Below are 55,080 nucleotides of genomic sequence, written 5' to 3'. Positions count from 1 at the left end.
ACGACGCCGATATCGACGTTACGCTGCTTATAGATGCGGTTATCCGTCAGTAGGCCCTCGATATTGTCGAGGACGGTGATAAAGGGATCGCACCACTTGCCGATATCGTCAACCAGTTCCGGCGGCAGGTCCTGGTGGACGCCGCCCGGGCGGAAATAGGCCGAGTGCATGCGCGCGCCACAGGCGCGCTCATAAAACACCATCAGCTTTTCGCGCTCTTCGAAGCCCCAGACCGGCGGCGTCATCGCGCCCACGTCCATGGCCTGCGTGGTCACGTTCATGATGTGCGAGAGGATGCGGCCGATTTCCGAATAGAGAACGCGGATCAGCTGGCCGCGCATCGGGATTTCGAGGCCGAGCAGCTTTTCGACGGCGAGCGCGAAAGCGTGCTCCTGGTTCATCGGCGCGACGTAGTCGAGACGATCGAAGTAAGGAACGGCCTGCAGATAGGTCTTCGTCTCGATCAGCTTTTCGGTTCCGCGATGCAGAAGACCGATATGCGGATCAACGCGCTCGACGATTTCGCCGTCCAGTTCCAGAACCAGACGCAGCACGCCGTGCGCGGAGGGATGTTCCGGACCGAAGTTGATCGTGAAGTTGCGGACGTTATGCTCAGTCATTCTAGTGCTCCGCCGAGGTGATCATGGCGATGAATTCGGGGCCGGTCATGTTCTGCGTGATCTCAGCGAAGGAATAGCTCGAAGGCTTTTCATCCGTGAAAATCTGCGACGCGAACCTGAAACTGGAAGGGTTGTCAAAAGCCTGCAGCGACACGGCAAAATGCTTGCCATCCTTGGAACGCCACATCAGCGTGCTGCCGCAATTCTTGCAGAAGCAGCGCTCGCCCCACTCCGACGAGGAATAGACGCCGAGGCTCTCTTCGTTTTCGACGGAGATATCAGCGCATTCGACGGCCAGAAACGCGCCGCCGGACCAGCGGCGGCACATGGAGCAATGGCAAACGCCGAATTCGCGGGCGCCGATGACGGCCTCAAGGCCGACGGCGCCGCAAAGACATTGCCCATGCTCTGTCGCGGAGACCTGGCTCATTGCTTGGCCTTTTCGTCGCCAGGAAGAACGTAATCGGTCCCTTCCCAAGGGGAAAGGAAGTCGAAGTTACGGAATTCCTGCTTCAGCTCGACCGGCTCATAAAGCACGCGCTTCAGAACGTCATCGTAACGCACTTCAACAAACCCGGTAACCGGGAAATCCTTGCGCAGCGGGTGGCCTTCGAAACCGTAATCGGTGAGGATGCGGCGAAGGTCCGCATGGCCCTCAAACGGAATGCCATACATGTCCCAGGCTTCACGCTCGAACCACTCCGCGCCCATGTAGACGGAGGTCGCAGAAGGAACGCCCTCGTCCTCCTCCACCTGCAGCTTGACGCGGACGCGCAGATTCTGGCGCGGCGACAGCAGATGATAGACGACATCGAAACGCTTTTCGCGCTGCGGCCAGTCAACGCCGCAGATATCGATGATATTGACGAATCCGCACTGCACATCGTCGCGCAGGAAGGTCAGAAGCGCGATTACGCTTTCAGGCGTCGTGTTCAGCGTCAGCTCGCCATAGGCGATATCGGCCGACACCACGAGTGAACCGCGCGCTTCCTTAACGTAAGCAGCAAGATCGTTGAGAGCTTCGCTCATTCTAAATCCGTCCTTTGCCCTTAGCGCTCGATCGTACCGGTACGCCGGATCTTTTTCTGCAGCAGAAGCACGCCGTAAAGCAGCGCTTCAGCCGTGGGGGGACAGCCCGGAACGTAGATATCCACCGGCACGACGCGATCGCAGCCGCGCACGACGGCGTAGGAATAATGGTAATAACCGCCGCCATTGGCGCAGGAACCCATGGAGATGACGTAACGCGGCTCAGGCATCTGGTCATAGACCTTACGCAGAGCCGGAGCCATCTTGTTGGTCAGCGTGCCGGCGACGATCATCACGTCCGACTGGCGCGGCGAGGCGCGCGGGGCGACACCGAAGCGCTCCATGTCGTAACGCGGACCGGAAGCCTGCATCAGTCCTTCGACGGCGCAGCAGGCGAGGCCGAACTGCATCCACATCAGCGAGCCGGTACGGGCCCAGGTGATCAGTTCGTCAGTCGAGGTGACGAGGAAGCCCTTGTCGGCCAGCTCGTCGTTGATTTCCGTGAAGTAGGCATCGTTGCTGCCAACCGGCTTGCCGGTGGAGGGATCGATGATCCCCTTCGGCTGCGGCGCGACGAGCGTGCTGTTGTTCTGGCTCATGCCCATTCCAGCGCTCCCTTCTTCCACTCATAGATAAAGCCGATGGTGAGAACGAGGAGGAACACCATCATCGACCAGAAACCGAACCAGCCCATCTCACCGAAAGACACCGCCCATGGGAACAGGAACGCGACTTCAAGGTCAAAGATGATGAACAGAATCGACACCAGATAAAAGCGGATATCGAACTTCATGCGGGCATCGTCGAAGGCGTTGAAACCGCACTCGAAAGCAGAGAGCTTTTCCGGGTCCGGCGCCTTGTAAGCGACAGCGAAAGGCGCGATCAGAAGCGCCAGGCCGATGACAAGAGCGATACCGATGAATATTGCGATCGGAATGTAGGAACTGAGGAGTTCAGTCATGGTCTCTTCCCTGCCCGGCCGGGTGCCGGGCCTGCCTTTGTGACCTTAGTCTCAAAGAGCGGACAAATATGTTGCAACGCCAAAGTGGTTAGCGCAGCCGCGCCCTCTCTGCAAGAGTTTAGGCACCATTTCAAGACACCTGCCGCATTGATTGGCAACAATATTGCCGGAATTGACGCAAATTTGGGCCACATTTCCGACCTAAGCCCCTCAAATACAATAATAATCGATTGAAGGACGCAACCGCAAAAAAGTCACACGATTTTTACGCCCAAACGTTGGCGAAGTGACGATATCGGGAAATCGAAACTTGACTAATAAAAGCAGGAAAAATCCCGCGGGAAACGGCCGGAATCAGAGACCTGAATCGCTGAAGACAAAGCCGCGCAGACCGCGCATTGATTGTTCAGATGGAGACATTTCAAGAAGGAGAAATGGCGCGAGTGACGGGGCTCGAACCCGCGACCTCCGGCGTGACAGGCCGGCACTCTAACCGACTGAGCTACACCCGCGCTCCACAGACATTCATCTGCGTTTTTTCCGAGGAACAGGATGGCGCGAGTGACGGGGCTCGAACCCGCGACCTCCGGCGTGACAGGCCGGCACTCTAACCAACTGAGCTACACCCGCTTATCCTGACGGACAGAACCTTGGTTCCGCCGTACGAACCAGCCTCGGCTGTTCGTTGAGCGGCTAACTACGGCGTTCGTGCGGGGGTGTCAAGCAGGTTTCACGACAAAAGAATAAGCTTTTTCATTTTGATCAGGAAAAACCCTGGGGCCTTTTATCGACGTTCCAGCAAATGCCCTGTTTTGCGGGCTTTTCCCAACGAAAACAAAAAACTTGTCCACAGCCAGCCGCTTTATCAACGTCATTTCTACGGGGCCGTCATGACGTCATTGGGTTCTGGATTTATCAAAAAGCCCGCAGTTCCCGGCTTTTTACCCCTCCCCTTCGGCGAAGGGAAAAACCTCCCCGAAAAAAAACAAAAAAACTTCACAAAAGCCCTTGCGGTTTTTTTCCGATCCGAATACATCACGGCCACCGACGCGGCGGACATGATCCGCAAGACGCGAAGGGCGATTAGCTCAGTTGGTAGAGCGCCTCGTTTACACCGAGGATGTCGGGAGTTCGAGTCTCTCATCGCCCACCATTCCTTCTCACAGTGATTTAAAGAACCCTTGCCGATTGCGGTTTGAACCGTACGCGGTTGCGCTTCACCATGTATGCTTGGCTTCGATGCGCAGCCCCTGCCCTCGGTGGCATGGAGCCATGGTCGCGCGCTACTGCGGTGTAGAATCACATTTCCCAGTTGCCGCGCCGTGCCAAACCGGGACTTTCGTTTCGGATTCGCACAGCCGCAGCCATCCCTGTTTCACCCCGCAACATACCGAAAAATAAGCAGATTTAGAATTTTTAAAGAGATTTCGGGCATTGTTTTCAGGCCGTTTCATGATGAGCGGTGGAACTGATGGATGAAACCATGTCACTCGACGCGTTTGTTACACTTGCGCTTATTGCGCTGCCTGTTTACATTTTTTTCCGCTGGGTCCAGCAGGATTCGGAGAAACCAGATATTTCCAAAAACAAGAATTCCATGGGGCGGTGATCCGGGCGCTGGGATCGCACCATTATCCCGGACGACCTCCGGAGAGACTTTCGATCACCGATGCGAAGCGGCAATGCCTTTTGGGGGCTTGCATATGACGTATCGTATAAACGCCCGGCATTCAGACCCATACCGCATTAAAAAAGCCGGGCTATGCCCGGCTTTTTCCGTTGCGGCGCTGTCGTGTGCAATCAGTTGATCGCCTTCATCTCGACCTTGAAGAACAGCGTCTCGCCGGAAGAATCATCGACGCCATCATTATCTGTCACGGCATAGGCCGTTCCCGCCTTGTCGAAGGTGAAGCCTTCCAGCTTGTCGACGACATAGCCGTTGGTCTGGGCCTTGAGGTCCGGGAGGAAGTCATGGGCTTCCTGCTTGGTGACCAGCGGCAATTCGCCACCGATCTTGCCCGGCTTCAGGTCAGCAATCGCCACGCGGTAGAGCTTCTTGATCTTGGCCTTGTCACCGATCTGGTTGTCGCGCTCGACGATATAGACATTGTCGCCCTGTGCGGTGATTTCGGACAGGCCGACCCAACCGGCTTCAGTCTTATCGAGCGGGTAGCGCACGGCGCCCCATTCCTTGGACTTCGGATTATAGGAGACGAGCTTGACGAAGCCCTTCTCGTCCGTGCCCCATTCGCGCTGCACGGCCATCCACAGCGTCGCGTCATCGCCCTTGCCGATCATCGTAACGCCTTCGAAACCGAATCGGGTATCGCCGGCGAGCAGTTCCTTTGGCAAGGCGATTTCGGCCTTGATTTCGCCCTTGGCATTGACGTTGTAGAGCGCATGCGGCACGAGCTTGGCGCTGTCGCCTTCCGAGGCCAGCCAGAACCCGCCCTTGCCATCCAACGTGATGCCTTCGATATCGAGCTTCTGCGCGGCAATGCCGTCACGCTTGACACGCAGCACGTTGGTCATAGCCGCGGGCTTCTTGGTCGCGTCGATGGTGTAGATCGACGGCTGGTTACCATAGACCGAGTCGGAGACGGCATAGAGGATGCCTGGCTTCTCGGCATCGCCTACCAGACCCGAAAGAGCGCCCCAGCCGATGGGCGCGCCATCGACAGTGGCGGATACCAGCTGCGGATAGGCCAGCTCGCCCTCGGCGCGTTCATAGATCATGACATGCGAGCGGGCGCCGCCGTCTTCCACCAGATCAGCCTCATTGGCCGTGACGAAGAGGTTGCGCGCGGGGATGGCGACAGCGCCTTCCGGCGAAATGCCCGAAGGCAGGAGCTGCGTGAGCTGCGGCTCTGCGCCGGTATCCTTGTAAACAGCGGCAATCGAGGCGCGCTCGGCAAGCACGAAGAAGTACTTCTGGCCATCAAACGTCGCTGTTTCGAGGCCCTCCGGCTCTATGCCCTTTGCCTTGGAGCGCTTTTCCGGATAGTGGCCAATGGCCGCTACCGCGTGCTCGAGCGAAGCGCCAGCCTCATAGAGAAGCTTGCCAGTCTTGTCGAAAATGGTGAAGCCGCGTGAACCGCCCTGCCAGTCGCCCTCGTTGGCGATGACGATACGGTCATTGTCCAGCCACTTGACGGCATCAGGTTCGCGCTTGCGGCCTTCCTGCTTGTCGGTGAATTTCAGCTGGCCATCGGTCTTGGTGTCGATGCCTTCCAGATTGACGGTGCCGGCAGAGAAATGCGTCTTCACCGTGCCGGTCTTGCCGTCGATGATGACGATATGGTTGTTTTCCTGCAGCGTCAGCGCGATCTCGCCATTGGCATTGATCGAGACGAATTCCGGTTCCGGATCTTCAGGGGAAATCTCGGCGAGACCGGTAACGTCGATCTTCTTCAGCGTCGCGCAGTCGGCAACGCCGTCCTTCAGGCCGACAGTGACTAAATAACCGGCTGGCATCTGCGGCAGAGCGCCTTCGTTCACCTCTTCATCACGTTCGTTTTCGATAGCGATGGCGGCAAAGGTTTTATCCGGAGACACCGCGACTGAATCCGGTTGACCGCCGAGATCACAGCTCGCTTCGATCTTCTTGGCAGCGATATCGACAGTCACGAGCTTGCCGGAGGGCTTGGCGCGGTTTTCCGAGGTATTGACGCCGGCGAGAACCTTGAGACCGGCAACGGCAACGGAGGTCGGCTCACCTTCCAGCAGCAATGCGCCGCCGGCCTTGGGAGCCTTGGCATCGGTGATGTCGATGAAGCCGATGCCGCCGAGCGGGCTGTCCGAATAGATCAGCGTCTTGCCGTCTTCGCTGGCGGTGATGATTTCAGCCGAGGTCACGGACTTGGCGTCCTTGTCCGCGGGCAGGTTTTTCGCTACCGGGAAAGAAGCAATGCGGTTAAAAACCGGCTCTGCGGCCGCCGGAAAGGCTGCAGATGTAAGCAGAGCCGCGGTCAAGGCCATCTGAGAAAATCGGAACGCCATTTTATCCCCCTTGGGTTCAGAAATATCCCAAGGCTTCTGCGTCACGGACATGACAGTGGCATGACACTTCATGGCCCGGAATCAAAAAGCCCGGCCGCAAAGGCCGGGCTTTCGTGTTTATGCGCATATTCCGTATATCGAAACGCCGTGTGTCCGGATGGAGGCTACACAGGCACGCCCGACTTTCATTCCATACCATTCGGCATAAACGGCGCCGCCCGAAAGAACTTTCGAAAGGCACGCTCCTTAGACCGGTTGATGGCGTGAGCGCGTCAAAACATGCTTCCTCGTGAACCTGAAAAGCCGCCGCCCGCCGCGGGCGTTACGGCTTTCCGGAAACCTTACGAGTTGACGGCGTCCTTCAGGCCCTTGCCTGCGGAGAACTTCGGAACGTTGCGAGCCGGGATATCGACTTCAGCACCCGTGGAAGGGTTACGGCCCTTGGAGGCTTCACGACGGCTGACGGAGAAGCTGCCAAAGCCGGCGAGGCGGATATCGCCACCGTTCTTCAGTTCGCTCTGTACGGTTTCGAATACGGCATCAACAGCGGAAGCAGCATCTGCCTTCGTGAGACCAGCCTTTTCGGCAACAGCAGAGACGAGCTCGTTCTTGTTCATGTTTCCACCCCTTTCAATGGTTTGAAACGACTCAAATTAAGCCGGCGCAGAATACGTTCGTATCCGCGCGCAGCAACTCAAAAGCGCTGGAATCGCCTGAAAAACAAGGGGTCTGCGGTTTTTTTCACAAAAAAGGCCGACATTTCTGCCGGCCTTCCCCATAATCGTGCCAATTTCGCATCACTTGCGCCGACCTGAAGCCGTACCTTCGTCGTGAAGCCTAACGCATTGAATCTACGCAGGACCTGTCGCGAGCACCGATTCCGGCCCTCGCGACGACGCGTCTCAATGCGCGATGGTCTGGCTGCCGTCATCAACGCCTTCGACCGTTGCGATCACCGGCGTCTCGATGCTGCCATCCCACTCGATGGGCTCCGGCTGGCGGATGAGGGCGTGCTTGATAACCTCGCCCATGCGCGACACCGGAATGATTTCCATCTCGTTCTTCACATTGTCCGGAATCTCCGCCAGATCCTTGGCGTTTTCTTCCGGGATCAGCACCTTCTTGATGCCGCCGCGAAGCGCTGCAAGCAGCTTTTCCTTCAGGCCACCGATCGGCAGAACGCGACCACGAAGCGTGATCTCGCCTGTCATCGCCACGTCCTTCGAGACCGGAATACCGGTCATGATGGAGACGATCGCGGTTGCCATGGCGACACCGGCGGACGGACCGTCCTTCGGGGTTGCCCCTTCCGGAACGTGCACGTGGATGTCGCTCTTGTCGAAGCGCGGCGGCTCGATGCCGAAGTCCACGGCGCGCGAACGGACATAGGATGCCGCCGCCGAAATGGATTCCTTCATCACTTCCTTGAGGTTGCCGGTAACCGTCATGCGGCCCTTGCCCGGCATCATCACGCCTTCGATGGTGAGCAGCTCACCGCCGACTTCCGTCCAGGCCAGACCCGTGACGACACCGACCTGATCCTCGCGCTCAGCCTCGCCGTGGCGGAACCGCGGAACGCCCAGATAATCCGGAACGTTTGCAGCGGTAACCTCAACGGACTTGACCTTGCCCTTGATGATCTCGGTGACAGCCTTCCGCGCCAGCTTCATCAGCTCGCGTTCGAAGCTGCGCACGCCCGCCTCGCGGGTGTACTGCTGGATGACAACCATCAGGGCATCATCGGTGACCGAGAATTCTTCCGGACGCAGGGCATGTTCCTTGATCGCCTTGGGCAGCAGGTGACGCTTTGCGATTTCGCGCTTTTCGTCTTCCGTGTAACCGGCGATGCGGATCACTTCCATACGGTCCATCAGCGGGCCGGGAATGTTCAGCGTGTTGGCCGTGGTCACGAACATCACGTCGGACAGGTCGTATTCCACTTCCAGGTAGTGATCCATGAAGGTGGAGTTCTGTTCCGGATCGAGAACCTCGAGCAGTGCCGACGACGGATCGCCACGGAAATCCATGCCCATCTTGTCGATTTCGTCGAGCAGGAAGAGCGGGTTTGCCTTCTTGGCCTTCTTCATCGACTGGACGATCTTGCCCGGCATGGAGCCGATATAGGTGCGGCGGTGACCGCGGATTTCCGCTTCGTCACGAACGCCACCCAGCGCCATGCGCACATATTCGCGGCCGGTCGCCTTGGCGATCGACTTGGCGAGCGAGGTCTTGCCGACGCCGGGCGGGCCGACGAGGCACAGGATCGGGCCACGGATCTTCGTCGCACGGGCCTGCACGGCCAGATACTCGACGATACGCTCCTTGACCTTGTCCAGACCGAAATGGTCCTGATCCAGGATCTTCTCGGCATTGTTGAGGTCCGCCTTGATCTTGGACTTCTTGCCCCAGGGCAGACCAAGTAGCCAGTCCAGATAGTTGCGCACGACAGTCGCTTCCGCGGACATCGGGCTCATCTGGCGCAGCTTCTTCATTTCCGCTTCGGCCTTTTCCTTGGCCTCCTTGGAAAGCTTTGTCTTGGCGATGCGCTCTTCCAGCTCGGCCATCTCGTCACGGCCGTCCTCGCCGTCGCCGAGCTCCTTCTGGATCGCCTTCATCTGCTCGTTCAGGTAATATTCGCGCTGGGTCTTCTCCATCTGGCGCTTGACGCGCGAGCGGATGCGCTTTTCGACCTGAAGAACGGAAATCTCGCCTTCCATGAAGCCAAGCGCCTTTTCAAGCCGCTGCTTCACGCTGACGGTTTCCAGCATTTCCTGCTTTTCGGTGATCTTGATCGACAGGTGCGAAGCGACCGTGTCGGCGAGCTTCGAGTAATCATCGATCTGACCGGCAGCGCCGACAACCTCGGGCGAAATCTTCTTGTTGAGCTTCACATAGCTCTCGAATTCCGAAACGACCGAACGCGAGAGCGCCTCGATCTCGACCGGATCTTCGGCAGGCTCCTGCAAAGGCGTGGCCGAGGCTTCGTAGAAATCCTCGCGACCGGTGTAGCTGTCGATCTGGGCGCGGCCCTTGCCTTCCACCAGCACCTTCACGGTGCCGTCGGGAAGCTTCAGAAGCTGCAGGACATTGGCGACCGTGCCGACCTTGTGGATGGCTTCAGGCGCCGGATCGTCGTCGCTGGCGTTGATCTGGGTAACAAGCATAATCTGCTTGTCGGAGCCCATGACTTCCTCGAGCGCACGGATGGATTTTTCCCGCCCGACGAACAGGGGAACGATCATATGCGGGAAAACGACAATGTCGCGCAGGGGAAGTACCGGATAGGTACCGCCAGATGCCGCAGACGTGATGTTCGTCATATCATTTCCTTTCCATGGTCCCTTTCGGGACACTTTGCCGAACGTCTTGGGGGCGTCCGGCATATTCATTTCTCGAGACTGAAAGTGGAGTTTCGAAACACCGATTTCAAGTCGTCGGAGCAGACGGCCTTACGCGACGGCAGGACCGTGAAATTCAACAAAACTCAGCGCTGGCTAATACTACCGACATTTCCGGTTATCCTCGAGGGCTCAGGAACCGGGTCGCCGACGAAATTCACATTTCCGTCATATCGCGCTGCAAATCAGTTGTAAGACTTTATCAGCAAAGCGCAATCCGCTCCAAACGCAAAATCGGGCTTCGTCAAGTTAGCCGCAAGTTTCGTAAGGCCCATCTAATAGAAAAGGCCCGCACGGATGCGGGCCTCTGATTTCATCAAACATCACAGCAGCCGATTACGCCGAGACGTTGGTCTTTTCTTCCTGACGGTCCGCATAGATGTAGAGCGGACGCGCGACACCGCTGACGACGTCGTTGGAAATGACCACTTCACGCACGCCCTCCAGCGTCGGCAGTTCGAACATGGTATCCAGCAGGATCTTTTCCATGATCGAGCGCAGGCCACGGGCACCGGTCTTGCGGGTGATCGCCTTGCGGGCGATTTCGCGCAGCGCGTCCTCGTGGAAGGTCAGCTCGACGTCTTCCATCTCGAACAGGCGCTGGTACTGCTTGACCAGAGCGTTCTTCGGCTCGGACAGGATCTGGATCAGCGCATCTTCATCCAGGTCTTCCAGCGTCGCCAGAACGGGCAGACGGCCGATGAATTCCGGAATGAGGCCGAACTTCACCAGATCTTCCGGCTCCAGCTCGCGCAGCACTTCGCCCACACGACGGTCGTCTTCCGCCTTGACGGTCGCACCGAAGCCGATCGAGGTCTTTTCGCCCCGGGCCGAGATGATCTTGTCGAGGCCGGCAAAAGCGCCGCCGCAGATGAACAGGATGTTGGTCGTATCCACCTGCAGGAACTCCTGCTGCGGATGCTTGCGGCCACCCTGCGGCGGTACGGAAGCGACCGTGCCTTCCATGATCTTCAGAAGCGCCTGCTGAACGCCCTCGCCCGATACGTCGCGCGTGATGGACGGGTTGTCCGACTTGCGGGAAATCTTGTCGACTTCGTCGATATAGACGATGCCGCGCTGGGCGCGCTCGACATTGTAATCCGCCGCCTGCAACAGCTTCAGGATGATGTTTTCCACGTCCTCGCCGACATAACCGGCTTCGGTCAGCGTCGTTGCGTCCGCCATGGTGAAGGGAACGTCGATGATGCGGGCGAGCGTCTGGGCAAGATAGGTCTTGCCGCAGCCCGTCGGGCCGACGAGCATGATGTTCGACTTTGCCAGCTCGACATCGCCATTCTTGGAGGCGTGCGCGAGGCGCTTGTAGTGGTTGTGAACGGCCACGGACAGGATTTTCTTCGCCTGCTTCTGGCCGATGACGTATTCGTCGAGGATCTTGATGATGTCCTGCGGGGTGGGTACACCCTCGCGCGACTTCACCATAGACGTCTTGTTCTCCTCGCGGATGATGTCCATGCACAATTCGACGCATTCATCGCAGATGAATACCGTCGGTCCGGCAATGAGTTTCCGGACTTCGTGCTGGCTCTTGCCGCAGAATGAACAATAGAGTGTATTCTTAGAGTCGCCGCCGTTGCTGCCGCTGACTTTGCTCATATCTCTTTCCTTCCAGCACGCCGCAGGTCCGTCAAACGGATCGCGGTCAACTTACCGCCCGCAGATACGGCCGCCCTTGGGGTGCATTGCCGTATCCGCCTCGTTTCCCGGGGTACTAACCGTATCAGATACAGGAGCTGATAACCGGCGGCAACGAATTCCCCATTAAACCAAAGGCCGCGTCATAAAAAATCAACATAGCCTTTATATATACTAATATCGCTTTCTGTTCCGGTTGAAAGCCCCGAAATTACTTTTGCGGGGTCAAACAAACGTCAAAAAGCGTCGCGCCTCAATTCGCGACGGCGCCTTCGATTTCCTGGCGCGAGGTCAGGATCTTGTCGATCACGCCCCAGTCCTTCGCCTCGTCTGCATCCATGAAATGGTCGCGATCAAGGGTTTTTTCAACCTCTTCGAGCGTGCGGCCGGTATGCTTCACGTAGACTTCATTGAGGCGGCGCTTCATCTTGATGATGTCGCGGGCGTGGCGTTCGATATCCGAAGCCTGACCCTGGAAGCCGCCCGATGGCTGGTGCACCATGATGCGTGCGTTGGGGGTGGCGAAACGCATTCCCTTTTCACCGGCAGCGAGAAGCAGCGAACCCATGGAGGCAGCCTGGCCGACGCAGAGCGTGGAGACCGCAGGGCGGATAAACTGCATCGTATCGTAGATCGCCATGCCGGCGGTCACGACGCCACCTGGCGAATTGATGTAGAGCGCAATTTCCTTCTTCGGGTTCTCGGCCTCGAGGAACAGCAGCTGCGCGCAGACGAGCGACGCCATCTGGTCTTCCACCGGGCCGGTGAGGAAAATGATGCGTTCCTTGAGAAGACGGGAAAATATGTCGTAGGAGCGTTCGCCGCGATTGGTCTGCTCAACGACCATCGGCACCAGAGCCATGGCGGTATCAACTGGATTTTTCATGTCCGTCCTTTGTCAACTCTGCCCGTTGCGGAAACCGCCCCGGAATCACTTCTAACCTTCATACTCCCTACATAGAGTGTCCCTGCCCCGTACTTCAAGACACGAAGCCGCATATCCTTAACGGCTCAACAGCGTTTGCAGGGCTTCGGAGGCCGGCCGCGGCGGGCTTTTGCACCCGTTCGTCCCGGCCGCAGCCATTTGTTTCCCCGCCATCAATTTTTTACCAAGACTGGCGAGGACCAAAAAAATGTACTTCATGCACAGATATAACTTCTAACCGGCAAGAACTCGTTAGTATTTGCTGCTGATACTGAAAAACGAATTTCGGTTCCCATCGGCGAACAGCCCTATCCGGGCGAAATGGCAGCTCAACAATTCAGCGGGAATAACGCACGTCGTGCGAGCTTCTCCGCTTTTGCCGCATGATGGCGCAGATAGGATTTTGCAATGCTGGATGCAAAGACGAGCACGCTACTATGGGCGGCGGAGACGTTCACCCTTGCCGTGCTTTTGGGAACGCTGTGGCTGCACCGCCCTTCCCGCCGGCACAATCTCTATTTCGCCGCCGGCTTTCTCGCCACCGGCTTCGGCACCGTCATGGTGGCGTTTCGCGGAGATATTTCCAGTTTCCTGTCCATTCAGGTCGGCAACGCACTGGCGCTTTCCGCCTTCGGCTTCTGGCTTGCGGGCCTCTTGTCCCTGGAGAAGCGCAAGCTCGCTGGCTGGATTGCCATTCCGGCCCTCCTGTGGATCGCCGGAATGTTCGTCCCACCCGTGCGAGAAAACATGGTGGCACGAATCCTGCTTTATCACGCCAGTGCGGCCACGGGCTATTTCATGCTCGCCGGTGTGCTTCTGGCAAATGGCGAGCGCAGGTCGCGCAGCAGAAAAGTTCTGGCGACGATTCTGATCCTGCAAGCTTTTGCCGGCGCCGTCGTCGCCTCCATTGTCATCCCGGCCAATGCGGCTGCGCCCAACGCCATTCCTCTGACATCGGCGCTCGCTTTTTCCGGCATGCTCGGCTTCACCGCCATCATCATGATCAGCGCCAAGATCATCATGGAGGATACGGAGCTTCGTCTCCACCGGCTCGCCATGACCGATCACCTGACCGGTGTCCTTAACCGGCGTGGTCTGCTGGAGGAGTTCGACCGCATCAAGAAGCGCTCACACGGCTCCAGCCGATATGTGGCGCTTGTTCTCTTCGACATCGACCATTTCAAGAAGATCAATGACAGATACGGCCACCAGTCCGGCGACGCCGTACTCGTGCATTTCTGTCAAATCGCGCAACGCGCGATCGGCGACCGCGGCCTTTTCGTGAGGATGGGCGGCGAGGAGTTCGCGCTGGTGGCGGAGGTCGAAAGCCCCTCCAGCACCGTCACGCTTGCCGAATCCATCCGTAACAATCTGCTTCTTTCGAAAATCACCTCACGCGGCGAACCCATCAAGGTGACGACCAGCGTCGGCATATCCGAAGCGATGATCAAGGACGCCGAGCTGAATGTGATGATGACCGAGGCCGACCGAGCGCTTTATGCCGCAAAGAAAGCCGGGCGCAATCGGACCGTAATCCACGTAAATTCGGCCAATGTCGTCGTGCCCGCCTCGGACCGTGACGAAAACCCTATGGATAACAATGCCGACCGGCAGGTCGCGGCGCTGAACCGGATATCCGCAATTGCCAGCCGGTGAAGGTGTAACCATTTGGTGACATATGAAGGAACGCCTGCCGCCCTTCCCAAAGCGCCAAGCGCGGAATAAACCATCAGCATGACAGCGACGTTTCCCTTTCTCAAAATCGATTCCGCCACCCGCCACGTTTCACTCGATGCGCGCGACCCGGCTTTTTACAACGATCCGAACCCCGTCTACGCCGCCCTGCACGCGCAATGTCCCACTTTCTACTGGGAAGAGCAGCGGCAATGGTTTTTCACCTCTTATGACCATGTCAGCTCGCTGCTGCGCGACCGCCGGTTTGGACGACAGATCCTGCATGTGGCAAGTCGTGAAGAGATCGGCCTGCCAGAGCCGCTTGAGCATGTGAAGCATTTCGACCTGGCCGAGCAGCACTCGCTTCTGGAACTGGAGCCGCCGGAGCATACGCGGCTGCGCACGCTGATCAACCGCGCCTTCGTGTCACGGCATGTCGACAAGATGAAGCCGGAAATAGAGGAACTCGCCAACCGGCTGATTGACGCTTTCGAAGAGAAGGGCGAGACGGAACTGCTTTCCTCCTATGCCGATATCATCCCTGTAACGATGATCGCCCGGATGATCGGCATTCCCGAGGAAATGGGGCCGCAGCTGCTGAAGTGGTCGCATGCCTATGTCGGCATGTACATGTTCAAGCGCACACCGGAAGACGAGCTTCTGGCCGACAGGGCAGCGAAGGAATTTTCGGATTATGTGCGCGGCGTGATCGCCGAGCGGCGGGCCAAGCCTGAGGACGACCTGCTGAGCCACATGATCCATACCGAGCACAAGGGTCAATATCTGACCGACGACGAGCTGGTGTCCACCACCATCGTCCTGCTCAACGCGGGCCATGAAGCGACCGTTCATCAGATCGGCAATTCCGTGCGTATCATTCTGGAGAGCGGGATATCGCCGCAGACCTTGTTCAGCGACGAGGCCGCCACGGAACGCACGGTGGAGGAAACCCTGCGGATCTGCGCGCCGGTGCACATCTTCCAGCGATGGGTTCTGGAGCCGGTCGAGATTGACGGCGTGCAGTTCAAGCGCGGCGACAAGGTGAGCCTGATCCTGGCTGCGGCCAACCTCGATCCGTCAAAATTCCCTGATCCACTGACCTTCCGGCCGGAGCGCAACGAAGGCGCCAATGTCTCCTTCGGCGCCGGCATCCATTTCTGTATCGGCGCGCCATTGGCAAGACTGGAACTGAACCTTGCCCTGCCACTGCTTTTCAAACGCCTGCCGCGCCTGAAAATTGCCGAGCCGCCCAAGGTCAAGGATGTCTATCATTTCCATGGGCTGGAGCGGCTCGATCTCAGCTGGTAGCGTGTGCAGGCCTTAAATCTGGGCCAGACCGCCATCGACCGAAAGCTCGACGCCGGTGATGTAACTGGCCTTTGAAGAGGCCAGAAACAGAACGGCCTCAGCGATCTCGTCGGGGTCGGCCATCCGGCCGATCGGCGCGGCATCCTTCAGATAAGCCTCGAAACCGGCGATCTTTTCTTCATCAAGCTTCAGGCCGTTTTCCATGATCGGCGTGCGGGTCACGCCCGGGCTAACCGTATTGACGCGGATGCCCCGCGCCTTGAGGTCGTTGGCAAAACTGCGGGCGAATGAACGAACGGCCGCCTTGGAAGCATTATAGGCGCTCAACCTCTCCAGGCCCTTGTTGCCGACGATCGACCCGGTGAGCACGATCGAGCCGCCATCGCGCAGGACCGGCAGCAATGTCTGCACGGTGTAGAAAACGCCCTTGACGTTGATGTCGAAAATCCGGTCGTACAGCGCCTCGTGGGTATCACCGAGGTCATTGTTCTCGGCGATGCCGGCATTGGCGACGAGCACGTCCACCTTCCGGCCATCTGCTTCAATGCGCGCCTTGAGCCGCTCCAGATCGGAGAGCTTGGCAACATCGGACGCGAAGCCGATCGCCCCCTGCCCGAGCCTGGCGACCGCTGCCTCGAGATTGGCGGTATTGCGGCCTGTCACGTAAACGGCGGAGGCTCCGCCTTCCAGAGCCAATCTCGCGACGGAAAAGCCGATGCCAGTCGACCCACCGGTGACGACCACGACCTGCCCACTGAATAATCCAGACATTGCAAACTCCATGAATGTCGTAATTTCCGAATAACCATAATTCGGTATTTCGGTTTTATTGAAATATTGAAGCTTGTCAGTCCGTGTGCTAGAGGCGGTCCATGGCTCAGTTTTTTCATCCCGCACGCGAAGACATTTCGCTCACGGCCGTGCTCGCCGCTCTTGGCGAACCGGCACGCATGGGCATCATCCGAAAATTATGGGGCTCCGAGACCGGACAGAATTGTGGTGCCGCAGCACCCTGCCAGGACATGCCGCGTTCAACCCTGTCCAGCCATATGCGGATCCTGCGGGAGGCAGGGTTGATTCGAACCCACAAACAGGGTGTCGAGAATATCAGCGTCGTCCGTGTCGACGATTTGGAAGCCCGCTTTCCCGGGCTCCTTCAATCCATCATCTCGTTCGACCAGCAATAGCGTGACCGAGTGGATTTCCGCCGTCACAGCCTGATGACATAGTCTTTTCGTGTTGTCTCCACGACTTCCCAGGTGCCAGTAAAGCCGGGCCGCAGCACAAGCCTGTCGCCCGGTCTGAGGTCACGCGGGGGCCCGCCATCCTCGGTCAGGATGGAATGGCCCTCGAGGATGCTGAAATATTCCCATTCGTCATAGACGACACGCCATTTTCCAGGTGTGGATTGCCAGATGCCGGCATAAATTCCGCCCTGCGCTTCCTCCAGATTCCATGTGGTGAATTTGGGGTCGCCGGAGATCAATCGCTCCGGCGCTGGCGCACCATGCTCTGCTTCGAGGGAAGCATCTTCGAATGTCAGTAGGTTGCTCATCGCGACGCCGGCCTCTCAGACTTTTGCAAGCGACTGTTCAAGATCGGCAATGATGTCGTTGACATCCTCGATTCCGACGGACAGACGCACCACATCCGGACCGGCGCCGGCCGCCGTCTGCTGCTCCGGCGTCAGCTGGGCATGGGTGGTGGAAGCCGGGTGGATGACAAGCGAGCGCGTGTCACCGATATTAGCGAGATGGGAGAATAGCTGCAGCCCTTCGACCAGTGCCTTGCCGGCCGCATAACCGCCCTTGACGCCAAATGTAAAGACCGAACCCGCGCCCTTCGGCGAGTAACGCTGCTGGAGGGCGTGATTGTCGCTTTCCTCCAGGCCGGCATAATTCACCCAGCCGACCTTGGGATGTGCCTTAAGCCATTTGGCGACGGCAAGCGCATTGTCTGAATGGCGTTGAACGCGCAGCGGCAGGGTCTCAATTCCCGTGAGAATAAGGAAGGCGTTGAAGGGCGAAATCGCCGGGCCGAGATCGCGCAGGCCAAGCACGCGGCAGGCGATGGCAAAGGCGAAATTACCGAAAGTCTGGTGGAGCACGACGCCGGAATATTCGGGCCGGGGCTGTGACAGGGCCGGAAACCGGTCAGTTGCCGACCAGTCGAAGGTTCCGCCGTCAACGATGATGCCGCCCATGGAATTACCGTGGCCACCGAGGAATTTCGTCAGCGAATGCAGTACGATGTCTGCACCGTGTTCCAGCGGTCGCAGCAGATATGGGCTTGCCATCGTGTTGTCGACGATCAGCGGCAGGCCGTGCCGATGGGCAACTTCGGCAATTGCGGCGATATCCACAAAGGTGCCGCCTGGATTTGCAAGGCTTTCTATGAAGACGGCGCGTGTGCGCTCATCGATCTGCTGTTCGAAACTGGCGGGATCGGTGGCGTCGGCCCAGCGAACCTGCCAGTCGAAACCTTTGAAGGCGTGGCCGAACTGGTTGATCGATCCGCCGTAAAGCTGACGGGCGGCGATGAAATTGTCGCCGGACTGCAGCAGCGTATGAAAAACCAGCAATTGTGCGGCGTGGCCGGAGGCGACGGCAAGCGCTGCGGTACCACCCTCAAGCGCGGCCACACGCTCTTCCAGAACCGCCTGAGTGGGGTTCATGATGCGGGTGTAGATATTGCCGAACTCTTTCAGCCCAAACAGGGCGGCGGCATGATCCGCATCACGGAAAGCGTAGGCCGTCGTCTGATAGATGGGTGTCGCCCGTGCGCCGGTCGTAGGATCAGGCTGTGCGCCCGCATGGATGGCCAGCGTTGAAAAACCGGGATTGCTGCTCGGCATGATGTTTCCTCCAATGGAATTCTGGAGGGATCATAATGCCTTGGCGCCAAATGATAAGCCCAATCCGTACCAACTATCGTGCGATATTGAGACGCGGATACTCAATTGCCGGGCAACGGTTCATCACCACGTCAATGCCATAAGCCTCGGCCTTGGCGGCGGCATTATCGTCCCGCACGGATAGCTGACCCCAGATCACCTTTGGGCGTTGCGGCAGCAAGATCGCCTCGTCGACAATCGCGGAAAGATATTCGGGCGCACGAAACACATCGATCATATCAACAGCCTCGGGAATATCGGCCAGCCGGGCATAGACCGCCTGTCCCAGTATCTCCTTGCCCGCCTGACCCGGATTGACCGGAAACACGCGATAGCCCTTGGACAGCAGGAAGCGCATGACGCCATGGCTCGGCCGATCCGGATTGGGCGAAGCTCCCAGCAGGGCGATGGTTTCGACATTCGTCAGGATTTTCCTGAGGTAATCCGCTTCGTAAGTATCATGCTGCATGTCAACTTATTCCTTTGGCATACCACCTGATCCAGAGAGGCGCAGGCGTCTGGAGCGTTGCTTCAATGCCCACCAGCCTCTCCTCTCCCGCATGGTTCCAGCGCCGGCAACCTTCACGCCGTTTCATGCGATGCCATTCTCATCTAGGACGCTCCGGTCGTCTCCGGAACCCCGAAAGCGCAAAAATCAATATCTCCGCCGGATCGGCACTCTGCAACCCCGTTTTCATCGACGCAAAATGATTTCACAAAATCGCGCACACACCGGATGTATTGAGTATTTTCATCCACTTTTCAAAAATTGCGCCGAACGGCCATCGAAACAGGGGAAACAACATTAGCGTGCATTCCATGCGCTCTTCGTCTCCTGTTTGTTTTCATTCCGTTCACCGGTTATTTAGCCGCGACTAATTTTCAAAAAGTTATTTCGTAAACCAACCATTCTATAAGTCTGCAACGTTATAGTGGAGTTTCGATGGGGATTCTGAAATTTATTTTCATTGATGATCATACGATTTTAGTCGCCCGCACGCTCATTTGAAACGCCAGGCGCAATACCAACAACTGGGATAAATGGTGTGCTCGGTCATTTTTCAAGGAAATCCGCAGCGCGAGGCAGAGCCGCAAGCCCTGCATCAGACGTTATTTTCCGGATTAAATCAGAAGCAGGAAAGCGTGTCTCATGCGCGATATCGGATCTCGTTTTTTCATGACGCATAGAAATCAAAAATTTGACGCGTGTCATAATCCATAAAAACAAAGCCCGTAGGCACCGGATTGGGGACGGCCTCGGCGAGGCGATTGAAAGCGTACACCTGCCCGTCCGGAAAATGACTTCCAGTTTCTGAGGCCAATGCTGTAGATTGCCCGAAAAGCCCGCGAGCGAGTCTCTGACTGTGACATTCGACATTCTTATTCTGGTGCTTCTGGGCGCTATGCTGCATGCCGGATGGAATGCGCTGGTCAAATCCGGTTCCGATAAATCGCTGGACGCCTCGTTGATTGCGGCGGGAGCTGCAGCCTGTTCGCTGCCGTTTCTGCCTTTCCTGCCGTTTCCCTCGCCAGTCGCCATTCCCTTCCTGATCGCCTCAGCCGTCCTGCAATTCGCTTATTTCCGCCTTGTCGCCGCCGCCTATACGATCGGCGACATCGGCCTTGTCTATCCAGTCATGCGCGGCGTGGCACCCTTGATCGTGGCGGCGACGAGCAGCCTGTTCCTGAGCGAGATTTTGAGCCCGCTGGCGATTGCGGGCATCGGCGTCATCTCCGCGGGGATCCTGACGCTTGCTTTCGAGGCAAGGCGCGGGGGCGGAAAGGCGATCATGGTCGCCCTGCTCAACGCTTTCGTGATTGCATCCTACACCTTCGTCGACGGTGTCGGCGCAAGGCTTTCCGGCAACGCCATCTCATACACGCTCTGGATGTCTCTGCTGCCACCCGTGCTGCTGTTCGGTTTCGCGTTTTACCAGCGGGGCGCTGGCCCCGTCGTCCAGCATGTCCGGCGCAACTGGTGGCGTGGCCTTATCGGTGGCGGCGGCTCCATACTCTCCTATGGGCTGGCGCTCTACGCCATGACCAAAGCGCCTGTCGCCGTGGTCGCAGCACTCCGGGAAACCTCCATTCTTTTCGCGCTGGTGATATCAGTGGTGATCCTAAAGGAACGCGCCAGCATCTGGCGTTATCTTGCCGGAGGCATCATTGCAGCAGGCGTTCTGGTGATGCGACTGGGATAAAACGGGGTCGCTCGATGGGGTAAAATAATACCACATTATCAAGCCATTGTTTTCGCTGTATTATTTTTACGACCTCCAGAATCCGTCATATTGACGCTTTCGCTCGCGCACCGTATAAGCGCGCCAGATCGGATTCCAGCCGGAATAGGGTCATTTGCGGTTGCCCCTGATGGCAACCAAACCAAGCAACAAGAAACGCCCGTATGCTCTTCATGAAGAGGATGACGGGTCCACGTTAGAAAGTGAAATTCATGTCTACTTTCGTTCAGAAGCCCGCTGAGGTGGAGAAGAAGTGGGTCATCATCGACGCCGAAGGCCTCGTTGTTGGTCGCCTCGCCACCATCGTTGCAACCCGCCTGCGCGGCAAGCACAAGGCTACCTACACCCCCCACGTTGATGATGGCGACAACGTCATCGTTATCAATGCGGAAAAGGTTGCCCTCACCGGCAAGAAGTATTTCGACAAGAAGTACTACTGGCACACGGGTCACCCGGGTGGCATCAAGGAGCGTACGGCTCGCCAGATCATCGAAGGCCGCTTCCCGGAGCGCGTCGTTGAAAAGGCCGTCGAGCGCATGATCCCGCGCGGTCCGCTCGGCCGTCGTCAGATGAAGAACCTGCGCGTTTACGCCGGTTCCAACCACCCGCACGAAGCACAGCAGCCGGTCGTTCTCGACGTTGCCGCGCTCAACAAGAAGAACGTAAGGAGCGCCTGATAATGGCCGATCTTTCCTCTCTGAAAGACCTCGCCCCGGCTTCGGAAGCTTCGGCTCCCGTGCATGTCCGCAAGGTTGATACCCTCGGCCGCTCCTACGCGACCGGCAAGCGCAAGAACGCCGTAGCCCGCGTATGGGTCAAGGCCGGTTCTGGCAAGATCATCATCAACGGCCGCGATTTCACTACGTATTTCGCACGTCCGGTTCTGCAGATGATCCTCCAGCAGCCGATCGTTGCCGCTGCCCGCACGGGTCAGTTCGACATCATCGCTACCGTTGCCGGTGGTGGTCTGTCCGGTCAGGCCGGCGCCGTTCGTCACGGTCTGTCCAAGGCCCTCACCTACTTCGAACCGGGCCTGCGCTCCGTTCTGAAGAAGGGTGGCTTCCTGACCCGCGACAGCCGCGTTGTCGAGCGTAAGAAGTACGGCAAGGCCAAGGCCCGCCGTTCGTTCCAGTTCTCGAAGCGCTAATCGCTTCCAGGAACGGTTCGTTCAGAACTTCGAAAGGCGGGGCTTCGGCTCCGCCTTTTTTCATGGCCTCCTCCCTTGTTTTTTCATCAGGAAGACAGCAACCTCGGCGCAAATCGCAATGGGGTGATCAATGCCGGCCAAAACCATCGACCATGCCTTCACCGCAATGTCCCTGACATCGGCTGCCACGGACCCGACCCATGCCGGTGTCCTCTCCTTCATGCGGCGCAAATATACCAAGAACCTCAAAGGCGTTTCGACTGCCGTGTGGGGTATTCCCTTCGACGCGGCGACCTCCAACCGTCCCGGCGCACGTTTCGGGCCCCAGGCGATCCGCCGCGCTTCGGCGATTTTCGATAATGATCCGCAATATCCTTTCGCGCGCGATCTCTTCGTCCATATGCCGACCATTGATTATGGCGACTGCCTGCTTGACTACGGCAACCACTGGAAAACGCCTGACACGATCGAAAAGGAAGCACGCAGGATCATCTCCAAGACGGATTACCTGCTGACGCTTGGCGGCGATCATTTCATCACCTGGCCATTGCTGAAAGCGCATGTGGCCAAGCACGGCCCACTCGCGCTGGTGCAGTTCGACGCGCATCAGGATACATGGTTCGACGATGGCAAGCGCATCGACCACGGCTCCTTCGTGGCCCGCGCCGTGCGCGACGGGCTGATCGATGCCGACCGCTCGATCCAGATCGGCATCCGCACCCACGCGCCTGACGATTTCGGCATCCGCATTCTTCACGGTTACGAGGTGGAGGACATGCGGGCCAGCGATATCGCGTCGCTGATCGTCAAGCACACGGGCGGTATGCCCACCTATCTCACCTTCGATATCGATTGCCTCGATCCCGCCTTCGCGCCGGGAACCGGCACACCCGTCGCCGGTGGGCCGACCAGCGCGAAAATTCTCTCCGTTTTGCGTGGACTTGGCCAACTGGATATTCGCGGCTCCGACGTCGTGGAGGTGGCACCCGCCTACGACCATGCGGATATTACCGCCATTGCCGGAGCGACCGTTGCAATGTATATGCTTGGCCTGCGTGCCGAACGGCTGGTCAAGGCTGGCTGACAAAGATGACGGCGCTTGCCAAACTGATTCCGACTACCCTCGCAACCCTCTGAAAAGTCAGGACAAGGACATGACAGCGAAGATCTTCATCGATGGCGAACACGGCACCACGGGTCTGCAGATCCGCACGCGCCTTGCCGGTCGCCGCGATATCGAGCTGCTGTCCATTCCGGAAGCCGAGCGCCGCAATGCCGCGATGCGCGAGGATATGCTCAATAGCGCCGACATTTCGATCCTCTGCCTGCCGGACGACGCGTCCCGGGAAGCGGTTTCCATGGTAGCTGGCAACAATAATGTCCGCATCATAGATACCTCCACCGCTTATCGCGTTCATCAGGACTGGGCTTACGGTTTTGCCGAAATGGATAAGGACCAGGGCGAGAAGGTTCGCTCTGCCCGCCTCGTCGCCAATCCCGGCTGCTATCCGACCGGTGCGATCGCCCTTATTCGCCCGCTGCGGGCCGCTGGCCTCCTGCCGGACGGTTATCCTGTCAGCGTCAATGCGGTCTCCGGCTATACTGGCGGCGGCAAGCAGATGATTGCGCAAATGGAAGACCAGAGCCGCGACGACGCCATCAGTGCCAATAATTTCCTTTATGGCCTGACGCTCAAGCACAAGCATGTGCCTGAAATGACCATTCACGGCCAGCTTGACCGTGCGCCGCTGTTTTCGCCCTCCGTAGGTCGCTTCCCGCAGGGCATGATCGTCCAGGTGCCGCTGTTCGCCGCCGACCTTAAGGAAGGCACTGATATCGAAACGATCCATGCGGCACTCACCGCCCATTACGCTGGACAGGATATCGTCAGCGTCGTGCCTCTGGCCGAGAGCAAGGGGTTGGCGCGTATCGATGCCGAGGAATTGGCTGGCAAGGATACGATGAAGCTCTTCGTCTTCGGCACCGAGGGCGGCGAGCATATCAACCTCGTCGCGTTGCTCGACAATCTCGGCAAGGGTGCCTCCGGTGCTGCTGTGCAGAACATGGAACTGATGCTCTCTGCATGAGACGTTGCTCATGACCATGACCACGCCCTCTTTTCCGGCCTCGTGGAATATCGAGGCCGTAAAGCAGATTGCGGATACGCCTGCCGGGGCGGTCTACGAGCTTGTGCGCGATGACGGTTCCCTTGCGGTCGCCAAGGTTCTGAAGAAGAAAGTATTGACGGACAGCCTTCGCGGCGCGGATTTCATCGAATGGCGCGCCGGGATCGGCTGCGTGGAGTTGCTTGACCGCTCCGATGATATTCTTCTGATGGAACATGCCGGCACGGAGACCCTGCGCGACGTGCTGTTCCGCGACGGTGACGACGATTCCACCACGGAAATTGCAGCGGAGGTCCTGCTTCGATATCACCAGCCGTCCGAGCAGCCGCCGCCCTCAAGTCTGCTGACGCTGCCTCTCTATTTCGAAAGCCTGTTCCGCAAGGCCGAACAGGATCGTTCCGACGGGATCGACAGCGCCTATATCGAGGCTGCCACGCTTGCGCAGGAACTGATCGGCCAGCAGCGGGATATCAAGCCGCTGCATGGCGATCTGCACCATGAGAATATCATGCGCAGCGATCGCGGCTGGATCATCATCGATCCGGCTGGCCTGATCGGCGATGCGGCGCTCGATGTCGCCAACATGTTCTCCAATCCGCTCGACCGTTTTGACCTCACCCGCAGCGAAGCGCGCATCGCCTCCATGGCGGCGATTTTTGCGAAGGCTCTCCAACGGGACGAACGGCTATTGCTGCAATATGCCTTTGCCTATGGCTGCCTTTCTGCCGCGTGGCATGAAGAGGACGAAAATGCGGAAGAACGCGACAACGAACTCGCTGTCGCGGCAACCATTAAGGCCGTCCTGAAACAGTTCTGAGCGAGTTCAGTCCCTGACTTCAACCGAAACTGGCGGCGGATATTCTCCGATGAATCCGCGCCAGTGGGCAACCGCAAAACCGAGCACGACCAGCGCCATGCCCTGATGGGCGAGCGCGACATGAATATCCACATGCATGAGCAGCGTGGTTACTCCCAGCGCCGCCTGAATGCAGAGGAGCACGAAAAACAGCACCGCGCGGCGGGCGTGCGGCGTGCCGGGCAAAGCGCGCGCCATCGATACCATATGCCACAGCGTGGCGGCAAACAGCGTATAGGCGCCCAGGCGGTGAATGAACTGCACCGTCTTGGGGTTTTCGAAGAGGTTGATCCACCAGGGCTGCTGCAGGAAGAGATCGCCCGGCACCAGCGAACCATCCATCAGCGGCCACGTATTATAGGACAGGCCGGCATTCAACCCCGCCACCAATGCGCCGAGATAGATCTGGAAGAGACAGAGCACCGTCAACAGCGCGGCAAAGCCCCTGCCCGTCTTTTCGTCGGTGGCCTCGGGGGAATGATGGGACAGGCCGCGCAAAATCCACATGCAGCCCGCAAAGATGAGGCAGGCGATGGTCAGATGTGTGGCAAGACGATATTGCGAGACATCCGTGCGGTTGACGAGGCCCGAAGAGACCATCCACCAGCCGATGAAGCCCTGGAAGCCGCCAAGCGCCAGTAGACCGACCAGTGGCAGCCGGAGGCGCTTTTCGACGCGGCCTGTCAGCCAGAAGAAGGCGAGCGGCAAAGCGAAGATGAGGCCGATGGCGCGGGCAAGCAGGCGATGCGCCCATTCCCACCAGAAGATCGTCTTGAACTCGTCGAGCGACATGCCCTTGTTGATTTCCTGATATTGCGGAATGCGCTTGTAGAGCTGGAACTCCTCTTCCCATTCCGCAACAGAAAGCGGCGGTATCGCGCCATGGATCGGTTTCCATTCGGTAATCGACAGGCCGGATTCGGTCAGGCGGGTTGCGCCACCAACGAGCACCAGACAGAAGAGTGTGAAAAGCACGAGGCGCAGCCAGACGCGCAGCAGGCGGCGGTCCTTTTCCTGCTTCTGCAGGGCAGCCTGCACCACCATTTCCGCGGAACCATTGGCCATCGTCATGCCGCTCGAACTCATCTTTCAGTCTCCTTCATACAGCCATGTTGATTAGCCCCAACCGGCACCACAAAACAAGGCCTTAGGGTTTGCGGCATCCGGTCGCGGCGCTATAGTCATGCACCTGTTCAATTACGGAAGATTTCATGCACCCTCGCCTCAGATCGCTTATCGGCACCATCGTCATCATCTGCCTCGTCGTCGTTTACGCCGTGGTGGCGACGGCCATTGCATCGGCGGCGCTGGCGCAATCGCCCTGGTGGGTGCATCTCGCTTATTTCGTGCTGACAGGAATTTTGTGGATTTTGCCGGCGATGCTGATCATCAAATGGATGGCCGGGCCAAAAAAACAGGGCTAATGCGGGACCATCGCGTGACACCTTAAGGTCGCAATTTTATAAACCGATTGTTTGCCGCTCAAAGATATAGTCCGACCGAAACAACCGGAGAGAGTGGATGGCGGCTGAGGGGCCGGTCTTTACCAGCGACGAGCAAGCGCCGACCGCCGTGCAAAACGAGCGGCGGGGCGCTGACCGTCTGTCGGTCGATCTCGTCGATGACGCTTCCACCATCCATAGCGATTGGAAGCGGCTGGAAAACGATCCGCTCAACTCCCTGCATCAGGGTTTTGGGTGGTGCTCCATCTGGGCAAAAACGCAGGACAGCGCGCTCCTGACGCTTCGCGGCCGGCAGGGCGGCAAGACGATTTTCCTGCTTCCGCTTGAAATCGTGCTGGAGGGCGGCATTCGCAAGGCGCGTTTCCCCGGCGGCCGTTTCAACAATATCAATACCGGGCTTTTCGACCCCTCCTTTGCCGCACAGGCCGGAGAGGAAATCGCGGCGGCGATTGCCCGCGAGGCGCGGAAGCTGCTGCATGGCCGGGCCGATATTCTGGCTTTGCAGAACATACCGCTGAAGTGGCGCTGCAGGACCAACCCCCTGTCGCATCTAGCTTCGGTCGAAAACCAGAATCCGGCCTTCCAGCTTCCGTTGCTCGAAAGTTTCGAGGCCACGCTCCGGCAGGTCAATGCCAAGAGACGGCGGAAGAAATTCCGGATCCAGAGCCGGAGAGCCGAGGAAATGGGCGGTTACAGCCATGTGATCGCGCATTCGCCACAGGAAAGATGTGAATTGTTGCAGGCCTTCTTCCGGCAGAAAGCCGCCCGTTTTGCATCGCAGGGCATTCCGGATGTCTTTCGCGACCAATCGGTAAAAGATTTCTTTTACGACCTGGCCAATTTTCCCGAGACGGGCACAGACAGTCTGCTGGAGCTGCATGCCATTCGCCTGCACGGCGCGAACGAGGGCGTCATCGCCGCAATAGCCGGTCTTTCGCGCAAGCAGGACCACATCATCTGCCAGTTCGGTTCGATCGATGAATCCGTTTCAGAACTCAGCCCCGGAGAATTGCTGTTCTGGCTGATGATTGAAAGGGCGTGCCACCAAAGGGCTGCGATCTTCGATTTCGGGGTCGGCGACCAGCTCTACAAGCGCAGCTGGTGCCCGCTTTTCACCGTGCAGCACGATATATTCCTGCCGATAACGGTGAAAGGTCGCGTCGCCGCAGCAGCCTATGTCGCGATCGCCCGAACGAAAAGCCTGATCAAATCCAATCCGGCTCTCTATGCGCTCATTCAGCGTTTCCGCGCCGGCCGGCCGACAGCAGCCTCGACAAGGGGTCTCGACTGAACAGCCGGTCAGGCCGCGCTCAGGTGGTCCGGCTTTCGCATGCCGGTCATCGGCAGAGCCTGCTCGTAGCCGTGAGCAACCAGTTCTCCGAGCGTTTTCTCCAGCATCTCCCCGTCCTTGCCTGGAACCGAGACGATGATTTCTGCCGGCAGATTGCGCAGCATTTTTTCGAGGCTCGAAATCTGCACCGCTCCACACTCCACAAGCACCGTGTCGTAAGCGTCGGAAAGCGCACCGAGGATCATCGTCAGGCGGTCCAGAGCACGCATCGCCTCGCGGGGCTGCGCATTGCCGCGTGGAACGATATGCGCATCTGACAGACGGTCGCCGTGAATGGTTTCACCGAAGGCGGCCGCTCCTGCCAGAAGGTCCATGACACCGGGAAGTCCGGCTTCGGGCGACATCAGCCGCGTCGGGCAGGCGGATGCCGTCATGTCGACGAGAACGACCGAACGCCCCATTTCAGACAATGCGCGCGCCAGCATGACGCTCGTGGTCGAACCGCTGTCACCGGCCGGAGATACAATGGCGGCGACGGGTTTGGCGAGCCGTGTGGACAGAATGCCCGCCACGGCGTCGATCGAAAAGTCACTGGCGGCATCGGCATCCTCATCCACCACCGCCTCTTTCGCAGCCGCGACATCTTCTGCCGCCAATGCCGGCGGCATGGCTGTGGCTGCGGGCGGCTCACGCCGTTTCTCTTCTACGGCGACGGGCTGTTGTGCCGCAACCGGCATGGCGCGGACGCCCGGCGCCACATTTTCAGCAGGTGCCGACGCCGGCTGCTCGGGCGCATCCGTCGTCTCATCCGCTTCAACCGGCCCGCGTGCAGGTGGTGGCGGATCGGAAAGCGGTGGAACCTGACTTCTTCCGACCGGTTTCAGCGCCCTACCCGTAAAGAGTTCCACCAGCATGACGACAATGCAGGACAGCAGAAATGCTGCGAGCGTGACAACGATGGTGATGGCACCGGTTTTCGGGAAATAGGGTTCGCGTGGCTCAACTGCCGTCGAAATCACACGCGCATCGGCCGGCGTGGAATCCGCAGAGCCAGCCCTCGACGTCGCCTCGCGATAGCGGGCGAGATAGGTTTCCAGAAGCTGCCTCTGCGCGGATGCTTCCCGCTCCAGGTCGTTAAGGCCCACCTGCTGCTCACCGGCACGCACGCTTTCCGATTTCAGCACGTTCAGTTGCTGCACCAGTTGCCGCTCCCGAAGGCGTGAGACATTGGCCTCATTTTCGAGACTTGCCAGCACCTTGCGGGTTTCTTCCTGAATTTGCCTTTCGATACCATCGAGCTGGTTGCGCAGCGCCCTTATGCGGGGGTGGCCTTCCAGCAGCGAAGACGAAAGATCGGAAATCTGGCTGCGGATGTTGGTTTCGTTTTCCTTCAGCCTCTGGATGGTGGGAGAAGCGACGACATCGGGAAAGGTATCGAGAGGACGACCGCTGGCAAGCGCGTTGCGCACGCCTTCTGCGCGCGCCTCCGCATTGGCGCGCTCGCCGCGGATACGGCCGAGTTCCGTGGAGATGTCGCTCAGCTGACGTGTGGCGAGCGTTTCGCCCTGCCCGGCCGACAAAAGATCGGAGGAGGCACGATAATCCGCGACCTTTTTGTCCGCCTCCCGCACCTTTTCACGCAGCGTGGCTATTTCCGGCTCAAGCCAGCGCGCTGCTTCCGTGCTGGTATCGAGCTTCGCGCCGCTTTGCAGCGCGAGGTAGGCCTTCATCATCTCGTTCGGGATGGCCGCAGCGAGCTTCGGGTCTTCTGAAGAAAACTCGACCGTGATGACACGAGAACTCTCGACCTGATAGACCTGCAATTTCTCGCGGAACGCCTTCAGAACCCGCTCTTCAGGCAGAACCTGGAGTGGATCCTTCTTGACGCCGACGGCAACCAGCAGGCTCGAAACCAGCGAAGGATGCGCCTCCGGATCGAATTCCTCGAGTTCATAGAGCTTCATGTCCCTGGCGACCTGCTTGATGAGGTCGACGGACTGCAGGATCTGCACCTGGCTGGATACTGTCAGTTCGTCCAGCACTGGCTCGGCCGGCGCGTTGGACTGCTGGGAAGCGCCAAAGGAAGCAGCACGGGATTCAATGAGCACGCGCGCCTCGCCCTTATAGGCGGGCGACATCATGCTGGAAACGACAAAGGCGGCGCCGCCGGCCAGCAGCGTTATGGCCGCGATTCTTCCCCGACGCCGCCATATGGCCGCGACGAGTTGCGCAAGATCAATATCCACATCCCTGTCGTCAATGCGATCGCCGTTCATACGGGCTCCGTAACCGAGATAAACCTCGGGCGCTCAAATAAAGATGGTCAATTTTCGCGAAGTTTAAGTCTTGCGGGTAACACAACCGTTAATCACCGAGACTCCGACGAAATAAAGCCGATATTACCGGGCCTGACGCTGCGCGTTTACCGTGCATTAACCCTAACAGAACGATAAGAATGATCAAAGTTCGACTCGGAGCCAGATGAGATGCCGCTCGCCGGATCACGACATGTCACCGCACTGACGTTTGCCGTTCTGACGGCCCTTTCCGGCTGTTCGGCCTATCAGCCTGCGCCGCGGTCATTCAATGAGGCCGCACTGCAACCCTATCACGTCGACAGCGGCGACAGACTGCGCATCAACGTGTTCGAACAGGCCGGGCTGACAAATACCTATACGGTCGATCAGGCGGGCTATGTCGCCTTCCCTCTCGTCGGCCAGGTGCCCGCGCGGGGCAAGACGCTGCCGCAGCTGGAAGCCGCGATCGCGGCCAAGCTTCGGCAGGGATATCTGCGCGATCCCGATGTCACGATCGAGATAGATCGTTATCGCCCCGTCTTCATCATGGGCGAAGTGGGCCGTCCTGGCCAATATTCCTATGTGCCGGGCATGACGGTGCAGAACGCCATCGCCATTGCCGGCGGCTTCAGCCCGCGCGCCAATCAGGCAGATGTCGACGTCACCCGCAAGATAAACGCGGAAGTGATGACGGGCCGGATCGGTATCACCGCACCCATTCTTGCGGGTGATACGGTCTATGTGCGTGAACGATTCTTCTGAAAGGGGCGCGGCGAACGTGTCGGACGACGGCCCTCCCCTGCGCATCATTCACTGTTTTCGTTCGCCGGTGGGCGGCGTTTTCCGCCATGTGCGTGATCTTATCGAAGAACATGTCAGGCAGGGCCACAAGGTTGGCATCGTCTGCGACAGTTCCACCGGCGGTGCGCATGAGGAGAGGCTTTTCGCGCAGATTGCGCCGCTGCTGGAGCTCGGCCTGACGCGCCTGCCCATCCGGCGCTCCATTACCCCGGGCGACCTGCTGGCGCTTTGGAAATCCTACAAACACATCAAAAGTTTGCGGCCGGACATTCTGCACGGGCACAGCGCCAAGGGTGGCGCTTTGGCCCGGCTGATCGGCTCATTGCTGCGGGCGAACAGGTATCGCGTAGCCCGCCTCTATTCACCGCACGGCGGAAGCCTGCATTATGCCCGCAACACCCTGAAAGGACAGCTCTTCCTGCGGCTGGAGCGGTTTCAGGAACGGTTCACCGATGCGCTCTGTTTCGTCTGCAAGTTCGAGCAGGCGGCCTATGAAGCCAAGGTTGGCAAACCGCGCACCCGTACCGCGATGATCTATAACGGCGTACAGGAAAACGAGTTCGAACCCGTCCCCGCGCAAGAGGGCGCGGCGCATTTCCTCTATATCGGCATGCTCCGTGACCTTAAGGGGCCTGACCTCTTCATCAAGGCCTTCGCGGAAATGGAGCGCGGCATCGGCCGGCCGATGTCCGGTGTCATCGTCGGCGATGGGCCGGACAGGGACAAATACGCGGCGATGATCGACAAGGCCGGTCTTTCCCGGCGCATTTCCATGCATGCCGCCATGCCCGCCAGACAGGCCTTCGCCCTGGCCACGACGGTGGTAGTCCCCTCTCGCGCGGAGGCCATGCCCTATATCGTGCTGGAGGCACTTGCAGCGGGAAAAACGGTCATCGCCTCCGATGTCGGCGGGATTCCCGAAGTCTTGGGAGAAGAAAGCGACGCGCTCGTCCCGGCCGGCGACGTCGAGGCGCTGGCGAGGGCCATGGCCAGGGATGCCGAAGATGCCGGTTGGGCGAAACGGATCATGCCCCACCCCGACAGCTTCAGGGCGAAGTTTTCGACGCCGGTCATGGCGGATGACATGATGAAGCTCTATCGCGACCTGCTGTTGCTCTAAAATCATTTCAAAAACACGATTTTTGATTGTATATTCCGTCATCCTCAAGAAACCCATCATAAACGTTTCTTAGCATGTTTCGGCTAGTTTCCAGATCGTGGAGCGCCGTGCGTCCGTCCGGATGCATCAGGCCCGCTCCACCACTTTGAAGTTGCGTATCGTCCGGTCGGAAATCGATGCCGATTTTCGCGCCGATGCGCTGGAGGGTGCGGACCAGGCAATGACCAAGGCTGACAAGGATAGACTGCAATTCGATCTGGCGTCGTTGCGCAAACAGATTTCCGAGCAAGAGGCCAACGGGCCTTCGACATCGGAAGCCGTCGTTCTCAACCCCCTCGCACGGCAGATTGCCAACCAGCTTCGCGGCGGCAATCACTCCCCGAACATGGTGATAGGCCAGTTGCGGCTTCTGGAATTCACCATGCTCGTAGTGATCGCCGCCATCATCAACGGCGTCGCCGCCGATCGGGGTATTGAGACCTTCTTGGCGGTTTTTGGCGGCGGCGTACTGGGGGCCGCGCTCTGCGTCTTTCTTCTTCAGGCCGGCGACTGTTATCAGTTGCCGACGCTACGCACGCCACTGTCGATGTTCGCTCGCATTCAGGGCGCGGTCTGCCTGTCCTTCGTTGGCACAGCCTGTTTCCTTCTGCTCTTTTTTCCCGATGCGCTGCATTCCTGGCAAGCCTTCGGCATCTGGTATGCAATTGCCGCGATCGCCATTTTCACCGGAAGACTGATCCTTGGCTTCGCCATCCGCCACTGGGGCCGCAATGGCGTCATGGAACGCCGGGCGGTCATCGTCGGCGGTGGTGATGCTGCCAAGGATCTCATTCGCTCGCTCGAGCAGCAATCCGACAACGACATCCGCATCTGCGGCATTTTCGATGACCGGCAAAGCGCGCGCTCTCCCGACGTCGTCGCGGGTTATCCCAAGCTCGGCACTTTCGCCGAACTGGTGGAATTCGCCCGCCTGACCAAACTGGATATGCTGATCATTGCCCTGCCGTTAAGCGCCGAGGCACGCATTCTCCAGCTTTTGCGCAAGCTTTGGGTGCTCCCGGTCGATATCCGCATTGCGGCGCATGCCAACAAGCTGCGCTTTCGCCCGCGTGCCTATTCCCACGTCGGCAAGGTGCCGATGCTTGACGTTTTCGACAAACCGATCCGGGACTGGGATTCCGTCGCGAAGCGGCTGTTCGACATCACCTTCAGCCTCATCGGTATCGCCCTTCTGTGGCCGGTCATGGTGGGCGCGGCAATCGCCGTCAAAACGACGTCCAAGGGGCCTATCCTCTTCAAGCAGAAGCGCCATGGCTTCAACAATGAAACCATCAACGTCTGGAAGTTCCGGTCCATGTATACGGAACTCAGCGATCCGACCGCAAAAAAGGCCGTCACCAAGAACGATCCGCGCGTAACGCCCGTTGGCCGCTTTCTGCGCAAGTCCTCGATGGACGAGCTGCCGCAGCTTTTCAACGTTCTTCATGGCGACCTGTCGCTGGTCGGGCCCCGCCCGCACGCGGTTCATGCCCAGACCGGCGACCTGAAATATACCGAAGTGGTGGAGCATTATTTCGCAAGACACAAGGTCAAGCCCGGCGTAACCGGTTGGGCCCAGATCAATGGCTGGCGCGGAGAAATCGACCATGGCGACAAGATCAAGTTCCGCACCGAATATGATCTCTATTACATCGAGAACTGGTCGCTGTTTCTCGATCTCAAGATTCTGTTCCTGACGCCGATCCGGCTGCTCAAATCGGAAAACGCCTATTGACCCACACCGGTTATCAGCACGCCCCGGATTTCGATGCGCCTTTGGCTGCCATGCGGCTCATCGGTTCGTTCTTCATTGCCTTCGGCGTGTTTCTTTCCGGCTTCGTTATCTCCGAGCCAGCGCCCTATGAGCTGATGATGGTCGGGCAAGTGGCCCTGTGGTTTCTGCTTGGCCTGCGACTTTCACGCACCGTCGTCCTGCTGCTGTGCCTGTTGCTCGCCTTCAATATCGGCGGATATCTCTCGCTCACCACCATGGCCGACCTGGATGAGGGGCCGCTTTATCTCGCCGTTTCGACATTTCTGGCGCTGACTTCGGTGTTTTACGCGGCAATCATCGAGGACCGATACCAGCGGCTGCTTTTGATTTTCCGGGCGTGGCTGGCGGCGGCGGTGATCACCTCCCTGCTCGGCATCATCGGCTATTTTCACGCCATTCCGGGCTTCGAAGTCTTCACCCTTTACGATCGCGCCAAAGGCGCCTTTCAGGATCCGAACGTCTTCGGTCCCTTTCTGGTGACACCATCGCTTTATCTCATCTACGGCCTGCTGACCGGCAAGACGATGCACGCACCCTGGCGAATCCTCGGCCTGCTGATCCTGTCGCTTGGCGTGTTCCTGTCGTTTTCGCGTGCGGCCTGGGGGCTGTTTCTGTTTGCCACCGTACTGCTCGTCTTCGTCATGATGCTGAAGGAACGTACGGCGGCGTTTCGCCTGAAAATCCTCGTGCTGTTTCTCATCGCCGCCGGACTGATGGTAGCGGCTGTCCTCATCGCGCTCCAGTTCAAACAGGTGGCCGATTTGTTCTCCAGCCGCGCCTCGGCCGTGCAATCTTATGATGGCGGCCATCTGGGACGGTTCGCCCGCCATTATCTCGGTTTCCTGCTGGCGATGGAACATCCGCTCGGTATCGGCCCGATGGTGTTCGACAATATCTTTCCAGCAGCCGAGCACAATATCTGGCTGAAAAGCCTGACGACACATGGCTGGTTCGGCTTCGTCATCTATCTCGTCCTGATCTGCTGGACCATCGCCGCCGGTTTCAGACATCTCTTGCGCCCGCGCCCGTGGCAGGCCTTCCTGATCATTTCGTGGGTGGCTTTTGTCGGGCATGTGATGATTGGTGCTGTCATCGATACCGACCACTGGCGACACTTCTTCCTGCTGCTCGGCATATTGTGGGGTTGCATGGCACTGGAAAAACGCGAAGGCCTGCGCCGGCGCGCGGTTGGCGCATAAACAGCTGACCTTACGGAACCTTCCACGATTTCATGCGTTTAGCCCCCGATTCTGATTGTCAAACGGGGAGACATCTCATGACGCAGACCAATAATCTCTATTTCATCATCGGCGCGCTGATTGTCGTCATCGCAGGCCTTGGCATTTACGTCTGGCATGAAGAAAGCAAGCCCAAGGGGATCGAGATGAATATCGGCCCGAATGGTGTTTCCGTTCAGGAAAACTGAGCCGCAAGCGTCGCGCAAAGTCCGACCATTAAACCGGGTGCGTTCCAGCTAAAAAACGGCCGGAACGCACCCGGTCTTCTTATGAAAGAGGACAAATGGCGGGAATCGCAGATTCACGCCGCGCCGGCCCGGTACGGATGATGCGTATCTGGTCCGATCATGGACATCCCGCGCAATGGTCTCCTCCATCGACCTTTCCACACGTCTCACCGCCACCAAACTGGCCCTCAAGGCCATCAGGGAACAGGAAGACAACTCCGCCGCGACTTCCACATCATCACGGACGACGCTGCTCAATTCCTATGGCATCGACACCACCACCTCCACCTCTTCCAGCAATACGCGGCTGACGCAGCTTCTGGCGCAATATGCACGAACCTCGGGCAATGAGGCGGAGAGCGGTGATACGGACAAGACGGCCGCTTCCGGGGACATCACCCAGGCGGACTTCATGAAGGATCTGAAAGCGACGCTCGAAGAACTGTCCGGGGATCCCGCCAAGGCGGCGCAGGCCAAGTCGATGCTGGAAGCATTGGCTGCCGGCACGCTGACGGTGTCCGACCCGGCGGACGGCGTAAAGATCAAAGCGTGGGATGTGACAGACGACCCCAAGACCGCCTCGAAACCCGCCACAGCGATCGCAACGGCGGGCTGGAGCGACTTCCTGAAGGATCATCTGAAACGCGATGGAGCGGCCTATGCAAAGGGCGCCAACGGGGCTTATATCGATGGCATTTCCGGCGACAACGCGTTTTTTGGCAGTGTCGGCAGCCGTTATTATTATCTCACCTGGCCGCAGGCTAAGGACGGCACACTCACCGTTTGACAGCAACGGCTGACGCAGAAGCGCTGCGACATCGATGATGCCGCAGCGTTGCTTTTATCCGTTTCAGGCAACCGGTGTAGCAGGCTGATGGCTCCCGCCCGAAAGTGCTTTCTGTAGTTCGGCTTCCTGCTCCGGCGAGAGCGATGTTTTGATAACCCTGCCGCGCAGCCCTTCCAGTTCCGCCAGAACCTTTTCCGGCTGCACCTTTCGGATCAATACGAAAAGAGCCGACGACCCGTTTGGAATGGTCTCGCCCAGGGATTTGATGAAATCGTCATCGATGCCGTAATCCGTCAGCGAGCCCGCAAGCGCGCCCGTTCCCGCGCCAATGGCACCGCCGATCGCAAATCCCGCCAGCGGGTTGAGGAACAGCAGGCCGACGAGGCCGCCCCACAGGCCACCGGACAGAAATCCGGAACTTGCACCGATCGCTGTCAGGTTGACGCTCTGCTTCAGATGAACCTTGCCATTTTCATCGCGAACCACGACAACGGCATCTTCCAGATCGACCAGATACTCCTTCTTCAGGCTCGCAAGCTTCAGAAGGACCCGGTCGGCCTCTTCCGTTCCGTCAAAACCGACAACGACAAGTTCGGACATTGTTTGTCTCCCTGAGTTTCAATTCCGCTGCGAATGAACGTTAAAGATCGCGGCAGGTTCCGGCCATGATGAAAAGATGATGTGTCAGGTGTTTGACAGCCACGCAGCCGGCAAAACGCGGTGCTCCATTGATCCCATTCCCGCAGTCCACATCCTGTGTTCGTTTTTTTTAGAAAAGGCCATTTTCCGCTTGCGCCCTAACAGGCTTCTATATAAACGGCTTTCAGGTTCGGAGCGTAGCGCAGCCCGGTAGCGCACTTGACTGGGGGTCAAGGGGTCGTGGGTTCGAATCCCGCCGCTCCGACCATTAAATCAGATAGATAGCCAGTTCCCCCAGAGCTGGCTATATTTGTTTTAGCGCTCCAGTAGCGAGCGTTATGCGCAAGTTTCAAACATCCCGTTCGGGTGTGCATTTATTCAAGCCTTGAGAACGAAGTGTGCTGAGATGGCAAAAAAAACGAAAATAGAACACTCGGAATTTTCAGGCGAGTTTGAAGACGAGGGTATCACTGTCCTTGTTGACATCTACCGGCCCGCGGGCACCCAGCAAGACTGGACCCTGGAAGTTATCAGCGAGCACGACGATGTCACCACCTGGGACGAACCTTTCGCAACCGACAAAGACGCATGGGAAGAATTCCTGGCTACCTGCGAAAAAGACGGGATTCGCAGCTTTCTGGATAGCGAGGATCCTTCGGTCCATTAACCCATCGGGCGACGCCGCGCTTGGGTTGGGTTAAAGCTCCTGTAGGACCCCAGGCTCACCGGCCCATTTTGCTTAGGTGCTCACCGGCAAATTCTACAAAAAAAAGCGGGCGCGATATGCCGTCGCCCTCCGTAAAACGACGATGTGCATTGCCGTGTTGACTCTCTGCTAAAATTAGAACATTTAGTGAACAAAAGAGAGGTCACCTACCATGTCCGACGCTAAAAAGATCACTCCCATACGGCCTGACGACATAGCGGGATACGTCATCCAGTGTCATGACGGTGATGCAAGGGCGGCCGTCGAGGCGCTACTCGGCGAAATCGAGCATTTGCAGGAGCAGCTGTCCCTTGCTGTCGCCATCATGGGAAAAGGATATACGCGCGGGTGGACGCCGGACATGGAGCGCGATTAGAAATCGCCTTATCCACAGCTGGTCTCCGATACCCATGACGCGGTCAAGTCGAACAGATTCCACGCTCCGATAAAAGCTTCCCCTGCCGACAGAGAGCCGAAGCGCGGGTGGACAATTCACAGAAGCATTACAGCCAATGGCGCTTCAGAAACGGGGCGTTATCAGTTACTTCCCGACCGGTCGAAGCCTTGCTCAATATTCATTGGAAGCGATGGCAAAGTCGTCAGTGATCGGCATATCCTCCACATTTTCCCAGGTCCGGTCCATGGCATAGGTTTGCGAGAGATAGGGAATGCCGATGTGGCCATAGCGAACCGAGAGCTGACTTTCTGCTTCCTTTTCTCCAAGACGCGCGACGCGACTGAGATAAAGCGCGGTCGCGAGGCCCGTCCTGTCCGCACCCGCCTTACAATGAATGAGAATCGGTTTCGGCGCGTCGCGCATGATCGCGACCAGCTCGTTTACCTGGCTCATGTTGAGCTCCTGGCTCGCGGACATGCCAAAATCAATATGATTCAATCCGAGTTTGCGCGAGGTCTCGACCTCATCCCGGTACCACGCCTGGGATTCGTTTGACCCGCGCAGATTGATCACAGTCCTTATTCCGTGATCCTTGGTGTAGCGAACAAGTTGCTCGCTGCTCGGTTGGTTGGAGCGATAAAGCTGCCCGGCCATCACCTCGTGGAAGTTGCCGAGGAGTTGAATGGCATAGAGATATCCGCCTGCCGCAAGCACGACGAGGCCCATGCCCCCAAAGGAGCACTTCCAAAATCTTCGCATAATAAAACGGTTCCCTGATTGGACACGGGAACCGATACAGGTGGATTCTGACAGTAGGCTGAAAGTTATGCGACAGTATTGTAAGAGTAGAAAAATTGCTTTCGATCAACGCACGAAAACGTAAACCGCATAGATGGCGATAAGTGCCGCCGCCGCCGCGGCCGTGATGGCGCCGAGGCGTTTTTCGATAAAATGGCGGACCGATTCACCGTATCTTTGCAGCAAACCGGCAAGGATGAAAAAGCGCGCGCCGCGCGTGACGACCGCCGACAGAATGAACAGGCCAAGGCTGATATTGGCCGCGCCCGACAGGATGGTAACCACCTTGATTGGCGGCAGGTGCGCAAGGCCCGATGTCACCAGCAGAAGAACGATGGTTTCATAATCCACCGAGTTCTTCAGATGCTCGAAGCTGTCGAGCTTGCCGTAAAATTCAAGAATCGGCCGGGCAATGCTCTCAAACGCATAATGACCGAGGAACCAGCCCGCTATGCCGCCCAGAACCGAGGCGACCGTGGCCACGAGCGCGTAAAACATCGCTTTTTTCGGCTTCGCCAATACCATGGGCAAAAAAAGCACGTCGGCAGGAACAACGAAAACGGAGCTTTCCACGAAAGCCACGATTGCCAGCCACCACACGGCGGTTTTGCGCGCAGCGAGCGCCATCGTCCAGGCATAGATGTTTTTCAGCATTTTCATGTCCCCGGGGAAGAATGGTCAGGAGGCAGACGGAGGCAAGACACAGGCGGAATTTCACCCGGTCAATCAACGGCAGGCGGCGGGTCCGGAAACCCTTCACGAAGCAGGATTAGAGACAACTCAAGAGAATGGCAAATGTTGGAAGATTTTTTTTGCATCGCGGAAAATGAAAAAGTCCCACGATTCCAATCCATACCGGAGACTGGTTGCTGCGATGCGAAATTTCATCTCTAGGTAGATGAACTCGCCTTTTTGCTGTAGAATAAGAGGTGGCGGGAAGAGGAGGAAGTTATCATGGACTATGTCAACTTCGTTACATCAATCAATCCGGTCATACTTGTCATTCTGCTGGTGGTTCTTCTTGCAGGTGCCTATAGCAACTGGGTTTCGCATTAGATCTTTCGGACGGCATGACCAAATGTGAAGAGGCCCGTTTCCATCTGTGATAGGCATCGGGCCGGAGGAATGGTATCAATCCCGGAGTTGAACAACTTCCGGGAAGCGGCATGTCGAACGAATTCGCATTCACTGATACGTCTGAAAAGCTCAGCACCACGCTTGAAAAGCTCATAGGAAAACTACAGGGCCAGACGATCACATTGCGCGAATTGATGGAAGCGATCGGTGAACAGGGCCTGCTGCTCATCTGTGCCATAGCCTCCCTGCCCTTTCTGATCCCGGTTTCCATTCCCGGAGTCAGCACCGTTTTCGGCGCTGCAATCATTCTCGTCAGTCTCGCGATCACTCTGAACCGCCTGCCATGGCTGCCGGCGAAAATTCTTGACCGGCAGATGGAAACGGCAAAGCTGGTCCCGGCGCTGCAAAAGGGTGTGGCGATCGTATCGAGACTGGACCGCTTTATCCGTCCACGCATTCCGGCGCTGACGACGGGCGTCATCGCCAACAGGATAAATGGCCTCGCCCTGATGACGGCGGGCGTGCTTCTGATGATGCCGCTCGGCTTCATTCCCTTTTCCAACACCCTGCCGGGCATTGCGATCCTGCTTTTCTCAGCGGGCATGATCCAGCGGGACGGCGTCACGGTGCTGGGCGGTTACCTCTTTCTGGGGCTGACGACGATTTATTTCGCTGCACTCGCCTATGCCGCCTTCTGGGCAGGCCAGGGCATCAGCAGCTCAATCGGGGCGTAGCAGGACTACTGTCGGTCCCGGTCGCGGGGCTCCCGCCGGTTCCGCCGCGATGCCCACCAGATCACCAGCCTTCTCCGCTGGCGACGAACAGCCGGCAGGTCGTGCGAAAGCACGACAAGGCCGACGGGAACCATCCAGAAACCCAGAATGGGCAAAAAGCCCAGCGTACCGCCCACGACCAGCGCCGAACCCGTTGCGATCCTGCCGACGCGCGAACGCGGCATGGCAAGGCTCCATTTTCCGAGATTGAGACGACCCGTTCTGTGGTCGATTCCGAATTTCATTCCAATCCGCCCTTCAGCATCTGGCCTGTGGATAATTTTTTCAGCGTCGATAAGCCTGGAAAATCGGGACTCCGGAGGGATAAAACAAGAGGAATGCGTTTTTTTTGAAAAAAGCGCTTGGCAAATCGGAAAAGCATTTGTATTACCCCGCTCACACCGCGCCAAGCAGCGCACGTTCCCTGGTAGCTCAGCGGTAGAGCATTCGACTGTTAATCGACAGGTCGCCGGTTCGAATCCGGCCCGGGGAGCCATTTTTCTCAAAAGCGTGTCAGCCGAGCGAAGTGCAGCTGCAATTCGCCCGACGTGAACTGGAAGTTTTCGTGACTTCCTGCTGTGCGGCCGTCAGGCCATCAGCTTTTCTTGACCGCCCGTTTTGTTGCCTTCGTGGCGTTGGTCAATGCCGGTGGATCGCTGGCCGGAAAACTCTCCTCAAGGCTTTCGGTCAGATCGTCTTCCTTGTTCTTGTCCGTGGATTTCTGCTCTTTCTCCAGCGATTTTACAGCAGGAGATTTCACCTTTGTCGAATTGGCTTTTTTCGTGGGCGACTTTTTTGCAGGCCCCTTCTCCGCTGACGCGGTGGTGGAAGCGGACTTCTTCACGCCATTTCCGCTTTTGGGTTTTGCCGGTTCCGCCTCCGCGGAGATTTCCCGTTCCGCCTCGATCCAGTGTCTTTCATGATGCCCGTCGGGTCTTCCTTCCCTCTCCCATATTGCGCGCGCTTTTTCACGGATTGCGGCTTCGCGGTCGTGGCTCATAACGGACCTCCCTCTTTGCGTTGCACCAGCTTCAATTGTGCCATTGAAAAAACAAAAAAAGCCAGAGTTAGTTCCGCATCGACCTGCGACGAATGAGCATTTTGGCGAGAAAGGGAACCGGCATCGGCTGCCGAGCGTTTGGCCTGCAGAAACCAGCAGGAGATCGCTTCATGAACACCCCGCAGAAGCCGAAAACCGAACCGCTTGATATTGAAGACGACGACGTTGCGCGTTTCGAGACAGACAGCGAGTTGAAAGACAAGGAAGGCGAGATTTATCCGGACGAGAGTATGAACCTACGTGCACGCCGGCAGGCTGCAAGGCAGCACGAGGATGCTTTCATTGTCGCCACCGATCTGGAGGATGACGACCAGCGCGAGGCAGCGCCAGGCACGAGAGAACAGCCTTAAAAGGAAAAGGCGGGTCGAGGCCCGCCTTTATCAAGGGAATGCAGGGAATTTATCGCCGAACCGAAACGATGGCCTTGCGGTTAAAATTCGAGACCTGCACCCTGCCCGATTGGTTGCCGCCCAGGATTTGTGCGGTCTTGCCGCTCATGCTCTTTAGAATACCAGCATGATATCCCCGGCCGTTGCGGATGACGACGACATCACCGGGCTTTGCCTGGCCAACCGGGACGGCATAACCGAAGGAACTCCAGGATTTCGCAAATCCGTAGGATTTGGGTGATTGCCGGCCGGCCTTGCTGGCTACGGCATGCAGGAAAAGGCCGCACCACGGCGTGCTTTTCGGATTTGCCCCGAGAATGTTCTTCAGGCTTTTGTTGTTCTTGGACTCATGCAGCCCGGTGTATTTCTCAGCCTGGTTCAGCATGCCAGCCGAGGCCGGTGCCACGACTGTAAAAGACAAGGCAACGGATAGAATTAACGCGGATACTCTCAAACGTCTCGCCCTTATGTTAGCGGGCGTTCGTGTATTGTGACAATTTAGCGACAATTTGACGAGAAATTGGCAGAAATCAGACGCCTATTCATGCGGGCTGATCTGTCATTGCTTCAGAACAGGCTGCCCTGCGCATCATCCGCACGGCTACGGCCAGCATTTTCAAGGTCCAGCATCCGCAATTTGGTAGTGGTCCCGCCCGGTGCAGAGAAGCCGCCAAGCCTGCCACCTGCGGCAAGGACCCGGTGACACGGAATGATCAGCGGCACCGGATTTTTCGCCATTGCCTGGCCGACGTCGCGTGCTCTCTCCATGCCAAGACCGAGTGTCTTCACGATGCCGCCATACGTCGTCGTGTTGCCCCAGCCGACCTGTCGCGCGACGGCATAGACGTCGAGAAAAAATCGTTCCTGCCCGGCGAGATCAAGGTCCACGGCCTTAAAATCGATTGCCTCACCGCCGAAATAACGGGTGATCATCGCAATCACCTCACGTGTCCGCGTCTCGGGAACGGCGATGGAGGCGGACGGCAGGCGCTTCTGAAGGAGCTTTTCCGTTTCGCCGGCGTCCGCTCCCGGCAATTGCAGACGCACGATACCTCGCCCCGCCCATGCGAGGCCGCAATGGCCAAGCGCCGTTGGAAAAACAATATAGCCGTAGTGGCTGCCCATCACCGTCACTCATTCGCCTTTTCGCCTGCACGATGCCATATCCCGCATTCGAAACAACCCGTTTCCTGCCGCACAACATAAAAGGCCACCCGTTTTGGGCGGGTGGCCTTTCACACGTCAGTTCCAAAATCGGCTCAGGATGCGATTTTTTCCGGCTCCTCAACGAGGCAACGCGCCTGCCGGCTGGCGGCGACGAAGGCAGTGCGGGCTATCTCTCCCGCCACATCGCCCATGAGCGAGGCGCGGCACAGGCGAAGCGCCTGTTCGTGCGCCTTGTCTCCGCGCTCGGGCCACTCATGCTGGAGAAAATCGAAGGCTTCGTAAACGCCTGTGAAAATTCGAGGGGCACCGTTTTCAAGGGAGATGGTAACGGGCTTTTCCCACTTAACGTCATTCAGCAACATTGATTGCACTTCCATGCTCTATTAACCCGCGACAAACGCCGGCTCCTCCAGTTGGTTCCCTTCACCTGCGGTTTCAAGAGCGAAAAAATAACCCTCGAGAAACCATGTATCCCATCTTTCCATTCTAGCCGATTTGCGGAACAAAGCGTTTCAACACTCGTTCAAACGGAAGTGAACCGGGCCCTCCCATGCAGACAAAAGCCTCTCCCGTCATCGTGTGGTTCCGCAAGGACCTGCGCCTTTCGGACAACCTCGCTTTGCTTGCGGCGGCCGACCATAAAGGTCCCGTCATCCCCGTCTATATCAGGGAAAAATGTTGCGGCGCGCTGGGGCGTGCGCAGGAATGGTGGCTTCACCACTCGCTCACTGCGCTTCATGCCGCGCTCAAGAAAACAGGCAGCCGCCTCGTGCTTGCCGGCGGCGACGCCGAGGAGGTTTTGCGCAGGCTGATCGCGGAAACCGGCGCAGACACCGTATTCTGGAACCGCCGCTATGATCCTGAAGGTATTTCGACCGACAAGACCCTAAAACGCGCGCTCCGGGATAAAGGCCTGACGGTACGAAGCTTTTCCGGACATCTGCTGCATGAGCCATCGAAGCTGCAGACGAAATCCGGCGGTCCCTACCGGGTCTATACACCGTTCTGGCGCGCTCTGGAGGGCGGCGAAGAGCCCCACGCGCCTGCGGATGCACCAGACAGACTCAACGCGCCCAGGAACTGGCCAAGATCGGAAACGCTCGACGAATGGCAGCTGCGGCCCAAAAGGCCTGACTGGGCAAGGGAGTTTAGCGATATCTGGTCGCCTGGCGAAGACGGGGCCCGGGAGAACCTCTCCGATTTCATTGACGGCGCACTGAAAGGTTATGAAGAGGGCCGCGACCTGCCGGCGAAGGACGCGACTTCCCGACTTTCACCGCACCTCGCATTAGGAGAAATCTCACCCGCCACCGTCTGGCATGCGACGAAGGGACTTTCCCGCCACATCGCCTCAAACGATATCAGCCGTTTTCGCAAGGAAATCGTCTGGCGGGAATTCTGCTATCACCTCCTGTTTCATTTTCCCGAGCTGGACGAAAAGAACTGGAACGACAGTTTCGACGCCTTCAACTGGCGGGACGATGACAAATCCTTCATGGCCTGGACGCGCGGCATGACCGGCTATCCGATCGTGGATGCCGGGATGCGGCAACTATGGCGCCACGGCACGATGCATAACCGCGTCCGCATGATCGTGGCGTCCTTCCTCATCAAGCATCTGCTGATCGATTGGCGCAAGGGTGAGAAATGGTTCCGCGATACGCTCGTGGACGCCGATCCGGCCTCCAATGCCGCCAACTGGCAGTGGGTGGCGGGTTCGGGAGCAGATGCCTCGCCATTTTTCCGCATCTTCAACCCTATCCTGCAAGGCGAAAAATTCGATGGGGACGGCGATTATGTCCGCCGTTTCGTACCGGAGCTTGCAAGGCTAGAGCGCAAATATATTCACAAACCATTCGAGGCCCCGAAAGAGGTGCTGACCAAAGCGGGCATCACGCTCGGGGAAACCTACCCGAACCCCATTGTCGACCATGGCAGGGCGCGGGAGAGAGCACTTGCTGCCTATGCCAGAGTGAAGAAGAAGACATAAAACTGGGTATCGGCAAAATTTTGCGTGGCGAAGCCGAAGCCGGGAAGATAATTTCTTGCCTTGAAGCGGTTGTAACGGGACATAACGGCACCTAATTTCCGCTCAGACAAGAAGGCTCAATCATGACCATTCACCCCTCTGCGCTCAGTGCCATCGGCAATACGCCGCTCATCCGTCTGAAAGCTGCTTCTGAAGCGACGGGGTGCGAAATCCTCGGCAAGGCGGAATTCCTCAATCCTGGCCAGTCCGTAAAGGATCGCGCCGCGCTCTACATCATCCGCGACGCCGAAAGGCGCGGACAATTGCGCCGGGGCGGCACCATCGTGGAAGGCACGGCGGGCAATACCGGCATCGGCCTTTCGCTGGTCGCCAATGCGCTCGGTTACAGGACGGTCATCGTCATTCCCGAAACGCAGAGCCAGGAAAAGAAGGACGCGCTGAAGCTTCTCGGCGCAAAGCTGGTCGAAGTCCCGGCAGCTCCCTACTCCAACCCGAACAATTACGTGAAAGTCTCCGGCCGGCTAGCGAGACAGCTTGCGGCGACGGATGAGAACGGCGCGATCTGGGCTAACCAGTTCGACAATATCGCCAACAGACAGGCTCATATCGAGACCACTGCTCCCGAAATATGGGACCAGACGGATGGCAAGGTCGACGGTTTCATCTGCGCGGTCGGCTCCGGTGGAACGCTGGCGGGTGTGGCGGACGGCCTTCGCGATTTCAATCCCGACATCAAGATCGGCCTTGCCGATCCCGAGGGAGCGGCCCTCTACGAATTCTATAAGAATGGCGTCCTGAAATCGGAAGGCACCTCCATCACGGAAGGCATCGGGCAAGGGCGCATCACCGCCAATCTCGAGGGTTTCACACCGGATTTCTCCTATCGCATTCCGGATGCGGAAGCGTTGCCCATCCTTTTCGATCTGGTAACGAAGGAAGGCCTGTGCCTCGGCGGCTCCACCGGAATCAATATCGCCGGCGCAATCCGGCTTGCCCGTGAGCTTGGTCCGGGGCATACAATCGTGACGATACTTTGCGACTACGGCAATCGTTATCAGTCGAAGCTCTTCAATCCAGAGTTCCTGCGGTCCAAGGGCCTTCCCGTTCCGCAGTGGCTGGCGACGAAAACCGATATTTCGGTTCCGTACGAAACCGTTTGAGGACATGCCGAAATGCCTGTGAATGCCCTGTTCCGTGACGATTTTTATCTTTCCACCGCAGAAGCGATCGTCACGGCGGTGCATGAGGACGGCGGCATCGAGTTCGACCAGACCTGTTTTTATGCCACCTCGGGCGGCCAGCCTGGCGATACCGGCTTTCTCGAGCGCGTTGATGGTTCGCGCATCGCGCTCGGCATTACAAAGCATGGCGCCGACAAGAGCGTCATCATCCATGTCCCGCTTGAGGATCAGCCGCCTCCTGAAGTCGGGGAAAAGCTGACGCTGCATGTGGACTGGCCGCGTCGTTACAAGTTGATGCGCATGCACACGGCCTGCCATCTGCTCTCCGTCGTCTGCCAATGGCCGATCACGGGAGCAGCCGTTGGTGAGGACGAGTCGCGTGTCGATTTCGACATGTCGGAGACCATTGACAAAGACGACGTAACCGCCAGGCTGATGGAACTGGTGAGAGCCAATCATCCCGTTTTCCTGCAATGGATCACGGACGAGGAGCTTCAGGCCAATCCCGGCATTGTCAAATCCAAGAATGTGCGTCCGCCAATGGGGCTCGGTCGGGTCAGCCTCGTCTGCATCGGCGAAAATTCCAGCATAGACAGCCAGCCCTGCGGCGGCACCCATGTATCCGAAACGCAGGAAGTGGGCGATATTCACATTGCCAAGATAGAAAAGAAGGGCAAGGAGAACAGGCGGTTCCGCATTCGTTTCGGCGCGCCTGAAGCTGTTGCCTGAGATCGGGAGAGACATCGTGAGCACGGATAAGAGCCGTTTCGTCGTTTCGGCGGACTGGGTTGAGAAACAGCTTGGCACGCCCGGGTTTCGCATCGTCGATGCCTCCTGGTATCTGCCGGCGCATAAGCGCAACGGCGCAGAAGAATATGCGGCAGGTCACCTTCCTGGCGCCGTGTTCTTCGATCAGGATAAAATCGCCGATCACACGACCGGCCTGCCGCACTCCCTGCCCTCGCCTGAATTTTTCGCGGAACAGGCCGGCGCGCTCGGCCTCAGCGAGACCGATACGATCGTGGTCTATGATGGTCCGGGCTTCTTTTCCGCACCCCGCGTCTGGTGGATGCTGCGGGTAATGGGCGTGCACAAGGCCTATGTGCTGGATGGCGGCCTGGACGGCTGGAAGCGCGAAGGCCGGCCGCTGGAAACCGGCGCGCCGGAAATTGAGCCCACAACCTTCACACCCGATTTCAACGAAAAACGTGTGACCTCGCTTGGCACCATGCGCGGTATTGTCGACAGCGGCGAAAAGCAGATTGCAGATGCCCGCGGTGCCGGCCGCTTTACCGGCGAGGAGGCCGAGCCGCGTGCGGGCATGCGTTCGGGCCATATGCCCGGTGCACGCAGCCTGCCGGCGACAGCCTTTTCCGAAAACGGCCACTTCAAGGACCTTACGGCAATCCGCAAAATGGTGACCGATGCCGGCATCGATCTTACGAAGCCCGTCGTAACGAGCTGCGGTTCGGGTGTGACGGCAGCCGTCATTACCCTGGCGCTGGAATCGCTCGGTCATCAGGACAATTCTCTCTATGACGGCTCATGGTCGGAATGGGGCGGATTACAGGACACGCCGGTGGTTACCGGTCCGGCGGATGCGATCCCCACGCTGTCGCACGGCCCATTGAAGGCGCACGTGACGCAGCTCGAAATGACGGCACCGCCGAAGGTCAGCCTGCCGATCCCCGTCAACATCCAGACGGCGCTGATGCGGGTCAACAATATTCCCCTGCACTTTTACCGCTATCTGTACTGGCGGGTTGGAAAGCGATGGCATTGGCAAAAGCGCATGCGCATGAGCGATGCTGAACTTTCCGCCATCCTACGCGATCCGAAAAACAGCGTTACGGTTCTTTATATGAACGGTGCACCCGCCGGTTTCTTCGAGCTGAACAAGACAAGCGACGAGGTGACAGAGCTTTCTTATTTCGGGCTGCTCGAAGAAGCGATCGGCGCTGGTGTCGGCAAGTGGTTCCTGTTGCAGGCGCTTTACGCCGCCTGGCAGGACAATCCGCAGCGGGTGACGGTGACGACCAACACGCTCGACCATCCGCGCGCCTTGCAGCTCTACCAGATGATGGGCTTTTCGCCCGTGGGCACCTATGAGGCCTGGGTGGAGCCGTTGGCCGATACGGAGCTCCTGGAGATATCGCTACGCAATTGAGGGGTAGCGGTTTACGCGCCTTATCATCCCGTGTCGTTCACGGGAGGGATGGTAAAAAGGGACGCGGCCCTCACGCTTTGTCGATAATTAGATGTGTCGCGCCCTCGCCCGCCACCGCTCCCGTGCAGCGGTAACCGAGGGCGGGCAAATCCATGCCTTCGAATAATTGCTCGCCGCGCCCGAGAAAAACCGGCGCCAGCGCCAGATGCAGCTCATCTATCAGGCGCGCCGTCATATATTGCCGGATAGTGGAAACCCCGCCGCCGATGCGGACATCCCTGCCATTTGCCGCCGCCAGCGCCATGTCGAGCGCCGCCTCGATGCCGTCGGTCACGAAATGGAAGACAGTACCGCCCTGCATCGTGAAGGACGGTCGCGCGTGATGCGTCAGGACGAAGACTGGAACATGATAAGGCGGCTCGTCGCCCCACCAGCCTTTCCAGTTTTCATCCGGCCATGCGCCGCGCACCGGCCCGAACATGTTGCGGCCTAAAATCCATGCTCCGATATTTTCAAAGCTCTTTTCGGAAAAATCCTCGTCGGTGCCGGTCGAGCCGCCGTCTTTACCGAACATGCGGTGAAAGGTGCGGGTCTTGAAGGCCCATTGGTGCAACTCTTCACCCTTCACACCCAGCGGGTTCTGCAGACTTTGATCTGGTCCTGCCCCATATCCGTCAAGCGAGATGGCGAAATTGCGAACGACAACCTTCGGCACGGCACTCTCCTCCATCATGAGGAGGCCAGGCTATCCGCGACTGCAACCCTGGCCTCAGATTTCCCGTTCCAGATTAACCGCGGCAGTCGGGATCTGCCCGCCGGCTGCGCCCTTGTCTTCGGTGACCGTGTTCAATAGATGATCGGCAATGAGTTCCGCCTGGAACTTGCCGAGTTCATAACAATAGGTGATCTCGCGCTTTTCCGCCGACCAGTAGACATCCGGGCGACCGCAGGACTTGGCCGTCAGCTTCACGTCCCCTTTCAGGCCATAACCGCCAAAGCTGCGGCTGATGAGATCGAGGACCTTCGATTCCTTGATCATGATGGCATAGGGTTCAAGTTCCGGATCGCGCGGCGGCATGTAGCTGACGGAGAATCTGGAAGGCGTCTGACTGCGGTGGGGCGCGAGAAAATTCTCCCAGGCCGAAGCGACCGCCGGATAGGCCGCGGCGCATTTGTCAAATTCGGCATTGGGAAGCCCCATCATGGCGGCGAGGTCGCCATAACCGTCCTTGTCGCGGCCCACCATCAGGCAGGCCATGTTGCGGTCGCGGCTCCTGTCGGGCACCAGCGCGGAGAAGACAGGGGCTTCGTGCTCAGGAAGCGTCTCCGCCTCACGTGCGAGATACCAGCTGTCGGTGGCGTTCACGAGCGCGGTGTCAAGCCATTCTTCATTGGCCTGCAGGATCAGCGTTCCTGCCAGTTGGTCGGCCGGGGCCTGTACACTTTCCGTGTCCGCCGTCCCAAAATCCGAGATCAGCATGCGCGCGCCCTCGTGATAGAGCGAAAAAATCGCGTTGCCGATGACGAAATTGACCGCCTGCTGGAGCTGATCGTCGGACAGGCCGTCGAGACCGGAGGCGACCTGCGCCTCGGCATCAATCGGAGCCGTCAACGATACGAAAGCCAGCGGAACGGCGGCCAGAAAACGACGGAACATAAAATCAGACCTTCCGGGAACGAGGAGCGTCACTGATTCCCGAACCTAACGAGTCACGCAATGGGCTGGTTGCATCAGCTGTCAAGAATCGGGTGGATAGCAGCGCGTTTCGGGACCATAGCTGCAAAGAAGCAACGCCGATCCCAGCCAGAAGAGGCCGCCATGACCAATATCGTTTTCACCGCAATGCCGGCTAAGGACGCCGAGGATTTCCGCGCGGGCGCCGCCGATGCCTATGGCAATCGACCGGAAACAGCCGTTTCTCCCGGCGGCATGCCGTGTCGCCACTGCCTCGACCAGATCGGCGCGGGTGAAGCCATGCTCGTACTCGCCTACCGGCCGTTTCCCTCGCTGCAGCCCTACGCCGAGACGGGGCCGGTCTTCCTGCATGCCGAAGCCTGCGATCGTTATCCACTGACAGATCTCCTTCCGCCGATGCTGGACAGCCCCGACTATATCGTGCGCGGATATGGCGACGATGACCGTATTGTCTATGGCACGGGTGCGGTAACGGCCACCGGCGAGATCGTCTCGCGGGCGCGGGCACTTCTGGGGCGCGAAGACGTCGCCTATGTCCACGTCCGTTCCGCACGAAACAATTGTTACCAATGCCGTATCGCCAAAGCATAATCACAGCATTGTCTAGAATTTTAACCGAACGGCTAAACGGGTTTCAAACTTTTACAGGTTAATCTGCACCCATCGGAAACAATTGATTTGAGTAGCAAAATGACAAACAACCTCAATATGGCGACCCGGACCGCGCCTCGCAGCAAGACAAGGATCTTTGCGACTGTGCATTATTTCAGCCAGTCGACCAGAGGACGTGTCGTCGATCTGTCGGCAACCGGAATGGCGCTCGAGCTGGACGGGCCTTTCGCTGCCGCCAAGGGTAGCCGGGTCAAGGTGCAGAGTGAGGATCTGGGCTTCATCGAGGGCGTCGTGCAGTGGCAGCACATGAACCGTCTTGGCCTGCAGCTCAAGCTTTCCACCAACACGCTGGCGCAGCTCTCTTCCTATTTCCGTTTCTTCCACGAAGACGTGAAACCGACACTGGCCCGCTGATCCGGAGCATTACAATGCGCGGAACAAATGACGCGCATTTTCCAGTGCGGCGGGACCTGCGCCGCACGTCACTGACAAAAAATTTATCAAACGGTTGAAAACCGGCCCATCTGTCATGGGCCTGTCATTTTGGTGATGGACTCCTCTGCGATTGCTTCTACCCTGTCGTCTTTAAAGACAGAGCAAGCTTCATCCGAAGGAGTTCCCATGTCGTCGCTTCTCGCCCTACACCCCATTACCCGGCGCTCACTTCTGGGTGGCATTGCAGCCACTTCGGCGCTCGTGATGTTGCACCCTTTTGCTGCGCGTGCGGCGGCCAACCAGGCGCATCTGCGCATCATGGAAACGACCGACATCCATGTTCACGTCTTTCCCTATGATTATTACGCCGACAAACCGAACGACACGATGGGTCTGGCGCGCACCGCCTCGATCATAGACACCATCCGCGCCGAAGCCGGGAACTCGATGCTGGTGGATAACGGCGACTTCCTGCAGGGCAACCCGCTCGGCGACTATATCGCCTATGAGCGCGGCATGAAGGCCGGCGACAAGCACCCTGTCATCAATGCCATGAACGTCTTGGGCTACGATTGCGGCACGCTCGGCAACCATGAATTCAACTATGGCCTCGACTATATGTCGAACACGCTGGCGGGCGCCGGCTTCCCTTATGTGTGCGCGAACCTCACCAAGGGGCAGCTGGCTTCCGATCCGAAGAACGACGACCTGTTCTTCAAGCCCTATGTCATTCTGGAAAAACAGATCCGCGATGGCGGCGGCGTCACCAGCCCGGTCAAGGTCGGCATCATCGGTTTCGTGCCGCCTCAGATCATGATGTGGGATTCCAAGAACCTCGAGGGCAAGGCGCAGACGCGTGACATCGTCGAGGCGGCGAAAGCCTGGGTGCCTGTCATGAAGGAGGAAGGCGCGGATATCATCATCGCCCTTTCCCATTCCGGCATCGACGGCAAGGGCCAGACCGAGCGCATGGAAAACGCATCGCTGTATCTCGCAGCCGTTGAAGGCATCGACGCGATCTTCACCGGCCACCAGCACCTTGTTTTCCCCGGTCCGAAGACCTGGGACGGCATCGAGGGTGCTGATGCGGTCAAGGGTACGCTGATGGGCAAGCCGGCGGTCATGGCCGGCTTCTGGGGCTCCCATATGGGCCTTATCGACCTGCTGCTTGAAAAGGATGGCAAGAGCTGGAAGATCGTCGACTTCACCTCAGAAGCCCGCCCGATCTACCATCGCGATGAAAATCGCAAGGTCGTTGCTGACTATACCGACAAGCCGGAGGTTCTCGCCGCAGCCAAGGTGGATCACGAAGCGGCCCTTGCCTATGTGCGCCGCCCGGTCGGCAAGACATCCGCGCCGCTCTATTCCTATTTCGCGCTGGTGGCAGACGATCCGTCCGTGCAGATCGTCTCCAACGCCCAGACCTGGTACATCAAGGACATGCTGAAGGAAGGGCAGTATAAGGATCTGCCCGTGCTTTCGGCAGCGGCCCCCTTCAAATCGGGCGGTCGTGGCGGCGCGGATTATTACACCGATGTCCCCGCCGGTGACATCGCCATCAAGAACGTCGCCGATCTCTATCTTTATCCCAACACGGTGCAGGCAGTGCTGATCAACGGGGCGCAGGTGAAGAACTGGCTGGAAATGTCCGCCGGCATGTTCAATACGGTTGAGGCCGGTGCCAAGGATGCGCCACTGCTCAACCCAGACTTCCCGTCCTATAATTTCGACGTGATCGATGGCGTGACTTATCAGATCGACATTTCCAAACCGGCGAAATTTGACAAGGACGGCAAGGCGGTCAACCCGGACAGCAACCGCATCGTCAATCTGCAGTTCAATGGCAAGCCGATCGATCCCGAAAAGAAATTCGTGGTTGCGACCAATAATTACCGTGCAAGCGGCGGCGGCAAATTCCCCGATATCGCCGGCGACAAGGTGATCTTCGTCGCGCCCGATACAAACCGCGACGTGATCGTGCGCTATATCATCGATCAGGGCACCATCAACCCGTCCGCGGATGCCAACTGGTCCTTTGCACCGGTGGAAAACACCACCGCCGTCTTCGAGACCGGGCCCAAGGGACGCCATTACGCAGCCGACATCAAGGGCGCCAGGATCGAGGATGCCGGCGACGGCGCGGAAGGTTTCGCGAAGTTCCGCCTGATTCTTTAACGACCGTGCCCTCCCGGCGACCTGTCGCCGGGAGGTATTTTCCTAGTCGCGCCCAGCCAACGCGCGTAACAGCATCGGCAGTTCCTGCGGCGGCTTCTGTTCGACACGCCGATAGTCGCTGCCGTCACGGTTACGGCGGATGAGTCTCAGGCCAACCATGTCGCGCCTCAGCATGGCCGCATCCCCGAACAGGTGCAGGCTATCCAGAAAGCTGCTGAATTCTCGCTCGGAAAAACTCTGCCCGGCGGGAATTTTTGCCCAGAGATACCAGAGGCACAGTTCCTGATGCGACCGGCGGGCCGGCCATTGCATCAGCCGGCCGGCGGCGTCAAAGACACGAACGGTCTTCAGCACCCTGCCCTCATTGACGGCTGGCAGCAGCTCAGGCTGAGCGGTTGCGCTTTCGGCGGAAGAGATGCGGTCAGCGCGCAGATGCTGGAAATTTCGAAAACCGGCGGCCCGGCTCAGAAGATTGAGCATCTCCACATGGCTCGGCTGGCGGTCCAGCCTGCCGATCTGCGCGCGCACGGATTTGGCAAAGGTCGAGAGATCGGCAATATCAATGGAAAGGATCGAACGTGGCATGACTTACCCTCAAGTGCCATTCCGAAAAGGTGTCGCTGATCGCCGGCTTCCGACAAGGCACGGGATAAGTGCTGTCAAACCATAAATATGCAGGTTTAGCTTCCCATGCGGGACGGCGATGCCTCGGTGAACTGCAGACCGTGATTAGGTATAGGCAGGCGATCCGCCCACGTCAATTGGCCTCTGCGGCATAGCGCCGAGGTTGCCGCGCGTTTCCTCTCCCAGCCGGGGCGAAGAAGCAGGCCCGGCCGGTCCACATATAATTAGCCAATATCACTCAGCGGCGACAGCAATGGACCTCTGTTTGCTGGCAGCAAGCATACCATTGAAATCCTTATGATTCGGGCAGGCGGACAGGCGCTGCTGAAAAGCCTCGGCGAGCCATTGCCCCGCCGGGCCCGCAGGCGAATCCACCCGTCGCAGTGCAAACAGCGGATATTCCCCCTGCTCATAGGCCTCGAGTTCGAGCGCCTTGAGGCTGCCATTGGTAAGATCGTTGCGGACGATCGATGCGGGCAGACCGCCCCAGCCGAGACCGCCCTTGATGAGCTGGTATTTGGTGGCGATGTCGCTGACCCGCCATGTCTTGTAGGAGAGAACATTGAAATCGCGGCCCTTGGTCAGGCCGGAGGCATCGGTGACGACAAGCTGAACCTCCTCGCGCACGTCGGCGAGAACCAGCGGGCGTTCGATCTGCGCCAGCGGGTGATCCGACGCGACGACCGGCAGCATGAAGGAATGGCCCACCTTTTCGACGACGAGCTCATCATCCTGGCGCAGCATCGCCCCGCCAATGCCGATGCCTGCCTTGCGGGAGAGCACCATGTCCATGACCATGCCCAGCTCGCCAACATTGAGGCTGAGGGCTACGGTTGGGAATTGCGTGCGAAAATCCCGCAGCACAGCCACCACGGCCTCCGCCGGCACCATGGTGCTGATAGCTACGGAAAGTTCCGCTTCCAGCCCCTGTTTCAGCCCCTTGGCGCGGGCACGCATTTCCTGCAGACCAGCGACGATGCGCCTTGCATCCTCCAGCATGGCGCGCCCTTCGTCCGTCAGCTTCGGCTGGCGCACCCCGTTGCGCTCGAAAAGCGTAACCTCAAGCTGCGCTTCGAGATTGGCGATGGTGTAACTGACCACCGACTGCGCACGATTGAGCGCCCGCGATGCGGCGGAAAAACTGCCGGTCTCGGCAACCGTCAAGAATACCTGCAATTGATCGAGCGTTGGGTTCGCGTCCATGTCCCATCCATTTCATCGATAGATTGCTTCCACATTATCACAGTTTTCTTGATGGCAGTAATTTTTCATATAGAGCGCAAAGGCAGGGCATCGTGCTCTCCCGCCCTCCCAAGGCGCCCGTCAAT

The 55,080-nt window shown here is 58.3% G+C and carries 57 protein-coding genes and 5 tRNA genes (1 of these 62 only partly in view); 32 read left to right on the top strand and 30 right to left on the bottom strand.

Features of this window, described 5'->3' with window-relative positions:
• From DOU54_RS19140 to DOU54_RS19110, 7 genes are all read right to left on the bottom strand, one after another.
• Nucleotides 1-620, bottom strand: the 5' portion of a protein-coding gene (locus DOU54_RS19140; protein WP_004441317.1) for an NADH-quinone oxidoreductase subunit D. It extends 571 nt beyond the left edge of the window; the window shows 620 of its 1,191 coding nt (coding positions 1-620); its start codon is at nt 618-620; its stop codon lies off the left edge, out of view.
• 1 nt (nt 621) lies between these two features.
• The gene (locus tag DOU54_RS19135; protein ID WP_004441314.1) at nt 622-1,050 is read right to left on the bottom strand and encodes a GFA family protein; all 429 of its coding nucleotides are present in this window, start codon (nt 1,048-1,050) and stop codon (nt 622-624) included.
• Entirely contained in the window at nt 1,047-1,649 is a 603-nt protein-coding gene (locus tag DOU54_RS19130) for an NADH-quinone oxidoreductase subunit C (protein WP_004441311.1), read from the bottom strand. The genes DOU54_RS19135 and DOU54_RS19130 overlap by 4 nt, the downstream gene beginning before the upstream one ends.
• A gap of 20 nt (nt 1,650-1,669) precedes the next feature.
• Nucleotides 1,670-2,254, bottom strand: coding sequence for a NuoB/complex I 20 kDa subunit family protein (locus tag DOU54_RS19125; protein WP_003496467.1), 585 nt, complete (start codon nt 2,252-2,254; stop codon nt 1,670-1,672).
• A complete protein-coding gene (locus tag DOU54_RS19120) occupies nt 2,245-2,610 on the bottom strand; it encodes an NADH-quinone oxidoreductase subunit A (RefSeq protein WP_003496469.1) in 366 nt (121 codons plus the stop codon). Before DOU54_RS19120 ends, DOU54_RS19125 begins: the two co-directional genes overlap by 10 nt.
• A gap of 435 nt (nt 2,611-3,045) precedes the next feature.
• Nucleotides 3,046-3,122, bottom strand: a tRNA-Asp gene (locus DOU54_RS19115).
• Between the two features lie 41 nt (nt 3,123-3,163).
• Nucleotides 3,164-3,240, bottom strand: a tRNA-Asp gene (locus tag DOU54_RS19110).
• A 447-nt stretch (nt 3,241-3,687) separates the two neighbouring features.
• Here DOU54_RS19110 and DOU54_RS19105 point away from each other — a divergent pair.
• Nucleotides 3,688-3,763 (top strand) — tRNA-Val (locus DOU54_RS19105).
• Between the two features lie 318 nt (nt 3,764-4,081).
• Nucleotides 4,082-4,219: a hypothetical protein gene (locus DOU54_RS27540; RefSeq protein WP_006697989.1), complete on the top strand. Its 138-nt coding sequence runs from the start codon at nt 4,082-4,084 to the stop codon at nt 4,217-4,219.
• Nucleotides 4,220-4,410: 191 nt separating this feature from the next.
• On the opposite strand, the gene DOU54_RS19100 is transcribed toward DOU54_RS27540, so the two are convergent.
• The 5 genes from DOU54_RS19100 to clpP all read right to left on the bottom strand — a co-directional run bounded on the left by DOU54_RS19100 (nt 4,411) and on the right by clpP (nt 12,546).
• A complete protein-coding gene (locus tag DOU54_RS19100; protein ID WP_113381093.1) occupies nt 4,411-6,609 on the bottom strand; it encodes an esterase-like activity of phytase family protein in 2,199 nt (732 codons plus the stop codon).
• Between the two features lie 341 nt (nt 6,610-6,950).
• A complete protein-coding gene (gene hupB / locus DOU54_RS19095) occupies nt 6,951-7,226 on the bottom strand; it encodes a DNA-binding protein HupB (RefSeq protein WP_003502360.1) in 276 nt (91 codons plus the stop codon).
• Nucleotides 7,227-7,511: 285 nt separating this feature from the next.
• Entirely contained in the window at nt 7,512-9,929 is a 2,418-nt protein-coding gene (gene lon / locus DOU54_RS19090) for an endopeptidase La (RefSeq protein WP_004441301.1), read from the bottom strand.
• A gap of 414 nt (nt 9,930-10,343) precedes the next feature.
• Nucleotides 10,344-11,621, bottom strand: coding sequence for an ATP-dependent Clp protease ATP-binding subunit ClpX (gene clpX, locus DOU54_RS19080; protein ID WP_003521528.1), 1,278 nt, complete (start codon nt 11,619-11,621; stop codon nt 10,344-10,346).
• A 292-nt stretch (nt 11,622-11,913) separates the two neighbouring features.
• Complete coding sequence (clpP, locus tag DOU54_RS19075; protein ID WP_004441299.1) at nt 11,914-12,546, bottom strand: ATP-dependent Clp endopeptidase proteolytic subunit ClpP; 633 nt, start codon at nt 12,544-12,546, stop codon at nt 11,914-11,916.
• Between the two features lie 447 nt (nt 12,547-12,993).
• Between clpP and DOU54_RS19070 the strand changes: the two genes are divergently transcribed.
• Nucleotides 12,994-14,241 (top strand): GGDEF domain-containing protein, encoded by a 1,248-nt coding sequence (locus tag DOU54_RS19070; protein ID WP_004441298.1) that lies wholly within the window; start codon nt 12,994-12,996, stop codon nt 14,239-14,241.
• 78 nt (nt 14,242-14,319) lie between these two features.
• A complete protein-coding gene (locus DOU54_RS19065; RefSeq protein WP_112765741.1) occupies nt 14,320-15,567 on the top strand; it encodes a cytochrome P450 in 1,248 nt (415 codons plus the stop codon).
• Between the two features lie 12 nt (nt 15,568-15,579).
• Here the strand turns inward: DOU54_RS19065 and DOU54_RS19060 are convergent, their stop codons facing one another.
• Nucleotides 15,580-16,350, bottom strand: coding sequence for an SDR family NAD(P)-dependent oxidoreductase (locus DOU54_RS19060; RefSeq protein ID WP_162471989.1), 771 nt, complete (start codon nt 16,348-16,350; stop codon nt 15,580-15,582).
• 89 nt (nt 16,351-16,439) lie between these two features.
• Here DOU54_RS19060 and DOU54_RS19055 point away from each other — a divergent pair, with 89 nt between their 5' ends.
• A complete protein-coding gene (locus tag DOU54_RS19055; RefSeq protein WP_006697985.1) occupies nt 16,440-16,754 on the top strand; it encodes an ArsR/SmtB family transcription factor in 315 nt (104 codons plus the stop codon).
• A 23-nt stretch (nt 16,755-16,777) separates the two neighbouring features.
• Here the strand turns inward: DOU54_RS19055 and DOU54_RS19050 are convergent, their stop codons facing one another.
• The 3 genes from DOU54_RS19050 to DOU54_RS19040 all read right to left on the bottom strand — a co-directional run bounded on the left by DOU54_RS19050 (nt 16,778) and on the right by DOU54_RS19040 (nt 18,929).
• Complete coding sequence (locus DOU54_RS19050; RefSeq protein WP_112765740.1) at nt 16,778-17,122, bottom strand: cupin domain-containing protein; 345 nt, start codon at nt 17,120-17,122, stop codon at nt 16,778-16,780.
• Between the two features lie 15 nt (nt 17,123-17,137).
• Nucleotides 17,138-18,421, bottom strand: a complete 1,284-nt coding sequence (locus tag DOU54_RS19045; protein ID WP_004441291.1) for an O-acetylhomoserine aminocarboxypropyltransferase — start codon at nt 18,419-18,421, stop codon at nt 17,138-17,140.
• A gap of 73 nt (nt 18,422-18,494) precedes the next feature.
• A complete protein-coding gene (locus DOU54_RS19040; protein ID WP_006697983.1) occupies nt 18,495-18,929 on the bottom strand; it encodes a CoA-binding protein in 435 nt (144 codons plus the stop codon).
• An 895-nt stretch (nt 18,930-19,824) separates the two neighbouring features.
• Here DOU54_RS19040 and DOU54_RS19035 point away from each other — a divergent pair.
• The 6 genes from DOU54_RS19035 to DOU54_RS19010 all read left to right on the top strand — a co-directional run bounded on the left by DOU54_RS19035 (nt 19,825) and on the right by DOU54_RS19010 (nt 24,790).
• On the top strand, nt 19,825-20,661 hold the full coding sequence (locus DOU54_RS19035; RefSeq protein WP_004441289.1) for an EamA family transporter: 837 nt from the start codon (nt 19,825-19,827) through the stop codon (nt 20,659-20,661).
• 251 nt (nt 20,662-20,912) lie between these two features.
• Nucleotides 20,913-21,377 carry a 50S ribosomal protein L13 gene (gene rplM / locus DOU54_RS19030; protein WP_113381049.1) on the top strand — a complete coding sequence of 155 codons (465 nt, stop codon included), beginning with the start codon at nt 20,913-20,915 and terminating at the stop codon, nt 21,375-21,377.
• Nucleotides 21,378-21,379: 2 nt separating this feature from the next.
• Nucleotides 21,380-21,847, top strand: coding sequence for a 30S ribosomal protein S9 (gene rpsI, locus DOU54_RS19025; RefSeq protein WP_003521540.1), 468 nt, complete (start codon nt 21,380-21,382; stop codon nt 21,845-21,847).
• 130 nt (nt 21,848-21,977) lie between these two features.
• On the top strand, nt 21,978-22,931 hold the full coding sequence (speB, locus tag DOU54_RS19020) for an agmatinase (protein ID WP_113381048.1): 954 nt from the start codon (nt 21,978-21,980) through the stop codon (nt 22,929-22,931).
• A gap of 70 nt (nt 22,932-23,001) precedes the next feature.
• A complete protein-coding gene (gene argC / locus DOU54_RS19015; protein WP_004441284.1) occupies nt 23,002-23,934 on the top strand; it encodes an N-acetyl-gamma-glutamyl-phosphate reductase in 933 nt (310 codons plus the stop codon).
• A gap of 10 nt (nt 23,935-23,944) precedes the next feature.
• A complete protein-coding gene (locus DOU54_RS19010) occupies nt 23,945-24,790 on the top strand; it encodes an aminoglycoside phosphotransferase family protein (protein WP_113381047.1) in 846 nt (281 codons plus the stop codon).
• Between the two features lie 6 nt (nt 24,791-24,796).
• Here the strand turns inward: DOU54_RS19010 and DOU54_RS19005 are convergent, their stop codons facing one another.
• Complete coding sequence (locus tag DOU54_RS19005; protein ID WP_193603408.1) at nt 24,797-25,900, bottom strand: COX15/CtaA family protein; 1,104 nt, start codon at nt 25,898-25,900, stop codon at nt 24,797-24,799.
• 140 nt (nt 25,901-26,040) lie between these two features.
• Between DOU54_RS19005 and DOU54_RS19000 the strand changes: the two genes are divergently transcribed.
• A complete protein-coding gene (locus tag DOU54_RS19000) occupies nt 26,041-26,253 on the top strand; it encodes a DUF2842 domain-containing protein (protein WP_006697979.1) in 213 nt (70 codons plus the stop codon).
• 97 nt (nt 26,254-26,350) lie between these two features.
• Complete coding sequence (gene uppA / locus DOU54_RS18995; protein WP_113381045.1) at nt 26,351-27,583, top strand: polysaccharide biosynthesis GNAT family N-acetyltransferase UppA; 1,233 nt, start codon at nt 26,351-26,353, stop codon at nt 27,581-27,583.
• Between the two features lie 8 nt (nt 27,584-27,591).
• Here uppA and uppB read toward each other — a convergent pair whose 3' ends face one another.
• The gene (gene uppB / locus DOU54_RS18990) at nt 27,592-29,859 is read right to left on the bottom strand and encodes a polysaccharide biosynthesis protein UppB (RefSeq protein WP_112554977.1); all 2,268 of its coding nucleotides are present in this window, start codon (nt 29,857-29,859) and stop codon (nt 27,592-27,594) included.
• A gap of 210 nt (nt 29,860-30,069) precedes the next feature.
• On the opposite strand from uppB, the gene uppC reads away from it, so the two are divergent.
• From uppC to DOU54_RS18960, 6 genes are all read left to right on the top strand, one after another.
• Nucleotides 30,070-30,642 carry a polysaccharide export protein UppC gene (uppC, locus tag DOU54_RS18985; RefSeq protein ID WP_004441270.1) on the top strand — a complete coding sequence of 191 codons (573 nt, stop codon included), beginning with the start codon at nt 30,070-30,072 and terminating at the stop codon, nt 30,640-30,642.
• A gap of 16 nt (nt 30,643-30,658) precedes the next feature.
• Nucleotides 30,659-31,801, top strand: a complete 1,143-nt coding sequence (uppD, locus tag DOU54_RS18980; RefSeq protein ID WP_162749570.1) for a polysaccharide biosynthesis type 4 glycosyltransferase UppD — start codon at nt 30,659-30,661, stop codon at nt 31,799-31,801.
• Between the two features lie 220 nt (nt 31,802-32,021).
• Nucleotides 32,022-33,575 (top strand): polysaccharide biosynthesis glycosyltransferase UppE, encoded by a 1,554-nt coding sequence (gene uppE, locus DOU54_RS18975; RefSeq protein ID WP_004441267.1) that lies wholly within the window; start codon nt 32,022-32,024, stop codon nt 33,573-33,575.
• Nucleotides 33,572-34,813: a polysaccharide biosynthesis O-antigen ligase family protein UppF gene (uppF, locus tag DOU54_RS18970; RefSeq protein WP_004441266.1), complete on the top strand. Its 1,242-nt coding sequence runs from the start codon at nt 33,572-33,574 to the stop codon at nt 34,811-34,813. The genes uppE and uppF overlap by 4 nt, the downstream gene beginning before the upstream one ends.
• A 77-nt stretch (nt 34,814-34,890) precedes the next feature.
• A complete protein-coding gene (locus tag DOU54_RS18965) occupies nt 34,891-35,040 on the top strand; it encodes a hypothetical protein (protein ID WP_004441264.1) in 150 nt (49 codons plus the stop codon).
• Nucleotides 35,041-35,215: 175 nt separating this feature from the next.
• Nucleotides 35,216-35,866 (top strand): hypothetical protein, encoded by a 651-nt coding sequence (locus tag DOU54_RS18960; protein ID WP_004441261.1) that lies wholly within the window; start codon nt 35,216-35,218, stop codon nt 35,864-35,866.
• Nucleotides 35,867-35,929: 63 nt separating this feature from the next.
• Here the strand turns inward: DOU54_RS18960 and DOU54_RS18955 are convergent, their stop codons facing one another.
• Entirely contained in the window at nt 35,930-36,466 is a 537-nt protein-coding gene (locus DOU54_RS18955; RefSeq protein ID WP_004441259.1) for a DUF1269 domain-containing protein, read from the bottom strand.
• A gap of 230 nt (nt 36,467-36,696) precedes the next feature.
• Here DOU54_RS18955 and DOU54_RS18950 point away from each other — a divergent pair.
• The 3 genes from DOU54_RS18950 (at nt 36,697) to DOU54_RS18940 (ending at nt 37,587) form a co-directional block, all read left to right on the top strand.
• Nucleotides 36,697-36,773, top strand: a tRNA-Pro gene (locus DOU54_RS18950).
• A 138-nt stretch (nt 36,774-36,911) separates the two neighbouring features.
• Nucleotides 36,912-37,172 carry a hypothetical protein gene (locus DOU54_RS18945; RefSeq protein WP_037089037.1) on the top strand — a complete coding sequence of 87 codons (261 nt, stop codon included), beginning with the start codon at nt 36,912-36,914 and terminating at the stop codon, nt 37,170-37,172.
• 211 nt (nt 37,173-37,383) lie between these two features.
• Nucleotides 37,384-37,587, top strand: coding sequence for a hypothetical protein (locus DOU54_RS18940; RefSeq protein ID WP_004441254.1), 204 nt, complete (start codon nt 37,384-37,386; stop codon nt 37,585-37,587).
• 192 nt (nt 37,588-37,779) lie between these two features.
• On the opposite strand, the gene DOU54_RS18935 is transcribed toward DOU54_RS18940, so the two are convergent.
• Together DOU54_RS18935 and DOU54_RS18930 are read right to left on the bottom strand one after the other, a co-directional pair.
• Nucleotides 37,780-38,334, bottom strand: coding sequence for a dual specificity protein phosphatase family protein (locus DOU54_RS18935; protein ID WP_006697968.1), 555 nt, complete (start codon nt 38,332-38,334; stop codon nt 37,780-37,782).
• 138 nt (nt 38,335-38,472) lie between these two features.
• Nucleotides 38,473-39,060: a YqaA family protein gene (locus DOU54_RS18930; RefSeq protein ID WP_004441250.1), complete on the bottom strand. Its 588-nt coding sequence runs from the start codon at nt 39,058-39,060 to the stop codon at nt 38,473-38,475.
• Between the two features lie 512 nt (nt 39,061-39,572).
• On the opposite strand from DOU54_RS18930, the gene DOU54_RS18925 reads away from it, so the two are divergent.
• A complete protein-coding gene (locus DOU54_RS18925; protein ID WP_004441247.1) occupies nt 39,573-40,217 on the top strand; it encodes an exopolysaccharide biosynthesis protein in 645 nt (214 codons plus the stop codon).
• Between the two features lie 5 nt (nt 40,218-40,222).
• Here the strand turns inward: DOU54_RS18925 and DOU54_RS18920 are convergent, their stop codons facing one another.
• Nucleotides 40,223-40,501 carry a hypothetical protein gene (locus tag DOU54_RS18920; protein WP_006697967.1) on the bottom strand — a complete coding sequence of 93 codons (279 nt, stop codon included), beginning with the start codon at nt 40,499-40,501 and terminating at the stop codon, nt 40,223-40,225.
• A gap of 176 nt (nt 40,502-40,677) precedes the next feature.
• On the opposite strand from DOU54_RS18920, the gene DOU54_RS18915 reads away from it, so the two are divergent.
• A tRNA-Asn gene (locus DOU54_RS18915) sits at nt 40,678-40,752 on the top strand.
• A 99-nt stretch (nt 40,753-40,851) separates the two neighbouring features.
• Here the strand turns inward: DOU54_RS18915 and DOU54_RS18910 are convergent.
• Nucleotides 40,852-41,256: a DUF2934 domain-containing protein gene (locus DOU54_RS18910; RefSeq protein ID WP_048902674.1), complete on the bottom strand. Its 405-nt coding sequence runs from the start codon at nt 41,254-41,256 to the stop codon at nt 40,852-40,854.
• Between the two features lie 170 nt (nt 41,257-41,426).
• Here DOU54_RS18910 and DOU54_RS18905 point away from each other — a divergent pair, with 170 nt between their 5' ends.
• Entirely contained in the window at nt 41,427-41,666 is a 240-nt protein-coding gene (locus tag DOU54_RS18905) for a hypothetical protein (RefSeq protein ID WP_004441242.1), read from the top strand.
• 49 nt (nt 41,667-41,715) lie between these two features.
• Here the strand turns inward: DOU54_RS18905 and DOU54_RS18900 are convergent, their stop codons facing one another.
• The 3 genes from DOU54_RS18900 to DOU54_RS18890 form a co-directional block, all read right to left on the bottom strand.
• Nucleotides 41,716-42,159 (bottom strand): TIGR02594 family protein, encoded by a 444-nt coding sequence (locus tag DOU54_RS18900; protein WP_113382535.1) that lies wholly within the window; start codon nt 42,157-42,159, stop codon nt 41,716-41,718.
• 113 nt (nt 42,160-42,272) lie between these two features.
• Nucleotides 42,273-42,830, bottom strand: a complete 558-nt coding sequence (locus DOU54_RS18895) for a methylated-DNA--[protein]-cysteine S-methyltransferase (RefSeq protein ID WP_004441238.1) — start codon at nt 42,828-42,830, stop codon at nt 42,273-42,275.
• 134 nt (nt 42,831-42,964) lie between these two features.
• The gene (locus DOU54_RS18890) at nt 42,965-43,234 is read right to left on the bottom strand and encodes a DUF982 domain-containing protein (RefSeq protein ID WP_006697962.1); all 270 of its coding nucleotides are present in this window, start codon (nt 43,232-43,234) and stop codon (nt 42,965-42,967) included.
• 188 nt (nt 43,235-43,422) lie between these two features.
• On the opposite strand from DOU54_RS18890, the gene DOU54_RS18885 reads away from it, so the two are divergent.
• The 4 genes from DOU54_RS18885 to sseA all read left to right on the top strand — a co-directional run bounded on the left by DOU54_RS18885 (nt 43,423) and on the right by sseA (nt 48,210).
• The gene (locus DOU54_RS18885) at nt 43,423-44,862 is read left to right on the top strand and encodes a cryptochrome/photolyase family protein (protein WP_113382536.1); all 1,440 of its coding nucleotides are present in this window, start codon (nt 43,423-43,425) and stop codon (nt 44,860-44,862) included.
• 122 nt (nt 44,863-44,984) lie between these two features.
• A complete protein-coding gene (locus DOU54_RS18880) occupies nt 44,985-46,022 on the top strand; it encodes a cysteine synthase A (RefSeq protein WP_006697960.1) in 1,038 nt (345 codons plus the stop codon).
• A gap of 12 nt (nt 46,023-46,034) precedes the next feature.
• Nucleotides 46,035-46,772, top strand: a complete 738-nt coding sequence (locus DOU54_RS18875) for an alanyl-tRNA editing protein (RefSeq protein ID WP_113382537.1) — start codon at nt 46,035-46,037, stop codon at nt 46,770-46,772.
• 16 nt (nt 46,773-46,788) lie between these two features.
• Nucleotides 46,789-48,210, top strand: coding sequence for a 3-mercaptopyruvate sulfurtransferase (sseA, locus tag DOU54_RS18870; protein WP_113382538.1), 1,422 nt, complete (start codon nt 46,789-46,791; stop codon nt 48,208-48,210).
• Between the two features lie 70 nt (nt 48,211-48,280).
• Here the strand turns inward: sseA and DOU54_RS18865 are convergent, their stop codons facing one another.
• Together DOU54_RS18865 and DOU54_RS18860 are read right to left on the bottom strand one after the other, a co-directional pair.
• On the bottom strand, nt 48,281-48,925 hold the full coding sequence (locus tag DOU54_RS18865) for a dihydrofolate reductase family protein (RefSeq protein WP_045534286.1): 645 nt from the start codon (nt 48,923-48,925) through the stop codon (nt 48,281-48,283).
• 54 nt (nt 48,926-48,979) lie between these two features.
• On the bottom strand, nt 48,980-49,867 hold the full coding sequence (locus DOU54_RS18860) for a DUF4344 domain-containing metallopeptidase (RefSeq protein WP_022556004.1): 888 nt from the start codon (nt 49,865-49,867) through the stop codon (nt 48,980-48,982).
• 162 nt (nt 49,868-50,029) lie between these two features.
• On the opposite strand from DOU54_RS18860, the gene DOU54_RS18855 reads away from it, so the two are divergent.
• From DOU54_RS18855 to DOU54_RS18845, 3 genes are all read left to right on the top strand, one after another.
• Nucleotides 50,030-50,497 carry a DUF1203 domain-containing protein gene (locus tag DOU54_RS18855; RefSeq protein WP_022556003.1) on the top strand — a complete coding sequence of 156 codons (468 nt, stop codon included), beginning with the start codon at nt 50,030-50,032 and terminating at the stop codon, nt 50,495-50,497.
• A 99-nt stretch (nt 50,498-50,596) separates the two neighbouring features.
• Complete coding sequence (locus DOU54_RS18850; RefSeq protein WP_004441225.1) at nt 50,597-50,932, top strand: PilZ domain-containing protein; 336 nt, start codon at nt 50,597-50,599, stop codon at nt 50,930-50,932.
• A gap of 207 nt (nt 50,933-51,139) precedes the next feature.
• Nucleotides 51,140-53,128: a bifunctional 2',3'-cyclic-nucleotide 2'-phosphodiesterase/3'-nucleotidase gene (locus tag DOU54_RS18845; protein WP_113731737.1), complete on the top strand. Its 1,989-nt coding sequence runs from the start codon at nt 51,140-51,142 to the stop codon at nt 53,126-53,128.
• 42 nt (nt 53,129-53,170) lie between these two features.
• Here DOU54_RS18845 and DOU54_RS18840 read toward each other — a convergent pair whose 3' ends face one another.
• Nucleotides 53,171-53,713 carry a DUF2087 domain-containing protein gene (locus DOU54_RS18840; protein WP_113382539.1) on the bottom strand — a complete coding sequence of 181 codons (543 nt, stop codon included), beginning with the start codon at nt 53,711-53,713 and terminating at the stop codon, nt 53,171-53,173.
• A 273-nt stretch (nt 53,714-53,986) separates the two neighbouring features.
• Nucleotides 53,987-54,955, bottom strand: coding sequence for a LysR family transcriptional regulator (locus DOU54_RS18835; protein ID WP_006697950.1), 969 nt, complete (start codon nt 54,953-54,955; stop codon nt 53,987-53,989).
• Between the last annotated feature and the right edge of the window lie 125 nt (nt 54,956-55,080).

This window comes from Agrobacterium sp. MS2 (genome assembly GCF_003261015.1).
GTDB lineage: Bacteria > Pseudomonadota > Alphaproteobacteria > Rhizobiales > Rhizobiaceae > Agrobacterium > Agrobacterium pusense.
Note: the sequence above shows the minus strand (reverse complement) of the source record. Positions and strands in the feature narration are given on the sequence as shown.

Excerpts from the sequence above, each read along its gene's own strand:
- DOU54_RS19135 (WP_004441314.1), bottom strand. The coding sequence starts at position 1,050 with ATGAGCCAGGTCTCCGCGACAGAGCATGGGCAATGTCTTTGCGGCGCC.
- DOU54_RS19130 (WP_004441311.1), bottom strand. The coding sequence starts at position 1,649 with ATGAGCGAAGCTCTCAACGATCTTGCTGCTTACGTTAAGGAAGCGCGC.
- DOU54_RS19125 (WP_003496467.1), bottom strand. The coding sequence starts at position 2,254 with ATGGGCATGAGCCAGAACAACAGCACGCTCGTCGCGCCGCAGCCGAAG.
- DOU54_RS19120 (WP_003496469.1), bottom strand. The coding sequence starts at position 2,610 with ATGACTGAACTCCTCAGTTCCTACATTCCGATCGCAATATTCATCGGT.
- DOU54_RS27540 (WP_006697989.1), top strand. The coding sequence starts at position 4,082 with ATGGATGAAACCATGTCACTCGACGCGTTTGTTACACTTGCGCTTATT.
- DOU54_RS19100 (WP_113381093.1), bottom strand. The coding sequence starts at position 6,609 with ATGGCGTTCCGATTTTCTCAGATGGCCTTGACCGCGGCTCTGCTTACA.
- hupB (WP_003502360.1), bottom strand. The coding sequence starts at position 7,226 with ATGAACAAGAACGAGCTCGTCTCTGCTGTTGCCGAAAAGGCTGGTCTC.
- lon (WP_004441301.1), bottom strand. The coding sequence starts at position 9,929 with ATGACGAACATCACGTCTGCGGCATCTGGCGGTACCTATCCGGTACTT.
- clpX (WP_003521528.1), bottom strand. The coding sequence starts at position 11,621 with ATGAGCAAAGTCAGCGGCAGCAACGGCGGCGACTCTAAGAATACACTC.
- clpP (WP_004441299.1), bottom strand. The coding sequence starts at position 12,546 with ATGAAAAATCCAGTTGATACCGCCATGGCTCTGGTGCCGATGGTCGTT.
- DOU54_RS19070 (WP_004441298.1), top strand. The coding sequence starts at position 12,994 with ATGCTGGATGCAAAGACGAGCACGCTACTATGGGCGGCGGAGACGTTC.
- DOU54_RS19065 (WP_112765741.1), top strand. The coding sequence starts at position 14,320 with ATGACAGCGACGTTTCCCTTTCTCAAAATCGATTCCGCCACCCGCCAC.
- DOU54_RS19060 (WP_162471989.1), bottom strand. The coding sequence starts at position 16,350 with ATGGAGTTTGCAATGTCTGGATTATTCAGTGGGCAGGTCGTGGTCGTC.
- DOU54_RS19055 (WP_006697985.1), top strand. The coding sequence starts at position 16,440 with ATGGCTCAGTTTTTTCATCCCGCACGCGAAGACATTTCGCTCACGGCC.
- DOU54_RS19050 (WP_112765740.1), bottom strand. The coding sequence starts at position 17,122 with ATGAGCAACCTACTGACATTCGAAGATGCTTCCCTCGAAGCAGAGCAT.
- DOU54_RS19045 (WP_004441291.1), bottom strand. The coding sequence starts at position 18,421 with ATGCCGAGCAGCAATCCCGGTTTTTCAACGCTGGCCATCCATGCGGGC.
- DOU54_RS19040 (WP_006697983.1), bottom strand. The coding sequence starts at position 18,929 with ATGCAGCATGATACTTACGAAGCGGATTACCTCAGGAAAATCCTGACG.
- rplM (WP_113381049.1), top strand. The coding sequence starts at position 20,913 with ATGTCTACTTTCGTTCAGAAGCCCGCTGAGGTGGAGAAGAAGTGGGTC.
- rpsI (WP_003521540.1), top strand. The coding sequence starts at position 21,380 with ATGGCCGATCTTTCCTCTCTGAAAGACCTCGCCCCGGCTTCGGAAGCT.
- speB (WP_113381048.1), top strand. The coding sequence starts at position 21,978 with ATGCCGGCCAAAACCATCGACCATGCCTTCACCGCAATGTCCCTGACA.
- argC (WP_004441284.1), top strand. The coding sequence starts at position 23,002 with ATGACAGCGAAGATCTTCATCGATGGCGAACACGGCACCACGGGTCTG.
- DOU54_RS19010 (WP_113381047.1), top strand. The coding sequence starts at position 23,945 with ATGACCATGACCACGCCCTCTTTTCCGGCCTCGTGGAATATCGAGGCC.
- DOU54_RS19005 (WP_193603408.1), bottom strand. The coding sequence starts at position 25,900 with ATGACGATGGCCAATGGTTCCGCGGAAATGGTGGTGCAGGCTGCCCTG.
- DOU54_RS19000 (WP_006697979.1), top strand. The coding sequence starts at position 26,041 with ATGCACCCTCGCCTCAGATCGCTTATCGGCACCATCGTCATCATCTGC.
- uppA (WP_113381045.1), top strand. The coding sequence starts at position 26,351 with ATGGCGGCTGAGGGGCCGGTCTTTACCAGCGACGAGCAAGCGCCGACC.
- uppB (WP_112554977.1), bottom strand. The coding sequence starts at position 29,859 with ATGAACGGCGATCGCATTGACGACAGGGATGTGGATATTGATCTTGCG.
- uppC (WP_004441270.1), top strand. The coding sequence starts at position 30,070 with ATGCCGCTCGCCGGATCACGACATGTCACCGCACTGACGTTTGCCGTT.
- uppE (WP_004441267.1), top strand. The coding sequence starts at position 32,022 with ATGACCAAGGCTGACAAGGATAGACTGCAATTCGATCTGGCGTCGTTG.
- DOU54_RS18965 (WP_004441264.1), top strand. The coding sequence starts at position 34,891 with ATGACGCAGACCAATAATCTCTATTTCATCATCGGCGCGCTGATTGTC.
- DOU54_RS18960 (WP_004441261.1), top strand. The coding sequence starts at position 35,216 with ATGGTCTCCTCCATCGACCTTTCCACACGTCTCACCGCCACCAAACTG.
- DOU54_RS18955 (WP_004441259.1), bottom strand. The coding sequence starts at position 36,466 with ATGTCCGAACTTGTCGTTGTCGGTTTTGACGGAACGGAAGAGGCCGAC.
- DOU54_RS18945 (WP_037089037.1), top strand. The coding sequence starts at position 36,912 with ATGGCAAAAAAAACGAAAATAGAACACTCGGAATTTTCAGGCGAGTTT.
- DOU54_RS18940 (WP_004441254.1), top strand. The coding sequence starts at position 37,384 with ATGTCCGACGCTAAAAAGATCACTCCCATACGGCCTGACGACATAGCG.
- DOU54_RS18935 (WP_006697968.1), bottom strand. The coding sequence starts at position 38,334 with ATGGGCCTCGTCGTGCTTGCGGCAGGCGGATATCTCTATGCCATTCAA.
- DOU54_RS18930 (WP_004441250.1), bottom strand. The coding sequence starts at position 39,060 with ATGCTGAAAAACATCTATGCCTGGACGATGGCGCTCGCTGCGCGCAAA.
- DOU54_RS18925 (WP_004441247.1), top strand. The coding sequence starts at position 39,573 with ATGTCGAACGAATTCGCATTCACTGATACGTCTGAAAAGCTCAGCACC.
- DOU54_RS18920 (WP_006697967.1), bottom strand. The coding sequence starts at position 40,501 with ATGAAATTCGGAATCGACCACAGAACGGGTCGTCTCAATCTCGGAAAA.
- DOU54_RS18910 (WP_048902674.1), bottom strand. The coding sequence starts at position 41,256 with ATGAGCCACGACCGCGAAGCCGCAATCCGTGAAAAAGCGCGCGCAATA.
- DOU54_RS18905 (WP_004441242.1), top strand. The coding sequence starts at position 41,427 with ATGAACACCCCGCAGAAGCCGAAAACCGAACCGCTTGATATTGAAGAC.
- DOU54_RS18895 (WP_004441238.1), bottom strand. The coding sequence starts at position 42,830 with ATGGGCAGCCACTACGGCTATATTGTTTTTCCAACGGCGCTTGGCCAT.
- DOU54_RS18890 (WP_006697962.1), bottom strand. The coding sequence starts at position 43,234 with ATGTTGCTGAATGACGTTAAGTGGGAAAAGCCCGTTACCATCTCCCTT.
- DOU54_RS18885 (WP_113382536.1), top strand. The coding sequence starts at position 43,423 with ATGCAGACAAAAGCCTCTCCCGTCATCGTGTGGTTCCGCAAGGACCTG.
- DOU54_RS18880 (WP_006697960.1), top strand. The coding sequence starts at position 44,985 with ATGACCATTCACCCCTCTGCGCTCAGTGCCATCGGCAATACGCCGCTC.
- DOU54_RS18875 (WP_113382537.1), top strand. The coding sequence starts at position 46,035 with ATGCCTGTGAATGCCCTGTTCCGTGACGATTTTTATCTTTCCACCGCA.
- DOU54_RS18860 (WP_022556004.1), bottom strand. The coding sequence starts at position 49,867 with ATGTTCCGTCGTTTTCTGGCCGCCGTTCCGCTGGCTTTCGTATCGTTG.
- DOU54_RS18855 (WP_022556003.1), top strand. The coding sequence starts at position 50,030 with ATGACCAATATCGTTTTCACCGCAATGCCGGCTAAGGACGCCGAGGAT.
- DOU54_RS18850 (WP_004441225.1), top strand. The coding sequence starts at position 50,597 with ATGACAAACAACCTCAATATGGCGACCCGGACCGCGCCTCGCAGCAAG.
- DOU54_RS18845 (WP_113731737.1), top strand. The coding sequence starts at position 51,140 with ATGTCGTCGCTTCTCGCCCTACACCCCATTACCCGGCGCTCACTTCTG.
- DOU54_RS18840 (WP_113382539.1), bottom strand. The coding sequence starts at position 53,713 with ATGCCACGTTCGATCCTTTCCATTGATATTGCCGATCTCTCGACCTTT.
- DOU54_RS18835 (WP_006697950.1), bottom strand. The coding sequence starts at position 54,955 with ATGGACGCGAACCCAACGCTCGATCAATTGCAGGTATTCTTGACGGTT.